The 56115-nt window shown below is 67.1% G+C and carries 56 protein-coding genes and 1 tRNA gene (1 of these 57 only partly in view); 11 read left to right on the forward strand and 46 right to left on the reverse strand.

All coding sequences use genetic code 11. From position 1 onward, the window contains the following. Window positions 1-312: 312 nt before the first annotated feature. From G315_RS0110415 to rnr, 15 genes are all read right to left on the reverse strand, one after another. The gene (locus tag G315_RS0110415) at window positions 313-1149 is read right to left on the reverse strand and encodes a ferritin-like domain-containing protein (protein ID WP_019612485.1); all 837 of its coding nucleotides are present in this window, start codon (window positions 1147-1149) and stop codon (window positions 313-315) included. A gap of 25 nt (window positions 1150-1174) precedes the next feature. Beyond that, complete coding sequence (locus tag G315_RS0110420; RefSeq protein WP_019612486.1) at window positions 1175-2746, reverse strand: multicopper oxidase family protein; 1572 nt, start codon at window positions 2744-2746, stop codon at window positions 1175-1177. Continuing rightward, window positions 2743-5262 (reverse strand): heavy metal translocating P-type ATPase, encoded by a 2520-nt coding sequence (locus tag G315_RS0110425; protein WP_019612487.1) that lies wholly within the window; start codon window positions 5260-5262, stop codon window positions 2743-2745. Before G315_RS0110425 ends, G315_RS0110420 begins: the two co-directional genes overlap by 4 nt. Before the next feature lie 11 nt (window positions 5263-5273). Next, the gene (locus tag G315_RS14810; protein WP_017925682.1) at window positions 5274-5405 is read right to left on the reverse strand and encodes a hypothetical protein; all 132 of its coding nucleotides are present in this window, start codon (window positions 5403-5405) and stop codon (window positions 5274-5276) included. A 108-nt stretch (window positions 5406-5513) separates the two neighbouring features. Continuing rightward, entirely contained in the window at window positions 5514-5870 is a 357-nt protein-coding gene (locus tag G315_RS14755; RefSeq protein ID WP_196793817.1) for a hypothetical protein, read from the reverse strand. Window positions 5871-5961: 91 nt separating this feature from the next. Further along, window positions 5962-7434, reverse strand: a complete 1473-nt coding sequence (gene cls, locus G315_RS0110440; protein ID WP_018144043.1) for a cardiolipin synthase — start codon at window positions 7432-7434, stop codon at window positions 5962-5964. Between the two features lie 7 nt (window positions 7435-7441). After that, on the reverse strand, window positions 7442-8635 hold the full coding sequence (locus tag G315_RS0110445; RefSeq protein WP_019612488.1) for an O-succinylhomoserine sulfhydrylase: 1194 nt from the start codon (window positions 8633-8635) through the stop codon (window positions 7442-7444). Between the two features lie 53 nt (window positions 8636-8688). Continuing rightward, window positions 8689-9798, reverse strand: a complete 1110-nt coding sequence (gene alr / locus G315_RS0110450; RefSeq protein WP_026182002.1) for an alanine racemase — start codon at window positions 9796-9798, stop codon at window positions 8689-8691. Between the two features lie 7 nt (window positions 9799-9805). Continuing rightward, the gene (gene dnaB, locus G315_RS0110455) at window positions 9806-11164 is read right to left on the reverse strand and encodes a replicative DNA helicase (RefSeq protein WP_018144046.1); all 1359 of its coding nucleotides are present in this window, start codon (window positions 11162-11164) and stop codon (window positions 9806-9808) included. Between the two features lie 79 nt (window positions 11165-11243). Next, entirely contained in the window at window positions 11244-11693 is a 450-nt protein-coding gene (gene rplI / locus G315_RS0110460) for a 50S ribosomal protein L9 (protein ID WP_018144047.1), read from the reverse strand. Between the two features lie 68 nt (window positions 11694-11761). Next, window positions 11762-12697: a hypothetical protein gene (locus G315_RS0110465; RefSeq protein ID WP_018144048.1), complete on the reverse strand. Its 936-nt coding sequence runs from the start codon at window positions 12695-12697 to the stop codon at window positions 11762-11764. Window positions 12698-12727: 30 nt separating this feature from the next. Continuing rightward, window positions 12728-12952 carry a 30S ribosomal protein S18 gene (gene rpsR / locus G315_RS0110470; protein ID WP_018144049.1) on the reverse strand — a complete coding sequence of 75 codons (225 nt, stop codon included), beginning with the start codon at window positions 12950-12952 and terminating at the stop codon, window positions 12728-12730. 42 nt (window positions 12953-12994) lie between these two features. Further along, window positions 12995-13399, reverse strand: coding sequence for a 30S ribosomal protein S6 (gene rpsF / locus G315_RS0110475; protein ID WP_018144050.1), 405 nt, complete (start codon window positions 13397-13399; stop codon window positions 12995-12997). Window positions 13400-13571: 172 nt separating this feature from the next. Beyond that, a complete protein-coding gene (gene rlmB / locus G315_RS0110480; protein ID WP_018144051.1) occupies window positions 13572-14348 on the reverse strand; it encodes a 23S rRNA (guanosine(2251)-2'-O)-methyltransferase RlmB in 777 nt (258 codons plus the stop codon). A 106-nt stretch (window positions 14349-14454) separates the two neighbouring features. Next, entirely contained in the window at window positions 14455-17265 is a 2811-nt protein-coding gene (gene rnr / locus G315_RS0110485; protein WP_019612489.1) for a ribonuclease R, read from the reverse strand. 245 nt (window positions 17266-17510) lie between these two features. On the opposite strand from rnr, the gene G315_RS0110490 reads away from it, so the two are divergent. After that, window positions 17511-17597, forward strand: a tRNA-Leu gene (locus G315_RS0110490). A 152-nt stretch (window positions 17598-17749) separates the two neighbouring features. Here the strand turns inward: G315_RS0110490 and G315_RS0110495 are convergent. The 18 genes from G315_RS0110495 to rpoE all read right to left on the reverse strand — a co-directional run bounded on the left by G315_RS0110495 (window position 17750) and on the right by rpoE (window position 33695). Beyond that, entirely contained in the window at window positions 17750-19051 is a 1302-nt protein-coding gene (locus G315_RS0110495; RefSeq protein ID WP_018144053.1) for an adenylosuccinate synthase, read from the reverse strand. Then, window positions 19051-20235 (reverse strand): ATP phosphoribosyltransferase regulatory subunit, encoded by a 1185-nt coding sequence (locus G315_RS0110500; protein ID WP_018144054.1) that lies wholly within the window; start codon window positions 20233-20235, stop codon window positions 19051-19053. Before G315_RS0110500 ends, G315_RS0110495 begins: the two co-directional genes overlap by 1 nt. A gap of 133 nt (window positions 20236-20368) precedes the next feature. Continuing rightward, complete coding sequence (gene hflC, locus G315_RS0110505; RefSeq protein ID WP_018144055.1) at window positions 20369-21253, reverse strand: protease modulator HflC; 885 nt, start codon at window positions 21251-21253, stop codon at window positions 20369-20371. Beyond that, window positions 21253-22467, reverse strand: a complete 1215-nt coding sequence (hflK, locus tag G315_RS0110510; protein WP_018144056.1) for an FtsH protease activity modulator HflK — start codon at window positions 22465-22467, stop codon at window positions 21253-21255. The genes hflC and hflK overlap by 1 nt, the downstream gene beginning before the upstream one ends. A gap of 127 nt (window positions 22468-22594) precedes the next feature. Then, window positions 22595-22993, reverse strand: a complete 399-nt coding sequence (gene acpS / locus G315_RS0110515) for a holo-ACP synthase (RefSeq protein ID WP_018144057.1) — start codon at window positions 22991-22993, stop codon at window positions 22595-22597. Window positions 22994-23000: 7 nt separating this feature from the next. Continuing rightward, complete coding sequence (locus G315_RS0110520) at window positions 23001-23768, reverse strand: pyridoxine 5'-phosphate synthase (RefSeq protein ID WP_019612490.1); 768 nt, start codon at window positions 23766-23768, stop codon at window positions 23001-23003. A 35-nt stretch (window positions 23769-23803) separates the two neighbouring features. Beyond that, the gene (locus G315_RS0110525) at window positions 23804-24460 is read right to left on the reverse strand and encodes a recombination protein O N-terminal domain-containing protein (protein WP_018168144.1); all 657 of its coding nucleotides are present in this window, start codon (window positions 24458-24460) and stop codon (window positions 23804-23806) included. Next, a complete protein-coding gene (gene era, locus G315_RS0110530) occupies window positions 24457-25377 on the reverse strand; it encodes a GTPase Era (protein WP_018144060.1) in 921 nt (306 codons plus the stop codon). The genes G315_RS0110525 and era overlap by 4 nt, the downstream gene beginning before the upstream one ends. Next, window positions 25374-26051 (reverse strand): ribonuclease III, encoded by a 678-nt coding sequence (rnc, locus tag G315_RS0110535; RefSeq protein ID WP_026289529.1) that lies wholly within the window; start codon window positions 26049-26051, stop codon window positions 25374-25376. The genes era and rnc overlap by 4 nt, the downstream gene beginning before the upstream one ends. A gap of 43 nt (window positions 26052-26094) precedes the next feature. Continuing rightward, complete coding sequence (locus tag G315_RS0110540; protein WP_018144062.1) at window positions 26095-26451, reverse strand: DUF4845 domain-containing protein; 357 nt, start codon at window positions 26449-26451, stop codon at window positions 26095-26097. 59 nt (window positions 26452-26510) lie between these two features. After that, on the reverse strand, window positions 26511-27302 hold the full coding sequence (gene lepB, locus G315_RS0110545) for a signal peptidase I (RefSeq protein ID WP_019612491.1): 792 nt from the start codon (window positions 27300-27302) through the stop codon (window positions 26511-26513). 67 nt (window positions 27303-27369) lie between these two features. Next, the gene (gene lepA, locus G315_RS0110550) at window positions 27370-29178 is read right to left on the reverse strand and encodes a translation elongation factor 4 (RefSeq protein WP_018144064.1); all 1809 of its coding nucleotides are present in this window, start codon (window positions 29176-29178) and stop codon (window positions 27370-27372) included. After that, window positions 29175-29414 carry a glutaredoxin family protein gene (locus G315_RS0110555; RefSeq protein ID WP_018144065.1) on the reverse strand — a complete coding sequence of 80 codons (240 nt, stop codon included), beginning with the start codon at window positions 29412-29414 and terminating at the stop codon, window positions 29175-29177. Before G315_RS0110555 ends, lepA begins: the two co-directional genes overlap by 4 nt. Window positions 29415-29524: 110 nt before the next feature. Then, window positions 29525-30949, reverse strand: coding sequence for a DegQ family serine endoprotease (locus G315_RS0110560; protein ID WP_018144066.1), 1425 nt, complete (start codon window positions 30947-30949; stop codon window positions 29525-29527). Window positions 30950-31030: 81 nt separating this feature from the next. Beyond that, the gene (locus tag G315_RS0110565; RefSeq protein WP_018144067.1) at window positions 31031-31519 is read right to left on the reverse strand and encodes a SoxR reducing system RseC family protein; all 489 of its coding nucleotides are present in this window, start codon (window positions 31517-31519) and stop codon (window positions 31031-31033) included. Window positions 31520-31541: 22 nt separating this feature from the next. After that, window positions 31542-32528: a MucB/RseB C-terminal domain-containing protein gene (locus G315_RS0110570; protein ID WP_018144068.1), complete on the reverse strand. Its 987-nt coding sequence runs from the start codon at window positions 32526-32528 to the stop codon at window positions 31542-31544. A 6-nt stretch (window positions 32529-32534) separates the two neighbouring features. Beyond that, window positions 32535-33101, reverse strand: a complete 567-nt coding sequence (locus G315_RS0110575; RefSeq protein ID WP_018144069.1) for a sigma-E factor negative regulatory protein — start codon at window positions 33099-33101, stop codon at window positions 32535-32537. Between the two features lie 12 nt (window positions 33102-33113). Next, window positions 33114-33695 carry an RNA polymerase sigma factor RpoE gene (rpoE, locus tag G315_RS0110580; protein WP_018144070.1) on the reverse strand — a complete coding sequence of 194 codons (582 nt, stop codon included), beginning with the start codon at window positions 33693-33695 and terminating at the stop codon, window positions 33114-33116. 144 nt (window positions 33696-33839) lie between these two features. On the opposite strand from rpoE, the gene nadB reads away from it, so the two are divergent. After that, window positions 33840-35480 (forward strand): L-aspartate oxidase, encoded by a 1641-nt coding sequence (gene nadB, locus G315_RS0110585; RefSeq protein ID WP_018144071.1) that lies wholly within the window; start codon window positions 33840-33842, stop codon window positions 35478-35480. A 192-nt stretch (window positions 35481-35672) separates the two neighbouring features. On the opposite strand, the gene G315_RS0110590 is transcribed toward nadB, so the two are convergent. The 3 genes from G315_RS0110590 to G315_RS0110600 are packed head-to-tail and all read right to left on the reverse strand — an operon-like array spanning window position 35673 to window position 38108. Beyond that, window positions 35673-36401, reverse strand: coding sequence for a ferredoxin--NADP reductase (locus G315_RS0110590; RefSeq protein ID WP_018144072.1), 729 nt, complete (start codon window positions 36399-36401; stop codon window positions 35673-35675). Further along, entirely contained in the window at window positions 36398-37312 is a 915-nt protein-coding gene (mazG, locus tag G315_RS0110595) for a nucleoside triphosphate pyrophosphohydrolase (RefSeq protein WP_018144073.1), read from the reverse strand. Before mazG ends, G315_RS0110590 begins: the two co-directional genes overlap by 4 nt. 43 nt (window positions 37313-37355) lie before the next feature. Beyond that, window positions 37356-38108, reverse strand: a complete 753-nt coding sequence (locus tag G315_RS0110600; protein ID WP_018144074.1) for an MBL fold metallo-hydrolase — start codon at window positions 38106-38108, stop codon at window positions 37356-37358. 216 nt (window positions 38109-38324) lie between these two features. Between G315_RS0110600 and G315_RS0110605 the strand changes: the two genes are divergently transcribed. From G315_RS0110605 to lipA, 6 genes are all read left to right on the forward strand, one after another. Next, on the forward strand, window positions 38325-38564 hold the full coding sequence (locus tag G315_RS0110605) for a BolA family protein (protein ID WP_018144075.1): 240 nt from the start codon (window positions 38325-38327) through the stop codon (window positions 38562-38564). 20 nt (window positions 38565-38584) lie between these two features. Beyond that, on the forward strand, window positions 38585-38989 hold the full coding sequence (locus tag G315_RS0110610; protein WP_018144076.1) for a hypothetical protein: 405 nt from the start codon (window positions 38585-38587) through the stop codon (window positions 38987-38989). Continuing rightward, the gene (locus G315_RS0110615) at window positions 38986-39540 is read left to right on the forward strand and encodes a hypothetical protein (protein WP_018144077.1); all 555 of its coding nucleotides are present in this window, start codon (window positions 38986-38988) and stop codon (window positions 39538-39540) included. The genes G315_RS0110610 and G315_RS0110615 overlap by 4 nt, the downstream gene beginning before the upstream one ends. A gap of 86 nt (window positions 39541-39626) precedes the next feature. Further along, window positions 39627-40838: an HDOD domain-containing protein gene (locus tag G315_RS0110620; RefSeq protein WP_018144078.1), complete on the forward strand. Its 1212-nt coding sequence runs from the start codon at window positions 39627-39629 to the stop codon at window positions 40836-40838. A gap of 6 nt (window positions 40839-40844) precedes the next feature. Beyond that, a complete protein-coding gene (locus tag G315_RS0110625; RefSeq protein WP_018144079.1) occupies window positions 40845-42050 on the forward strand; it encodes an HDOD domain-containing protein in 1206 nt (401 codons plus the stop codon). 62 nt (window positions 42051-42112) lie between these two features. Then, complete coding sequence (gene lipA, locus G315_RS0110630; protein ID WP_018144080.1) at window positions 42113-43069, forward strand: lipoyl synthase; 957 nt, start codon at window positions 42113-42115, stop codon at window positions 43067-43069. 313 nt (window positions 43070-43382) lie between these two features. Here lipA and G315_RS14760 read toward each other — a convergent pair whose 3' ends face one another. The 10 genes from G315_RS14760 to ppa form a co-directional block, all read right to left on the reverse strand. Further along, window positions 43383-43628 (reverse strand): hypothetical protein, encoded by a 246-nt coding sequence (locus G315_RS14760; protein ID WP_369699428.1) that lies wholly within the window; start codon window positions 43626-43628, stop codon window positions 43383-43385. A 422-nt stretch (window positions 43629-44050) separates the two neighbouring features. Beyond that, the gene (gene lipB, locus G315_RS0110635) at window positions 44051-44755 is read right to left on the reverse strand and encodes a lipoyl(octanoyl) transferase LipB (protein WP_018144081.1); all 705 of its coding nucleotides are present in this window, start codon (window positions 44753-44755) and stop codon (window positions 44051-44053) included. Continuing rightward, window positions 44752-45015: a YbeD family protein gene (locus G315_RS0110640; RefSeq protein WP_018144082.1), complete on the reverse strand. Its 264-nt coding sequence runs from the start codon at window positions 45013-45015 to the stop codon at window positions 44752-44754. Before G315_RS0110640 ends, lipB begins: the two co-directional genes overlap by 4 nt. Continuing rightward, window positions 45012-45899 carry a D-amino acid aminotransferase gene (locus tag G315_RS0110645; protein ID WP_019612493.1) on the reverse strand — a complete coding sequence of 296 codons (888 nt, stop codon included), beginning with the start codon at window positions 45897-45899 and terminating at the stop codon, window positions 45012-45014. Before G315_RS0110645 ends, G315_RS0110640 begins: the two co-directional genes overlap by 4 nt. Before the next feature lie 14 nt (window positions 45900-45913). Then, window positions 45914-47161 (reverse strand): D-alanyl-D-alanine carboxypeptidase family protein, encoded by a 1248-nt coding sequence (locus tag G315_RS0110650; RefSeq protein ID WP_018144084.1) that lies wholly within the window; start codon window positions 47159-47161, stop codon window positions 45914-45916. A gap of 85 nt (window positions 47162-47246) precedes the next feature. Beyond that, window positions 47247-48260: a septal ring lytic transglycosylase RlpA family protein gene (locus tag G315_RS0110655; protein ID WP_081624472.1), complete on the reverse strand. Its 1014-nt coding sequence runs from the start codon at window positions 48258-48260 to the stop codon at window positions 47247-47249. Next, on the reverse strand, window positions 48217-49248 hold the full coding sequence (mltB, locus tag G315_RS0110660) for a lytic murein transglycosylase B (RefSeq protein ID WP_018144086.1): 1032 nt from the start codon (window positions 49246-49248) through the stop codon (window positions 48217-48219). Before mltB ends, G315_RS0110655 begins: the two co-directional genes overlap by 44 nt. After that, window positions 49245-50363: a rod shape-determining protein RodA gene (rodA, locus tag G315_RS0110665; RefSeq protein WP_019612495.1), complete on the reverse strand. Its 1119-nt coding sequence runs from the start codon at window positions 50361-50363 to the stop codon at window positions 49245-49247. The genes mltB and rodA overlap by 4 nt, the downstream gene beginning before the upstream one ends. Then, window positions 50360-52237: a penicillin-binding protein 2 gene (gene mrdA / locus G315_RS0110670; RefSeq protein ID WP_019612496.1), complete on the reverse strand. Its 1878-nt coding sequence runs from the start codon at window positions 52235-52237 to the stop codon at window positions 50360-50362. Before mrdA ends, rodA begins: the two co-directional genes overlap by 4 nt. A gap of 113 nt (window positions 52238-52350) precedes the next feature. Next, window positions 52351-52887: an inorganic diphosphatase gene (gene ppa, locus G315_RS0110675; protein WP_018144089.1), complete on the reverse strand. Its 537-nt coding sequence runs from the start codon at window positions 52885-52887 to the stop codon at window positions 52351-52353. Between the two features lie 239 nt (window positions 52888-53126). Between ppa and G315_RS0110680 the strand changes: the two genes are divergently transcribed. The 3 genes in view from G315_RS0110680 to G315_RS0110690 are tightly spaced (at most 7 nt apart) and all read left to right on the forward strand, a layout consistent with a single transcriptional unit that may run on beyond the window. Next, the gene (locus G315_RS0110680; protein ID WP_018144090.1) at window positions 53127-53768 is read left to right on the forward strand and encodes an adenylate kinase; all 642 of its coding nucleotides are present in this window, start codon (window positions 53127-53129) and stop codon (window positions 53766-53768) included. Between the two features lie 7 nt (window positions 53769-53775). Continuing rightward, window positions 53776-56028, forward strand: a complete 2253-nt coding sequence (locus tag G315_RS0110685; protein WP_018144091.1) for an LPS-assembly protein LptD — start codon at window positions 53776-53778, stop codon at window positions 56026-56028. Then, a protein-coding gene (locus G315_RS0110690; RefSeq protein WP_019612497.1) for a peptidylprolyl isomerase crosses the window boundary here: on the forward strand, window positions 56012-56115 show its beginning. The gene runs 1339 nt beyond the window's last position; 104 of the gene's 1443 nt are visible here — the first part of the coding sequence; its start codon is at window positions 56012-56014; its stop codon lies off the right edge, out of view. The genes G315_RS0110685 and G315_RS0110690 overlap by 17 nt, the downstream gene beginning before the upstream one ends.

The following is a 56115-nucleotide window of genomic DNA, read 5'->3' on the forward strand; positions in this document are numbered from 1 at the left end:
CCGTATGGAGCCCCTTGCGGAAGGGTGCTCGGGCCGGGAGAAGGCGCTGGATGTCTGAGCGAAGCCGAAGGCGCAGCGAGTTCAGCGCCGCCGGCTCGAGGGCCCTGGAGCAAGGTTCCCGGGCGAAATCCGGGGGCCCTTCTTTGGGTACTTTCTTGGGCAAGCAAGAAAGTACCTCGCGGCGCGCTCGCGAGTGAGCGCGTGGCAGGCGGTCAGACGAAGGCACGTAAACACCGGAGGATGAACCAAGACCAGCCTCGGATCGCGAAGACAAACACCATGTTGATGCGTTTCGCTGCGCTCAACGGCACCCTAGGAGGAGGTCGGGGCGGCGGCCTGAGTCTCCAGCTGGGCCATCTCGGATTCGGTGAAGCCGGCGGCGCGGCGTGCCGCGTGCGCGAATGGTGGACGCACGCGGCCGGGCATGTATTCGGCCAGCAGGTCGAGGAACAGCGGTTCGGGATCGAGACCCCGTGCCCGGGCCAGTTCGCGGAACCAGTGCGTACCAATCGCCACGTGCGCGACCTCCTCGCGCTGGATGATCTCCAAAAGGGCCACGGTGTCGGTATCGCCCGCCGCTTCCAGCCGCTGGATCATGCCCGGAGTCACGTCCAAGCCGCGTGCCTCCAGCACCCGCGGCACCAGCGCCATGCGCACCATCACGTCGTGGCCGGTCGCCAGCGCCGCCTCCCACAAGCCGTTGTGGGCGGGCAGATCGCCGTAGTCCGCACCCAGCTCGAGGAGGCGCGCCCGCAGCAGCCGGAAGTGCCGCGCCTCCTCCGCCGCGACCTGCAGCCAGTCGCTGACGAACGGCGCCGGCATGTCGCGGAAGCGGTACACGGCATCCAGCGCCAGGTTGATCGCGTTGAACTCGATATGCGCCACCGCATGCACCAGTGCGACCCGACCGGCAGTGGTATTCAGCCCACGCCGCGGCAGCTCCTTCGGGTGCACCAGCACCGGCCGCTCCGGCCGTCCCGGCACCTCCATGCGTTGCGGCGCGGGGGCATTCGCACCCTCCAGTTCATCCGCCCACCAGGCGCGCGCCAGCTCCAGCACACGCTCGCACTTGGCCTCCGGGTCGCGCTCGCGCAGCGCGGCCTCGGCCGCGCGGTAGACGGCCGGGTGCGGCCGCGGTCTTTCGCTCATGGCATCCCTCTGTCGCTACGCACGGTCAGGCCCGGACGCGCACATTCACCATCATGTCGTTGTCCTCGTGCTCCAGATTATGACAGTGGAACACGTAGAGCTGATCGCCAGCGTAGTGATGGGTGAAGTCGAGCGCGATGCGCACCGTCTCGCCCGGCCACAGCAGGACCGTGTCCTTCCAGCCCAGGTCCGTGACCGTCAGCCCTTCATCGTTCACGGCCTGCTGGCGCACGAAGTCCGGACCGCCCGAGCGCGACAGCACCTGGAACGAGAAGCCATGGATATGCATCGGATGCGGCATGCTGCGGCCCGCATTGCGGATGGTCCACACCTCCCGCGTGTTGGCATCCACCTCGATCGGCACCCGGTCAGGATCGTACGTCTCTCCGTTGATGCGCCACTGCATCGGTGCCATGTCCAAACGGATATCCCGCTGGCCGGCATCCGTCACGTCGATGGGCTCGATCCGTGACAAGCGCTCGGGCACCTCGGCGATGACCGCCTCGCCCTCCTGGACCACGAACTCGAGCAATGCGAGCGGATCGCCGTCGTGCATGCCGCCACCCATCATGCGACCCATGCCACGCCCCATCATACCGCCGCCCATGCCGCCACCGGCCATTGGGTCGAATTCCAGGCTGTGCAGCTCGAGCCGGTCGCCTCCGGCAAAGGCGGCGAAGTCGACCAGGACCTCCAGTCGTTCGCCCGGCGACAGGAAGGCCTCCCGGGCCTCCCGAGGCGACTCCAGCAGGCCCGCGTCCGTACCAATCACCTGAAACGGGACCGCCTCACCATCCGCCCGCAGGGCCAGGCGATAGATCCGGGCGGTGGAGCCGTTCAGCAGGCGCAGGCGATGGATGCGCCGCTCAACCTCGTGCGTCGCGGCCGGCGTCATATTCACCAGGACCTCGTCGCCGAGATAGCCCATCATCCGATGCATCGGGTTCGGCCGGTACACCAGATGGCCAAGCCGGTCGAAGCGCTTGTCCTGCAGTACCAGCGGCAGGTCGGTCTTGCCGAGTTCCAGCCCCAGCGCCTCGTTCAGCGCCTCGTTGTCGTCGTCGCTCACCAGCAGGAAGCTCGCCAGCCCCTGGTGGGCCTGGCGCGCCGTCCGGTGATGGGCATGGGTGTGATACCAGTAAGTACCGCCTCGGTTGGTCACTTTAAAGCGGTATTCGTACTGCTCACCGGGGTCGACCGTATGCATCGGATGCCCGTCCACCCGGCCCGGCACGTGCAGGCCATGCCAGTGGATGATCGTGCCCTCGTCGAGCTGATTGTCCAGGGTCACGTCCAGTTCATCGCCGGTACGCAACAAGAGGATCGGATTCTGGTATTCATCGCCGTTCATCTGCGTCCGGTACCAGAGGAACGGAGTCGCCTCGCGCCCCGGCACCGGCAGCCACCCCTGCTCCGCGACCAGGGTGAACGGCTCGTTGGGTGCGAGCACCGCAAACGGGCCGTCGGCGCCGGGCAGAAACAGGGCATTGTCGAACCGGGGGGCGGACACCGCGTGGTTGAACAGGCTCCAGCCGCCGAATGTGGTGATCACGGGCAGCGCCGCGGCCAGCCCCAGAAACTGACGTCGTCTCATCATTGCTTTTCTCCAGTACGGGATGCCGGCATGCTCCGGCGCAGCAGAATGGAATTGCCGATCACCGAGAGCGAGCTGGCGGTCATCGCGACCACACCGATCATCGGGTGCAGCAGGCCGGCCGCGGCGATCGGGATCGCGGCGCTGTTGTAGGCCCAGGCCCAGAACAGGTTCTGCACGATTTTGCGGAAGGTCAGCCGCGACAGCTGGACGGCCTCGACGACCTTGGTCAGCTCCCCGCGCACCAGGGTCACATCCGCGGCCTCGATCGCGACGTCGGCGCCGGCCCCGATCGCGATCCCGACATTCGCCTGCTGCAGGGCCGGGGCGTCGTTGATGCCGTCGCCGACCATCGCCACGTGCTCGCCGTACTCCTTCTGCAACTCGCGGATGGCCTCGACCTTGCCCTCCGGCAGCACCCCGGCGCGCACCTCGTCGATCCCCACCTGGGCAGCCACGGCCTTCGCGGTGCGCTCGTTGTCGCCGGTGACCATCACGCAGCGGATACCGAGGTCATGCAGTTGTTCGATCGCGGCCTGCGACTCTTCCTTGAGCGTGTCGGCGACCGCGACAATGCCGGCCGGCTGGTCGCCAATGGCCACCAGCATCGCGGTCTTGCCGGCATCCTCCAGTTCCCGCAACGACCCAAGCAGGGCCGACGGATCCAGGCCCTGCTCCTCCAGCAGCCGCTGGCTGCCCACCAGCACTCGTTCGCCGTCCAGGCGGGCCTCCACACCGCGCGCGGTGTGCGACTGGAACTGCTCGACCTCGGCGACCTCCAGCGCCCGGTCCCGCGCACCCTGCACGATGGCGTCGGCCAGCGGGTGCGCGGAACCGGCCTCCACGGCCGCCGCCGCCCGCAGCACGCGGGACTCGTCGAAACCCTCAGTCGGGATGACGTCGGTCAGCGCGGGCTTCCCCCGCGTGATGGTGCCGGTCTTGTCGAGCACGATCACCGCAATGTCCTTCAGAGTCTGGATCGCGGAGCCCGAGCGGATCAGCACGCCGCGCTCGGCCCCCATGCCGGACCCAACCATCAGCGCGGTGGGCGTGGCTAGCCCCAGCGCACAGGGGCAGGCAATGACCAGCACGGCGATCGCCGCCAGGATCGCCAGCACCAGCGGCGGGCGTTCGGAGTCGACCCAGGGCAGGAAGCCCTCGCCCCAGACCAGGATCGGCTGCAACGTCCCGGAGAACGCCAGCCAGGCCGCGAACGCGGCCAGCGCGATCACCAGCACCGCCGGCACGAAGCGCGCGGTGATGCGGTCCGCCAGCTCCTGCACCGGCACGCGCGAGCCCTGCGCCTCGTTGACCAGGCGGATTACCTGCGACAGGAAGGTATCGGCCCCGACGCGGGTCGCGCGCACCTTCAGCCGCCCCTGCTGATTCAGGGTGGCGCCGAGCACGGTGTCGCCCTCGCCCTTGTCCACCGGGACCGACTCGCCGGTGGCAATGGACTCGTCCACGGTGCTCTCGCCCACCACCACCTCGCCATCGGTCGGGACCTTCTCGCCCGGGCGCACGATCATCACGTCGCCCACCTGGAGCGACTTGACCGACACCTCGACCTCCTCGCCATCACGCTCGACCCGGGCGGTCTTCGCACCCAGGTCGAGCAGCTTGCGAATCGCGGACGAAGCCTCGCCCTTGGCGCGGTACTCCAGATAGCGCCCGAGCATGTGGAAGGCCATGATGGTCGCGGCCATCTCGATGAACGAGGTCATCGGATAGACGAAGCCGATCAGCCCCAGCAGATAGGGCGGCAGCGAGCCCATGGAGATCAGCACGTCCATGTTCAGGTTGCCGCTTTTCAGCGAACGCCAGGCGGACCGATGCGTGGCCGCGCCCCCCGCCAGGAACACCACCGGGAAGGCCAGCAACGCGATGATCAACAGATAGCCGGGGATCGGCTGCCAGAACATGTGCGGCATCATCAGGACCATGATCGCGATGGTCGGCGCCATCGCGAACCACAGACGGTTCCAGGCCTGCTTCACGTAGGCGGCGTCGATCGCCGCGTCGTCCGCCTCGCTGGCGGCGTCGTCGGTCTCCACCGCCGCCACGTCGTAGCCGGCCCCCTCCACAGCCGCGCGCAGGGCCTCGCCATCGGGCCCGTCCGGCGTCACCTCCACCGTCACGCGGTGGTCGGAGATGTTGGTGCGCACCGTCTCGATCCCGGCGAGCTTCTCGATCGCCGCGCGCACGATGCCGGCGCAGTGATCCGAACCCATGCCCGGCACCACCAGCCGCACCGAACCGGAGCTCCCGGCCTCGCTCTCGACCTGTGCGACGTCGTAGCCGGCGCCCTCCACCGCGGCGCGCAGCCCCTGCGGGTCGACCTGGTCGGGGTCATACCCCACCGTCACCCGGTGCCGGGCGATATTGGTCCCCACCGAGGTCACCCCCGGGGTCTTTTCCAGCGCCGAGCGCACGATGCCCCCGCAGTGGTCCGACCCCATGCCGGGGACGATGACCACCGCCTCGCGGGCGGTCGCCGGCTTCGTTTCTGACGTCGTCATCGCGTGACTCCTTACCGGCCACCGAACAAATACTTGATCAACGCGGCGATCGCGAGGATCAGCAGTACCAGGACCAGAAGCCCGATCAGGCCTCCGCCCAGACCCATACCGCCCAGCCAGCCAAAACCTTGTTCATTCATCATGATGGAGTCCTCCCAAGGACTTAAATTCAACGGCGATACGCGGTTTCGCGTATCGAGGGGGCGATCCGCAATCGCCCGGGGCCGGGCGGACGCCCGGCCAGGGAGGACTCAGAGAGGGGGACGCAGATCCGGGCCCGAACGGGCGCCGGGACCCATGGCCACGGCCCCCGGAACGGGGCGGGACAGCGATGCAGTGACCGGCTTGGTCACGGAGGAAGGCAAGGCGGAGGCCCCGCAGATACCGCAAACCGCGCACGGCATCTCGCAGCCCGAGAAGTCCGCCTGAACCGCGGGGTCCAAAGGCAGGGGTTCCGAGGGCGAGGTGGCGCCTTGATCCGGACAGTGGCCCGGCGTGGCGATTGCCGCCCCGTGATCCCCATGCATCATGCCCGCACCGGCGATCGGCGCCAGCAACAGCGCGGCGGCAATCAGCAGAGTCAGCAGATGGGACAGGGCTCGCGACACGGGCAGGCCTCGAAAGAGCATTCTTTTTACAAGTCTAGCAGCGTCGCGGACCGGTCACATGAGATAGATCAAGCAGGGAAGCACAACAACATTACAGCACCGGCGCCAGCAGGTAGGCGGCACGCGCGGCCACGCGGCGCCAGAGCGGGAGATCGTTCACGTCCTGCGGAGTCATCTCGCGGGAACGGGCGAAGTCGGCCTCGAACATGCGCGCCGTCTCGCGCGCGAAGGCCGGGTCCAGCACCAGTGCCGTGACCTCGAAGTTCAGCCGGAAGGAACGGTTGTCCAGGTTCACCGTACCCACGGCCGCGCCCATGTCGTCCACCACGAACGCCTTGCCGTGCAGGAAGCCTTCCTCGTAACGATAGATGCGCACGCCGGCGTCCAGCAGCGGCCCCAGGAAGGCGTAGGCCGCATGCGTGGTCAGCGGGTTGTCGGTGACCTCGGGAATCAGCACGCGCACGTCGACGCCGCTCAAGGCGGCCAGCTTGAGCATGCCCTGCACGCCCTCGTCGGGCACGAAGTACGGGCTGGCGATCCAGATGCGCCGGTCCGCCGCGTGGATCGCCTGCTGCATCATCAGGCTGGCGGTCTCGAATTCATCGGCCGGACCGGAGGGCAGGATCAGTACCGGGACCCCGTCCTCCGCCATGGTCGCCGGCTTCCATTCCAGCTCCGGGACCGCCTCGGTGGCCCAGTGCCAGTCCTCCAGGAACACCGACTGCAACGCGAGGGCGGACGGCCCCGCAATACGCAGGTGGGTGTCGCGCCAGGCACCGATTGCCGGATCGCGGCCCAGGTACTCGTCGCCCACGTTCAGCCCGCCGACCCACGCCTGTTCGCCATCGGCGACCACGATCTTGCGATGATTGCGGAAGTTCAGCTGGAAGCGATTGCCGCGTCCGCGGGTGGAGTGAAAGTGCTGCACGTGCACACCGGCCTCGCGCAGGGTATCCAGATAGGATCCGGGCAGGCGGTAGCTCCCGATCTCGTCATACAGGAAATAGACCTCGACACCGGCCTCGGCACGCTCCACCAGCCGGCGCTGGAGTTCGCGCCCGATCGCGTCGTCACGCACGATATAGAACTGCACCAGCAGGTAGCGCTCGGCCTGCTCGATGCCGCGAAAGAGGCTGTCGAAGGTCGCCTCGCCGTCCACCAGGAGCTCGACCTCGTTGCCGTGGAGAAACGGCCAGCGGGCGAGCTGCTGTACGCCATCCAGATGCTTGCTCGGTTCCTGCGCGACGTACTGGTGCGACCACAGCTCCTCGGTCTTCGGCTGCAGCGCGCGGGCCAGGCTGGAGTCCTCGTCGCGGCGCGCCACGACATAGCCGCGAAACTCGCTGGCGCCGAACACCCAATAGGCCGGGACAGCCACATACGGCACGGTGTTGAGTGAAACGATCCAGGCCACCGCGCCCTGCGATGTGCGGGTGGACATCAGCGCATCCAGCGAGGACAGGAAGCCCAGCAGGTGGAACGCAATGACCACAGTCAGCAGGACGCGCCAGCGCGGGCGCCGCCGGCGCGGCTGCGAACGGGCCTCCCCGCTGGAAGCCGACATACCCGTCTCAGCCCAGGGCGTCGAGGCCGCGCGCCAGATCGCGCTGGATGTCGGCGACCGCCTCGAGCCCGACCGCGACCCGCACCAGGGCCTCGGTAATACCTTGGGCCTCGCGCTTCTCCGGGTCCACGCGACCGTGGGTAGTGGTGGCCGGATGGGTAATGGTGGTCTTGGCATCCCCCAGGTTCGCGGTGATCGACAGGAACTGCGTGGCGTCGATCACCGACCAGGCGGCGTCGCGCCCGCCGGCGACCTCGAAGCTGAGCACCCCGCCGAAGCCGCTTTGCTGCTGCTTGGCGATCGCGTGCTGCGGGTGATCTTCGAGGCCGGGGTAATGCACGGCGGTGACCGCGGGGTGGGATTGGAGCCACTGCGCCAGATTGAGCGCGTTATCGCTGTGCGCACGCATGCGCAGGGGCAGCGTCTCCAACCCCTTCAGGAACACCCAGGCGTTGAACGGCGACAACGTCGGACCCGCGGTGCGCAGGAAGCCGTAGACCTCCTTGCCCACCCGCTCGGCGTCGCCCACCACGGCACCGCCGAGGCAGCGGCCCTGGCCATCAAGGAACTTGGTCGCCGAGTGGATAATGATATCAGCGCCCAGATCCAGCGGGCGCTGCAGGATCGGCGTGCAGAAGCAGTTGTCCACCGCGAGCAGCACGTCGTGGCGATGGGCGATGTCGGCCAGCGCACGGATATCCACCACCTCGCCCAGCGGGTTGGATGGCGTCTCGCAGAAGTACAGCCGCGTGTTCGACTGCGTCGCCTGTTCCCAGGCCTCGAGGTTCGACAGCTCGACGTAGGTCACCTCGACGCCGAAACGCGCCAGGTAGTTGTTGAACAGCACGGTGGTGGTCCCGAACACCGAGCGCGAGCAGACCACGTGATCACCCGCCTTCAGCAGGCCCATCATGGTCGCGAGGATTGCGGACATCCCGGAGGCGGTCGCCACGCAGGCCTCGCCCCCTTCCAGCGCGGCCAGGCGGTCCTGGAAGGTGCGCACGGTGGGGTTGGTGAAGCGCGAATAGATATTGCCCGGGACCTCACCTCCGAAGCGCGCGGCGGCCTCCGCGGCATTGCCGAACACGAAGCTCGAGGTCGGGAAGATCGCCTCGGAGTGCTCGCCCTCGGGCGTGCGCTGGTAGCCATAGCGGATGGCGACGGTCTGTGGGTCGTATTCGCTGGGATCGAAATCGGTCATTGGGGTCTCTCGGGCCACGGATTGCTGACCGGACAGTGTACCCGGCGTTTCCGTCAGTTTCCGGGCTGCAGCCGGTCCGCCACGCGCGTGAGCACGTCGTAGCTGATGGTGCCCGCCGCGCGGGCGACCCGCTCCACCGGCAGGCCCTCGCCCCACAACGTCGCCATGGCTCCGACCTGCACCTCCGGCAACCCGGACAGGTCCACCGCCAGCATGTCCATGGAGACACGTCCGATCAGGGGGCAGAGCCGGTCCTGCACAAGGATCGGCGTGCCCGACGGGGCATGCCGCGGGTAGCCATCGGCATATCCCATTGCCACGATCCCGGCACGGCCCGGAGCGGCGGCGGTCCAGGTCGCGCCATAGCCCACCGTACTGCCAGGCTCGAGAGGCTGGGTGGCGATGATCGGGGCGCGCACGGTCATCGCCGGGCGCAGATCACCGTCCGGGCCCTCCGGGAGGTGCTCGACGGGGACCGAGGCCGGATGCGCGCCGTAGAGCATGATGCCGGGCCGGGCCCAGTAGTCACCCGGCGCCGCCGACCCCGCACCGCGGCCCCAGCCGGCGAACAGGGCCGCCGAATTGGCCACGCTACGGAGCCCCGGGAAAGCGGAAACCGACGCGCCGAATTGTTCCAGCTGGCGGGCATTCTGCGGATGTCCGGGCTCGTCGGCGCACGCCAGGTGCGTCATCCAGTGCAGGCCACCGCACCCGTGCCCGGCGGCCTGCAAACGCGTGGCGACGCGCTTTGCCACCTGCGGCGCGAAACCCAGGCGATTCATGCCGGTGTTGAGTTTGACCCAGACCACGGGAAGCACCACGCCAGCGGCGTCGAGATGGTCAAGCTGCGTCGCGTCGTGCAGCACGGGCTGCAGGTCGAATTCGGTACAGGCATGCGCCTCGGAGACGTCGCGGGGGCCCTGCAACACGAGCAGCGGGCCGCGGAAGCCGGCAGCGCGCAGGGCGCGGGCCTCGCCAATCTGGGAAACGGCCAGCCCGTCGCTCGCCTCGGCCAGGGCCTCGGCCGCCCACAACAGACCATGGCCGTAGCCCTCGGCCTTGATGACCGACCACATCGGAACGCCCGGCGCCAAGCGGCGCGCCACACCCAGGTTGTGCCGGAGTGCCTCGGGATGGAGCTGCATACTGGCCGCGCGTCTCACGTCGTGCCTAGTGGCCGATCTCGCCGTAAACGTCGGGGGCGTAGTTCTCGAAGCGGGTGAACTGCCCGTGGAAGGTCAGGCGCACGGTCCCGATGGGGCCATTACGCTGCTTGGCAATAATGATCTCCGCCGTGCCCTTGTCGGGCGACTCGTCGTTGTAGACCTCGTCGCGATAAACGAAGGCGATGATATCCGCATCCTGCTCAATGGCCCCGGACTCGCGCAGGTCGGACATCACCGGGCGCTTGTTCGGACGCTGTTCCAGCGAACGGTTGAGCTGCGACAACGCGATCATCGGCACACTCAGCTCCTTCGCCAGGGCCTTCAAGCCACGCGAGATATCCGAGATCTCGTTGGCGCGATTCTCGCTGCTGCCGGGGGATTGCATCAGCTGCAGGTAGTCGACCACGATGAGCCCCAGGCCCTTGTGTTCACGCATCAACCGCCGGGTCCGAGCTCGCAGCTCGGTGGGCGAGAGCGCCGGGGTATCGTCGATGTACAGCGGGGCCTCGGACAGCATCTGCACCGCGCTGGTCAGGCGCGGCCAGTCGCCATCCTCCAAGCGTCCGGAGCGCAGCTTCTGCTGGTTGATCCGCCCCATCGAGGACAGCAGGCGAATGGCCAGCTGCTCACCCGGCATCTCCATGGAGAAAATCGCGACCGGCTCGGAGTTTTTCATCGCCACATACTCGGCAATGTTCATCGCGAACGAGGTCTTCCCCATCGAAGGCCGCCCGGCCACGATCACCAGATCGCCCGGATTCAGCCCCGAGGTGAGGGCATCCAGATCCTGATAACCGGTGGCAATCCCGGTGATTGGATTCTGGCTTTCGTAGAGATACTCGATCTGGTCCACCGCCGCCGTCAGCAGTGGCTTCATCCCGCGAAAGCCCTGGGCCCCGCGCGCACCCTGCTCGGCGATACGGAAGACCTTCTGCTCCGCCACGTCCAGCAGTTCCTTGGAACCGCGGCCGTCCGGGGTATAGGCGGAATCGGCGATCTCGGTACCTACCGAGATCAGCGAACGCAGGATAGAGCGCTCGCGGACGATATCCGCATAGGCCACGATGTTGGCCGCACTCGGCGTCTCGGCGGCCAGCCGTCCGAGATAGGCCATGCCCCCGGCCGATTCCAGCTCGGTCGTGCGATCCAGCTGCTCCGACACGGTGACCATGTCGAACGGGGCATTACGATCCGCCAACGCGGACACTGCCCGGAAGATCAGGCGGTGATCATGGCGGTAGAAGTCGTCTGCAGTGATGCGGTCCGCCACCCGGTCCCAGGCAGCGTTATCCAGCATCAACCCTCCGAGGACCGCCTGCTCGGCCTCCTCGGAATGCGGGGGGACCCGCGGGTTCGGGATCATGGGCGAGTTCATGCGACGAACCCGCCCATGTGCCGGGTATCAGCGACCCGGTGGGGCCACCCTCCCGACATCCGGCGGATCACTCTTCGCCGATCACGACGACGCGGATGTCGACGTCCACGTCCGAGTGCAGGTGCAGGCCGATCTCGAATTCACCGGTGGTGCGCAGCGGACCTTCCGGCATGCGCACTTCGCGCTTTTCGACTTCGGTACCCTTGGCGGTCAGCGCGTCGGCGATGTCCGCCGGGCCGATGGAGCCGAACAGCTTGCCTTCGCCACCGGACTTCGCGGTGATCTCGAGCACGGTTGCGTCCAGCTTTTCCTTGCGGGCCTCGGCCGCAGCCAGGGCCTCGGCCGCCGCCTTTTCCAGTTCGGCGCGACGCGCCTCGAATTCGGCGATGTTCTCGGCGGTGGCAAACTTGGCCTTGCCCTGCGGCAGCAGGAAGTTGCGCGCAAATCCCGGACGCACGTTGACGCGGTCGCCCAGGGTGCCCAGGTTATCGATCTTTTCCAGCAGAATGACTTCCATCTTTGGTATTCCTGTAACGTTTGATCAGCCCCCGAAGGGGCGCATTCTACACCGGTCTCGGACCGGTCTCACGGATTGTTGTCACTGTCCTGCCCGCCCTGCGCGGAACCGGGGCCCAATCGCGAGCGGATATCCGCCCAGGCGTCGATCACCCCGATGGTGGCCAGCAGCAGAAACATCTGCGGCATGGCCAGGGCCAGGAGCACGTACATCCCCACCAGCCAGAAGCTGCTCATCCCCTGCCGGAAGGTCAGCGCGTGCATCAGCGCGATCCCCTGCAGGAAGAACAGCACCGCCAGGATGAACGCCAACTCCGTGGCCACCGGGACCGGACCCAGATGCCCGATACCGGCCAGCAACAGCGTGACGGCACTCAGCATCCGCCCGAACTGCAGGCCCCGGAACTCCTCGCCGAACGCCCCCGGGTTGTACAGCAGTGCCTGCCAGTAGCGACCCAGCAGCACGGCCAGCGTCAGGCTCAGCAGCAGGATCCCGGCCAAGAGCCCGGTCAGGTACGGCGCCGCGCGGCGCAGCCCCGCCTCCAACTCCTGTGGCCCGGTCTCGCTGCCCTCGACCAGAGGCCCCAGCAGGACCATGCCCGCCTCGGCCCAGGTGGACTCCAGATCCGGCACCAGCAGGTGCACGGCCAGCACGCCGATCCCGGCGACCGCGGCGGCGACCTGCAGCGTCATGCGCCACGAGATCGTGCGCCGCAGCAGCTCGGCGAGCAGCGCCACTGGCGCCCACTGCACAACCCCGGCGACCACCCCCGCGAACAGCGGGGCCTCCGGGATCAGGACAAACATCGCCACCCCGAGGACCACTGCGGACAGCACCATCACCAGGAGTGCTTGGCGCAGGCCGATGCGCAGCCCTACGAGGGCGATCAGCGCACTGCTGAGCAGTGCCACCGGAGGCAGGAACAGGCCCGCCACACCAAAGCCGGAAACCGCGCCTACGGCGCGGCTCCGGCTTTTCATCGCAAATTCGGCCAGTACGCGCATGGCGACGGCCCCGGCGAACCGGTGCGGGACTTAGTGGTTATCGCTGTACGGCAGCAGGGCCAGGAAGCGCGCACGCTTCACCGCCGTGGCCAGCTGGCGCTGATATTTCGCGCTGGTGCCGGTGACACGGCTGGGCACGATCTTGCCGGTCTCGGTCACAAAACCCTTCAACAGATTCAGGTCCTTGTAGTCGATGTACTCGATGCCTTCAGCGGTGAACTTGCAATACTTGCGGCGACGCGGAAAACGGGCCATGTCAGATCTCCTTCAATCAATCGGTCAGCGAACGGGCGGGATTTACTCGGCGGAAGCCGAGTCGTCGGAGGCGCCTTCGCCACCCTCGTCGTCGCGCTCGCGGCGACGGCCCTTGCCACTCTCCTCTTCCTGGCCCTTGGCCAGCGGGGAGGTCTCGGTCACGGCCTCTTCCATGCGCATCGCCAGGTGGCGCAGCACGGCATCGTTGAACCGGAAGGCACTGGCGAGCTCTTCCATCGCCTCTTCCGAGGCCTCGATGTTCATGAGCACGTAGTGGGCCTTCACCAGCTTCTGGATCGGGTAGGCCAGCTGACGGCGGCCCCAGTCTTCGAGGCGGTGGATCTTGCCTTCATGACCTTCGACCAGGCCCTTGTAGCGCTCGATCATCGCCGGGACCTGCTCGCTCTGGTCCGGGTGGACCAGGAATACAACTTCGTAATGACGCATCGGGAACTCCTTGCGGGTATCAGCCTCCCGTCAAATGCGGTGAGGCAAGGGTTCGACCCAGCGGACGCAGCCGCAGGGCAGAAAGGCGCGACACGATAACCGAAGCGGGCGCCAACAACAAGCAGGGAGCCGGCGAAACAGGGGTTTGCACCGCCCCTCGGAAGGCTAGCGGCTACGCAGAACCAGCCGGCGGACCTTCGCGACGCTGGCGAACCGCCTCGAACAGGGTGACGCCGGTGGCAACGGAGACGTTGAGGCTCTCCACCGCGCCCTGCATCGGCAGGGCCGCGAGGTGGTCACAGGCCTCCCGGGTCAGACGCCGCAGGCCCTCGCCCTCGGCCCCCATGACGATCGCCGTCGGCGGGCGCAGGTCCAGATCATAGAGGCTCTCTCCCCCTTCCCCGGCCAGGCCTACGGTCCACATCCCGGCATCCTTCAGGGCTGCCAGCGTCCGCGCGAGATTGCTGACCGTCACCACCGGCACGGTCTCGGCGGCCCCGGACGCCACCTTGATGGCGGCGGGGGTCAATGCGGCGCTGTGATGGCGCGGCATGACCACCGCCCCGGCCCCGGCCGCATCCGCGGTCCGCAGGCAGGCCCCGAGATTATGCGGGTCGGTCACCCCGTCGAGCACCAGCAGCAGATCCAGGCCATCGCGCACCCGGGTAATCAGGGCCTTTTCGTCCAGCAGCGGACGCGGCGTGCAGTGCACGACCACACCCTGGTTCTGGAACCCCGGAAGCTGTTGATCGAGCCGCTCGCGGCCTACCCGCTCGATCGAGATGCCGCGCGACTGCGCCAGTTCTCGCAGGCGTTCCAAGGCGGGTTCGATAGGGTCGGTCGCCAGCTGCAGCCGCTTGACCCGCTCCGGGGCCCGCTGCAACACGGCGGCCACTGCGTGGATGCCACCAAAGGTCTCGGCGCGGCTACCCTTGCTCCCCTTGCTCATCGCGGACCTCCGCCACGGCGATCCCGCCACGGGTCAACGCCCCGGCGGACACCGCCTGAGCGGCCCCCGAGCAAGCGGGGGAACAGACGCGGGTTCACCCTGCGCCTCAGGACGAGGGCGGACGCCGACGACGGCTGCGGCCACGTCCGGACCCAGAGGATTCCTTGGCCTTGGCCGGGCGATCCGCACTCGGCTCGACAATGGTATTTCCGTCCTTGTCGGCCTCGGGTCGCGGCGGCGGAACCGCCTCGTTGCCCGGTTCCGGGGCATCGCTGTTGCCTTCATCCGGCGCGTTCCGCGGGCGGCGTGCGTTGCCGCGGCCACGTCTGCTGCCCCGGGTCCGTTCATTCCCCGGGCTCGCTTCATTCCCTGGGCTCGCCTCATTCCCTGGGCTCGCCTCATTCCCCGGGCTCGCCTCATTCCCTGGGCTTGCTTCATTCCCCGGGCTCGGCTCTTTCCCCGAGCTCGGTTCTTTCGCCGGGCTCGGCTCGGCAGCAGGGCTCGTCTCGCCACCGGCGGCCCCACGGCGGCGGCCACCACGACGGCGGCGCTTCTTCTTCGGCGCCGGGGCATCATCGTCGGCCGCGGGGGCTTCCGGCCCGGCTGCTGTGGGTTTTGCCTCAGGCTCGGGCGCTGCTGCGGTTGGTGCGGCGGCGGCCGGAGCCGCATCGGCATCCTTGCGGCGCTTGCTACGACGGCTGCGCTTTTTCGGCGGCGGAGCGGCGGGACTCGGCTGACCCGCTTCCTGGGCCAGGGCCAGATCGATCTTGCGATCATCCAGGCTCACCCGGGCCACCTGCACTTGAAGCTCGTCGCCGATACGGAACACCCGGCCACCGCGTTCGCCGGTCAGGCTGTGGCGCGCCGGGTCAAAGTGGTAGAAGTCGTTGTCGAGGCTGGTCACGTGCACCAGGCCCTCGATGTAGACGTCCTTGATCTCCACGAACAGACCGAACCCGGTGACTCCGGAGACCACGCCGGGGAAGGTCTCGCCGACCTTGTCCTGCATGTACTCGGCCTTCAGCCAGGCCACCGCGTCGCGGGTCGCGTCGTCGGCGCGTCGCTCGGCCATCGAGCAATGCTCACCCAACTGCTCCATGTCGCCATGCGAGTACGGGAAGGCCTTGGCGCTGCCCTTGCGCAGCACATGGCGAATGCCGCGATGCACCAGCAGGTCCGGATAGCGGCGGATCGGCGAGGTGAAATGCGCGTAGTCGTCCAGCGCCAGGCCAAAGTGGCCGTCGAGTTCCGGGGCATACACCGCCTGGCTCAGCGAGCGCAGCAGCACGGTCTGGATCAGCTGCTGGTCGGTGCGCTGGCGCGCCGCCTTCAGGACTTCGGTGTAGTCGGCGGGGCTCGGCTCGTCACCACCACCCAGGCTCAGGCCCGCGCCATTGAGGAAGTCGCGCAGGTCGTCGATCTTGTCCGACGGCGGCTGATCATGGATGCGGTACAGCGCCGGCACCTTGTGCTTCTTGAGGAAGCGAGCGGCGGCCACGTTGGCCATGATCATGCATTCCTCGACCAGGCGATGCGCATCGTTGCGCACCGTCGGCACGATCTTCTCGATCTTGCGGTCCTCGCCAAAGACGATCTTGGTCTCGGTGGTGTCGAAGTCGATCGCGCCCCGGCGATTGCGCGCCGCGTGCAGGGCCTTGAAGGCCTGGTGCAAGGTCTCCAGGTTCGGCATCACATGCGCGTTCTGCTCGCGCTGCGCCGCGTCGCCGCCGAGCATCGCGGCCACGTCCTCGTAGATCAGACGGGCGTGCGAACGGATCAGTCCCTCGTGGAAGCGATAGCTCTTCAGCGCCCCGCGCGCACCGATCTCCATCTCGCAGATCATGCTCAACCGGTCCACGTTCGGATTCAGCGAGCACAGACCGTTGGAGAGGGCCTCCGGCAACATCGGGATCACGTTGTTCGGGAAGTACACCGAGGTGCCGCGTGTGCGTCCCTCGCGATCCAGCGCGGCGTCGCGCTGGACGTAGTGCGACACGTCGGCGATCGCAACCCACAGCCGCCAGCCCTTGCCTTCCGGCTCGCAGTACAGGGCGTCGTCGAAGTCGCGGGCGTCGTCGCCATCGATCGTGACGAACGGCTTCTCGCGCAGGTCCAGGCGATCCTTCTTGTCTGCCTCGGCCACCTCGGCGCCCAGCTCGTCGGCCGCCGCTATGACCTCGTCCGGCCACTCGTGCGGCAGGGCGTGGGCACGGATCGCGATGTCGATCTCCATACCCGGCGCCATGTGCTCGCCCAGGACTTCCTGCACGTCCCCACGCAGGCGCGCCGTGCGTGAAGCGGATTCACGGATGCGCACGACCACGATCTGGTCGTCCTCAGCCTCGCCCAGGCCGTCCGGCGGCACCAGGATGTCGTGGGTGATGCGCTTATTGTCCGGGGTCAGGATACCGACACCGTCCTCGATCTTCAGGCGCCCGACCACCTGGGTGGTGTTGTGCTCCAGGACCTCGACAATCCCGCCCTCGCGGCGGCCGCGACGATCCACGCCCATGACCCGGGCCAGAACCCGGTCGCCATGAAATACCCCGCGCATCTGCTTCGGCGACAGGAACAGGTCGTCATCCTGCTCGTCCGGCACCAGGAAACCAAAACCATCCGGGTGACCGATCACGCGCCCGCGGATCAGGTCTTCCTGGTTGACCGGCAGATAGGCACCGCGACGGTTGCAAAGGGCCTGCCCATCGCGCTCCATCGCCTTCAGGCGGCGGCGCAGGGCCTCGAGGCGATCGTCGTCGTCGATCTTCAGACGTTCCGCGATCTCGTCGTAGGACAACGGATTGTCGGCTTCCTGCAGAAGCCCGAGGATGAACTCGCGACTGGGGATGGGGTTGTCGTATTTCTGCGCCTCGCGCTCGAAATTGGGATCGGCGGGGGTCTTGCGACGTTGTCTTGGCATTCAGTGAACTCTGTGGATGTTGCAATGGGCAGCCCCTCGCCGGGAATCCGGCTGGGCGCGCAAAGCGCCCATTATGAGGCATGCGGAATTTTGTTGCGCAGGGGACGCGTTTGCGCGCCCCCTGCCGACCACACCGGAGGGAAACATTCCCGCTCCGGGGCGTTGACAGCCCCCCGGCCGCGCACTATATTGCGCGCTCCTGAAGCGCAGGACACACGGTTTCCTCATTGTGTGTCGTCCCTCGTGCCGAGGTGGCGGAATTGGTAGACGCGCTAGCTTCAGGTGCTAGTGGGGGTAACCCCGTGGAGGTTCAAGTCCTCTCCTCGGCACCATTTTTCAGCTGTATTCGAATCCCTGTTATACGCGAAGCGACACCCGTGAGGGTGGCGTATTTTTTGCGTGGCGAATCCCACCTGCTCCGCCACTCGGCTCGCCGGAGCCCGCACGGTGGTGCGCGCCCCGACGTGCCCAGGGAGACACTCAATCAGCTGTCGAACGGGTCGCGCAACACCAGGGTCTCGTCACGATCGGGCCCCGTGGAGACCATGTCGACCGGCACCCCGACCACCTCGCTCAGACGCTCCAGATAGGCGCGGGCATTCGCCGGCAACTGGTCATACTCGCGGATCCCGACCGTGGATTCCGTCCACCCCGGCATCTCCTCGTAGATCGGCGTGCAGGCCGCATAGGCCTCGGCGCCGGACGGCGGCGCCTCGCGGGTCTCGCCATCGCAGTTGTAGCCCACGCAGATCTGCACGTTCTCCAGGCCATCCAGCACATCCAGCTTGGTCATGCACAATCCGCTGATGCTGTTCACCTTGACTGCCCGCTTCAGCGCGACGGCATCGAACCAGCCGCAGCGCCGTGCGCGCCCCGTGGTGGAACCGAACTCATTGCCCTGCCGCGCCAGGTGTTCACCCATGTTGTCGAACAGCTCGGTCGGGAACGGTCCGGCGCCCACCCGGGTCGTGTAGGCCTTGGTGATCCCCAGCACGTAGTCGAGGTCGCGCGGCCCCACACCCGACCCGGTGGACGCACCACCGGCGGTGGTATTCGACGAGGTCACGAACGGATAGGTGCCGTGGTCGATGTCCAGCAGCGTGCCCTGGGCCCCCTCGAACATGACGTCCTTGCCCTGCTCGCGCAGCTTGTGCAGGCGGCCCGCCACGTCGGTGACCATCGGCTGCAGGCGCTCGGCGTGCGCCAGGCACTGCTCCAAGACCTCTTGCTGGTCGATGGTCGGGGCCTTGAAGTAATGCTTCAGCGCGAAGTTGTGATAGTCCATCACCTCGCCCAGCTTGGCCGCCAGGCGTTCGCGGTGGAACAGGTCGTCCAGGCGCAGGCCCCGGCGCGCAACCTTGTCCTCGTAGGCGGGACCAATGCCGCGCCCGGTGGTCCCGATCGCGGCCTTGCCACGGGCCTTTTCGCGCGCCAGGTCGAGGGCTACATGGTAGGGCAGGATCAGCTGGCAGGCATCCGACAGGCGCAGACGGTCCGCCACCGGCACACCCTTGGCCTCCAGCTCTTCCATCTCGGTGATCAGAGCCTCGGGCGAGAGCACCACGCCATTGCCGATCATGCATTCCACGCCCTCCCGCAGGATGCCCGACGGGATCAGGTGGAGCACGGTCTTCTCGCCATCGATCACCAGGGTATGCCCGGCATTGTGCCCGCCCTGGAAGCGCACGACGGCTGCGGCATCCTCGGTCAGACGATCGACGATCTTGCCCTTGCCCTCGTCACCCCACTGGCTGCCCAGTACGACTACAAAACGTCCCATCGCCATCAATGCTCCACTACGGTCCATTCCCCGGCGCGCTGCTCGAGCCGCGCGCCCCCGGGTACTTCGTTGTCCTGGCCTTCCAGCTCGCGCACTACGCGCACGCCGCGGGCACGGAGATCCGCAATGGCCGCCTCCAGCGCCACATCGCCGGTGGCCGGTGCCAGCACCGTCTGACGAGGCGCCATCGGCGCCCCGGCCTCGCGGCGCACGAAGGCGCGCAAATCGGTACTGAAACCGGTGGCCGCCCGTGCGCGGCCGAAGACGCGACCGATCTCGTTATAACGGCCACCGCGCGCGATCGCCTGGCCGGACCCGGGCACGAAGGCCGCGAACACCAGACCGGTGTGATAGGCATAGCCGCGCAGCTCGGCCAGGTCCAGGTGCAGGTCCAGGCCCGGCTCGCTCGCCTCAAGCCGTGCGACCACAGCCTGCAGGTGATCCAGCGCCACAGCCACCTCGGCTGGTGCACCGGCCAGGGCGCGACGGGCAGCGTCGAGTACCGTGGCATCGCCATTCAGATCCACCAGGGAGCGCAGCCGCGCACAGGCCGCCGGATCCATGCCGCCGGCCTGCCAGGCCGCGAGGGTCTGTTCGATCTCGGGCACGCTCTTGCGCTGGAGTTGATCGAAAAATTCCTCCTCCTGGCTCGCATCCAGACCCGCATCCTGCGCCAGGGCACGATAGATCCCGACGTGGCCGAGATCCATGCTAGGACGCTCCACTCCGCAGGCGGCCAGGGTCGCCAGCATCAGGCGAATAATCTCGAGATCACTATCGATCCCGTCATGGCCAAACAGCTCGGCCCCGGCCTGGAGCGGACTGCGTGAACCCGACCATTCATCTGCACGGGTACGCAGCGCACTGCCCACGTAACAAAGCCGATTCGGGCCCTGGACACGCAGACGGTGCGCATCGATCCGCGCCACTTGCGGGGTCAGGTCTGCGCGCACGCCCATCATGCGGCCCGTGAGCTGATCCGTCAGCTTGAAGGTCTGCAAATCCAGTGCGTGCCCGGCACCCGTCAACAGGGACTCCAGATACTCCGCCAGCGGCGGCATCACCAGGTCATAGCCCCAGGTGTCGAACTGGTCCAACACGCGCCGGCGGAGGTCCTCCAGACGGCGCGCAGCATCCGGAAGGGCCTCCTCCAGCCCGTCCGGCAGCAACCAGCGGTTGATATCGGTCATCTCGTCCCTGCTCTTGTGCTGTGATCCGCCACGCCCGAGTGGCGGCCCGGCAAAAATCGGGCCCGGAATCTTCCGGGCCCGTTGCAAACGGCCACCTTCGAGGCGGCCACGGCGGACCGCCTCCGCCCCTCCTTTACCGGGTCGGCAACGGCGCCGGGCGTTCGCCACCGGGGGCGTTGAAGAACTGGAAGAACTCGGAGTTCGGTTCCAGGATGAAGGTGCTGTTCTCGCCGCTCATGCTATTGCGGTAGGCGATCAGGCTTCGATAGAAGCGGAAGAACTCCTGATCCTCGCCAAACGACCGCCCGAGGGTCTCGGTGGCGATCGCATCACCGGCACCGCGGATCTCTTCCGAGTCCCGATAGGCGTTCGCCAGGATGACCGTGCGTTCACGGTCGGCGCGCGAGCGGATGCGCTCGGCCTCTTCCTGACCGCGGGCGCGGAAGTCCTGGGCGACCCGCTGACGCTCGGCGCGCATGCGCTCGTACACCGACTCGGACACCTCTTCCGGCAGGTCCATGCGGCGGATGCGGACATCAACCAGGTCGATCCCCAGCTCCTGCGCGGTCTCCAACGCAGTCTGGCGCACCGCACCCATGATCGTCAGGCGTTCGCCAGCGACCACGTCCTGCAACTCGAAGCGCGCAAACTCGTTACGCATCCCGTCGCGCAGGATCTGGGCCAGGCGCTCTTCGGCCAGACGCTCGTCACCACGGGTGGCACGGTAGAACTGGCCGACATCGTCGATCCGCCACTTGGCGTAGAAGTCGACAATGATGTTCTTCGCCTCGGAGGTCAGGAACCGGTCCGGCGGGATATTCAGCGTCATGATCCGGGCGTCGAACTTCTCGACGTTCTGGATCAGCGGGAACTTGAAGTGCAGCCCAGGGGCCGGGTCGACCTCCCGGATCTCCCCGAGGGCGAACTTGATCACGCGGTCACGCTCGTCGACGGTGTAGGTCGACAGCGCGACCACGATCCCGAGCACGACTACGGCAATACCGACGATGCGAAACATTAGCGAACCTCCCGCGAACGCTGGGCGGCCGGGCTGCGATCGCCCAGTCGGTTCGTGCCCGTGCCACTGTTGCCGAACGTGCTGCGGCTGGTATCCAGCGGCCGCGGTGTTGGCGTGTCACCGGAATTAGTGGTGGAGCGCTGCCCCTGGAACAGCTGATCCAGCGGCAGCATCATCAGGTTGTTACTGCTGCCAACATCCAGCATTACCTTACGGGAATCCTGCAGCACGGCCTCGACGGCCTCGAGGTACAGGCGGTCGCGGGTCACGTCCGGCGCCTGCTGGTATTCGGCCAGCAACTGATCGAAGCGCGAGGCGTCACCCTCGGCGCGCGCGATCACCTGGTCCCGGTAACCCTCGGCTTCCTCGATGATACGGGCGGCCTGACCGCGTGCCCGCGGAATCACACCGTTGGCGTAGGCCTCGGCCTCGTTGCGGAAACGCACCTCGTCCTCGCGGGCACGAATCGCGTCGGCAAAGGCCTCCTGCACCGGCTCCGGCGGCTGCGCCTGCTGCATGGACACGGCCGTCACGATAATGCCCGCGCCATAGGAATCGAGGTTTTCCTGCATCACCACTCGCGAGGAGGATGCGATCTCGCCACGTCCCTCGCCGAGAATGAAGTCCAGATTGTTCTTGCCGATACGCTCGCGGATCGCCGACTCCATCACCTGGTTCACGGTGGTGTCGGGATCGCGCACGTTGAACAGATAATCGACCAGATCGAGGACGCGGTACTGCACCGCGATGTCGACATCAATGATGTTCTCGTCACCGGTCACGATCAGCGCACGGTGGGACAGGGTGCGCACGTTGTCGACATTCTCGATCTCGACGCGCTCGATCGGGTATGGCAGGTGCCAGCCCGGCCCCGGGTTTTTCACTTGCTGGAATTCGCCGAAACGCAGCACGACGCCGCGCTCGCCTTCCGAGATGATATGGAATCCGGAGGCCAGCCAGACAACCACGGCAATGATCAGACCGAGGCTGACCAGGGCCTGCGTGCCGCGCCCCATGCCGCCGCTTCCGGAACCGCCGGAGCCACCACTGCCGCCCCCGCCGAAGATGCCGTTCAGCTGACGCGACAGCTTGCGCATCATTTCTTCGAGATCGGGCGGCTGGTTACCGCCTCCGCCGCCACCGCTACCGCGCTGGCCGCCACCACCCCCACTCCAGGGGTCGCGGTTGTTGTTTCCCGGTTCGTTCCAGGGCATGGAGTGGACTCCGTCGCTCGCTCAGGGCTGCGCCCGACGCGGAATCCATGGAGACCGGCGGGCATAAGGGGTCACATTCTAGGGAGGCGCCTCCGGGCGGGCAACCACGTCCGGAGGGAAATGGGGGTTACTCGGGGCCCAGACCTGCCGGCTCGGCCTCAATCACGACAAATGCCTGGGCGTAATCGCGCTCGTCGCTGATGCTGAGATGGATGGTCCCGGCGCCCATACGCTCGGCCGTGGCGCGGGCACGCCCCTCCAGCACGAACTCCGGCCGACCACGGGCATCATGGGTCACGCCGGCCTCGGCCAGTGCCATATCTGCCCCGATGCCGCAGCCGAGCGCCTTGGACAGGGCCTCCTTGGCGGCGAAGCGCCGGGCGAGAAAACCGGCCGGGTGTTCGGGCGGCAGGTCCGCGCGCTCCAGCGGGTGCAGGATACGTTCCGCCAGGCGCGCACCGTGGCGCTCCCACATGCCCTGCATGCGCGCGACCTGCACCAGATCGGTTCCGATGCCCAGGATCATCCGGCGCTCAAACCGGGTACTGACCGGGCGGCAGACCCTGGCGCGCGGCATCCATCAGGCCGCGCATATGGCTGACCGCCTCGGGCAGGCCGGTGAACAGGGCCCGGGCCACGATCGAATGCCCAATGTTCAGCTCGTGAAACACCGGGTTGGCGGCAATCGGCCGCACGTTGTCATAGTCCAGCCCGTGCCCCGCGTTGATGACCAGCCCCATGGCCCGGCCGGCCGCAGCGGCCTCGTTGATGCCGCCCAGGAGCCGCTCACGCTCGGCGACATCGCGGGCATTCGCATAGGCGCCGGTGTGCAGCTCTACCACCGGGGCGCCGATGGCCACGGCGGCCTCCAGCTGGCGCACATCCGGCTCCACGAACAGCGAGACCTCGATCCCGGCGGCGGTCAGCGGCGCAACAAACTCGCGCAAACGCTCCAGCTGGCCCACGGCATCCAGGCCGCCCTCGGTGGTCAGCTCCTCGCGCTTCTCCGGCACGATACAGCAGGCCTCCGGGCGCAGCTTCAGGGCGATCGCTTGCATCCCCTCGGTGGCTGCCATCTCCAGATTCATCGGGACCCTCAGCCGCGGCTTGATCCCGAACACGTCGTCATCCTGAATGTGGCGCCGGTCCTCGCGCAGATGCAGGGTGATCGAATCCGCCCCGCTGGCCTCGGCCAGGCGCACGGCCTGCATCAGGTCCGGATACGGCGTATGCCGCGCCTGGCGGATGGTGGCGATATGGTCGAGATTGACCCCGAGCTTCAACGGAGCAGGATGCGACATGATGCGGTGCCCTTGTATGGCTGCGGTCCGGGCCACTACAGCAGACCCCGGGTCCGCAGCGGCCGCCCGGCCAGATGGGTGTCGATCAGCCGACGCATGAAGTCGCGGCTGACGCGGGCCTGATTATCCGGCACGTCGCAGGCGCTGGCCAGCGCCTGCAGCGCGACACCGGGGATCGCCTCGCTGCGACCGGCGGCCACACGTTCCACCCCCGCCTCCGGGTCGTAGCGATACCAGGCATCGGGGTCCAGCTCGGCCGGGTCCACGTGTTCGAGCCCGGAATCGAGTGGTGCGAGCAGGGCCCATTCCGCGCGGCGCAGGACCGTATCGGCGCGCTCGCGGGCGGCCAGCCGGGCATAAGCGGATAACAGCGCCGGGAGCGCCTCCGGGATCGGTGCGTCGCGTGGGTACAGGCGCAGGATCAGCTCGTTCAGGTACAGCCCGCAGACCAGGGCCCGCCCGGTCAGCGGGAAGACCCGCTGCTGCTCGGCCACATTCAGCGTCGGCAGCTCGCCGCGCCCCCGCCAGGCGAGATCCAGCAGCACGAAGGGCTGCACCGATCCGGCCTTGCCGCGCACCACTGCCGACAGGCGCCCGGCCTCGGCGGTGAGCAGGTCGAGCACCCGGCTGTTCTCGCGTAGCGGGCGGGCGTGCAGGACCACCCCCTGGGTGAGCCCGGCGGTCGCGCTCACCGCGATTCTTCGATCCCGAGGTCACGCAGGGCGCGCGGGTTGCGGGTCCAGTCGGCCTCGACACGCACGGTCAGGCGCAGCATCACCTTGCGCTCCAGCAGCGCCTCCAACTGGACGCGCGCGGCCTGGCCGATACGCTTGAGTCGCTGCCCGCCCTTGCCGATCACGATGCCCTTCTGGCTGTCGCGCTCGACCAGGATCACGGCATCGATGTGAGTGGTGCGCGGCTCGTCCGACCACTCCTCCACGCGCACCGCCACCGAGTACGGGACTTCCTGCCCCAGATGCTCCAGCATGGACTCGCGGATCATCTCTTCGGCACGGAAGCGCTGCGGGCGATCCGAGAGCTGATCCGGGTCGTACAGGAACGGCCCCTCCGGGATATGCGCCCGAATCTCCGCAATCAGACCGTCCAGGTTGGATCCGGTCTTTGCCGAAAGCGGTACCACGCCGACATAGCCGAAGGCCGCGGCGCGGGCCTCGATGAACGGCAGCAGCTCTTCCTTCTCCCGACACTGGTCCACCTTGTTGATCACCAGGAGTGCCGGACGCCCGGAATGACGGATGGTCTCCTCGATGCGCTCGTCGCCGGGGCCGAACTCTCCAGCCTCGACGATGAAGCAGACCAGATCGGCATCCGCCAGCGCCTGGCTGGCCGTGCGATTGAGGACCCGGTTCACCAGCTGGGTACGCTCGGTATCGATCCCCGGGGTATCCATCAGTACGACCTGGTCCTGCCCCTCGGTCACGATGCCGAGGATGCGATTGCGCGTGGTATGCGGCCGGCGGGTCGTCGCCGCCAGCTTCTCCCCAACCAGGCGGTTCATCAGCGTGGTCTTGCCCACGTTGGGCCGGCCAATCAGTGCGACCAGCCCACAGTGCGTGGTGGCGGGTTCGGGGACTACGGTTTCACTCATTGTTCCTGTACCTGTTGCAGGCGTTTCAGGGCCGCCTCGGCCGCGGCCTGTTCGGCGCGACGGCGCGAGGAGCCCTGGCCACGTTGGCCCCAGCCCTGGGTGGGCAGGTGGACCGCCACGGTGAACTGGCGCTTGTGATCGGGGCCGACCACCTCCAGCACCTCGTAGACCGGCAGATCCGCATTGCGGCCCTGCAGTTGTTCCTGCAGCCGGGTCTTGGGGTCCTTCAGCGATTCGGCCGACGGGAGATCGTTCAGGCGCTCGACATACAGCGCCAGGGTAAAGTCGCGCGCGGCCTCCATCCCGGCCTCGCGGTAGGTCACCCCGATCAGGGCCTCCACCGCATCGGCCAGGATGGAGTCGCGGCGTTGGCCGCCACTCTTGCGCTCGCCCTGCCCCAGGTTCAGCGTGCCCTCGAGGCCGGTCTCCCGAGCCAGATCCGCCAGCGACTCGCGATTGACCAGCGCCGCACGCAGGCGGGTGAGATCCCCTTCAGGGGCATCCGGGAGCTTCTCGTACAGGGCGTCGGCGATCACCAGCCCAAGGACGGCGTCACCCAGGAACTCCAGGCGCTCATTATTGCGCCCGCCGGCGCTGCGGTGGGTCAACGCCTGGTCAATCCCGTCGCCGTCGCGCACGGCCGCGGGCAGCAGACTGCGAAAATCCCGGCTCACGAACCCACCCGACAAAGCATGCAAGGAACCGACGCCGACCCCATCAGGGGGCCAGCGTCTCGCTGTTCGAGAAGCGCGCCACCACGTCCACATTGCCGAGGAATTCGCGGCGCACCTCGTACTGCAGGTGCAGCTGGCGGCTGGCGCCATTCTCGGTCACGCTGAAGTCCTCCTCGCCAATCCCGTCGTATACGGAATTGATCTGGAAGCGGCGGTTGATCTCGCGCCACAGTTCGCGTTCGCTCTTCTCTGCCGCGCCGGCCTGGGTGGCGACGTCCTGCATGATCGAGCGCACGGTGAGGAACTGGGTGTACTGCGTGCCCATCTTGATCACGAAGGTACCGACCAGCAGCGCCAGGAAGATCAGCGCGAGAATGGTGATCGCGCCCGCGCCCTGCATCGAGTGTCTGGAATGTTGCATGAATACCCCGTCCCTGTTTGCCCGCCCCCGCGGGGCTACTAGCGAATCGCCTGGCCGATCCGGGAAAAGTCCCGATGGCCTTCATTGTAATCCCAATGCAGCCAGATGAAGAGGGCACGCCCAACCAGATGCTCCTCGGCGACAAAACCCCAGGATCGGCTGTCGTTGGAATTATCGCGGTTGTCACCGACCATGAAGTAGTGCCCGTCGGGCACGGTGACCGATCCATCCAGGCTGGCCTGCTGCTCGCGCATCAGGGTGTTGTACGTGCGCCCGTCCAGGGTCTCCTCGAAGATCGAGGCGCCCGACATCACCTGCCCCGAGCCCTCGCCCTCGAAGGTACCGACGCGCTCGGCCGACTGCGGCTCCCCATTCACGTACAGGACGCGGTCGCGGAACGCGATGGTGTCGCCCGGCAGGCCGATCACACGCTTGATGTAGTCCTCGGCCGGGTTGCGCGGATACTTGAACACCACCACCTCGCCCCGCTCCGGTTCCCCGGTGTCGAGAATCTTGGTGCGCGTCACCGGCAGACGAATGCCGTAGGAAAACTTGCTGACCATGATGAAGTCGCCCACCAGCAGGGTGGGCATCATCGAACCCGAGGGAATGCGAAAGGGCTCGGCCACGAACGAGCGCAGGATCAGCACGATCAGCAGGACCGGGAAGAACGAGCGCGAGTAGTCGACGAACCAGGGCATTTCGCGCTGGCGCTCGGGGCTCCGGCGCTGGCGCTCGGGGCTCCGGCGCCGCCGCAGGACCACCCAGCCCAGCCAGATCAGGCCGGTCACGGCGGTTGCCAGCACCAGGATCAGTTCGAGATTTGCCATGCCGTGTCCTCTGTTCCCGGCCCGCCGGGGATCGCCCTGCGACCCGTCCGGGCCGCAGGCCTGGTTGTTACTTCTTGTCGTCGTCTACCGACAGCACCGCGAGGAAGGCTTCCTGCGGGACATCCACCCGGCCGATCGACTTCATGCGTTTCTTGCCGGCCTTCTGCTTTTCCAGCAGCTTGCGCTTGCGCGAGACATCCCCGCCGTAGCACTTGGCCAGCACGTTCTTGCGCATCGCCTTGACCGTGGAGCGCGCGATGATCTTCGACCCGATCGCCGCCTGGATCGCCACCTCGTACATCTGACGCGGGATGATCTTCGCCATGCGCTCAATGATCTGGCGCCCGCGCGACTCGGCGTGGTCGCGATGCACGATTGCCGACAGCGCATCCACCCGGTCGCCGTTGATCAGGATATCCACACGTACCAGCGGCGCCGCCTCGAACCGCAGCGGCTGATAGTCGAACGACGCATAGCCACGGGTCGCGGACTTCAACCGATCGAAGAAGTCCAGCATCACCTCGGACATCGGCAACTCGTAGGCCAGCTGCACCTGGCGCCCCAGGTACTGCATCTTGGTCTGCGACCCGCGCTTTTCCACGCACAGCGTGATCACCGCGCCGACATACTCCTGCGGGACCAGGATATTGGCCTCGATGATCGGCTCGCGGATCTCGCCGATCTCGTTGTTCGGGGGCAGCTCCGAGGGGTTGTGCACCATGACCACCTCGCCGTCGCTTCTTTCCACCTCGTAGACCACGGTGGGCGCGGTGGTGATCAGGTCGAGGTCGTATTCACGCTCCAGGCGCTCCTGCACGATCTCCATGTGCAGCATGCCGAGGAAGCCGCAGCGAAAGCCGAAGCCCAGCGCCTGCGAGGTCTCCGGCTCGAAGGACAGCGCGGCGTCGTTCAGCCGGAGCTTGTCCAGGGCATCGCGCAGGTCATTGAAGTCCTCCGCGCTGACCGGGAACAGCCCGGCAAACACCCGTGGCTGAACCTCCTGGAAGCCCGGCACGGGTTCGGAGGCCGGGTTGTTGAAGTCCGTAAAGGTATCCCCGACCTTGGCCCCGGAGATGTCCTTGATGGTCGCGATCAGATAGCCGACATCGCCAACCTCCAGGGTCGCGCGATCCACCGGCTTGGGCGTGAACACCCCCACCCGGCTGACCTCGTGGGCACGCCCGACCGACATCGCCTTGATCTTCTGCCCGGCGCGGAAGCGTCCGGCCTTCACCCGCACCAGCGCGACCACGCCCAGGTAGTTGTCGTACCAGGAGTCGATCACCAGCGCCTTGGGTGCAGCCTCGGAATCGCCCTCCGGCGGCGGGATACGACGCACGATCTCTTCCAGCAGTTCGGCCATCCCCTCGCCGGTCTTCGCGGAGACTCGCAGGGCGTCGGTGGCCTCGATACCGATCACATCCTCGATCTCGGCCGCCACCCGATCCGGCTCGGCGGCCGGCAAGTCGATCTTGTTCAGGACCGGAACGACCTCCAGGCCCTGGTCGAGCGCGGTGTAGCAGTTCGCGACGCTTTGCGCCTCCACCCCCTGCGACGCATCGACCACCAGCAGGGCGCCTTCGCAGGCGAACAGCGAGCGCGACACCTCGTAGGAGAAATCCACGTGCCCCGGGGTGTCGATGAGGTTCAGCTGGTAGCGCTGACCATCCTGGGCGTCATAGAACAGCGAAACGCTCTGCGCCTTGATGGTGATTCCGCGCTCGCGCTCCAGATCCATCGAGTCCAGCACCTGCTCCGACATCTCGCGCTCGGTCAGGCCGTTGCAACCCTGGATCAGGCGGTCCGCCAGCGTGGACTTGCCATGGTCGATGTGCGCGATGATGGAGAAATTGCGGGTAAGGCGGGTTTCGGTCATGCAGGGGCCAGTAGGTCCAGCAGTGCCTTTCGGTCGAGGAAATGGCAGCAGAGAATGTCGTCGTCGACCGCGAGCACCGGGACCTTGACGTTGAAACGCGCCTGCAGGTCCGGGTCCTCGTCGATGTCGACGACCGTAAGCGCGAAAGTATAACGGCTTTTGAGGGCCATGATCTCGGCCAGCATGTCATGGCAGAGACCGCAGCTCTCGCGATGATAAAGGGTCAGTTCGGTCATCCAGAAACGATTGGGAGGGCTGCCGAACCCGCCGGCAGCCCTCCCGTTCTCCATTGCGGCCCCGCAGCACCCGCGCCGTGGGACCCGCGCGAGCGCAGCACGAGGCGGTTTCAGTCCCGCGGAACGCGCAGGGCGATATAGGTCGGATTGCCACCACGGTACACCAGTACCGGCACCGTGCGCCGCTCACCCACCTCTTCGATCCGCTTCTCCAGGGTCTCCACCGAGTCGACCGCATGGCCGCCAAACTGGACGATCACGTCGCCGGAGCGCACCCCGGCCGAGCGCGCCGGATTGTCGGTGACGTCCCGGACCACCAGGCCGCCATCGACGTCCAGCTCTGCGGCACGCTCGGCATCCAGCGGCTCCAGGACCATCCCCAACAGGCTTTGCGGCTCGGTCCGCTCCGGGGCCTCACGCTGCGGCCCCCCGCGCTGGGCGGAGATATCCTCCGGCAGACGCTCGATCTCGACGATGATGGTGCGAGTCTCGTCACCACGGCGCACCTCGACCTCGGCCTCGGCGCCCACCGGCGTGCGCCCGACAATCGGCGGCAGCGCGGACGAGTTCGGCACCTCGATGCCGTTGAACGACAGGATTACGTCCCCGGTTTCAAAGCCGGCCTTCTGCGCCGGACTGTCCGGCTGCACGCGCGAGACCAGCGCCCCGGCCGGCTTGTCCATGCCGAAGGAGTCGGCCAGCTCGCGGGTCACTTCCTGGATCAGCACACCCAGCCAGCCACGCGTCACCTCGCCGTGCTCGCGCAACTGCTGTACCACGTCGCCCACCATCTCGATCGGTACGGCAAAGGACAGCCCCATGAAACCGCCGGTCCGGCTGTAGATCTGCGCGTTGACGCCAATCACCTCGCCATCCAGGTTCAGCAGCGGCCCCCCGGAATTGCCCGGGTTGATGGCCACATCGGTCTGAATGAACGGCACGTAATTCTCGCTCGGGAGGCTGCGCCCCTTGGCACTGACGATGCCGGCGGTCACCGAATGGTCGAAGCCGAACGGCGATCCGATCGCCAGCACCCATTCGCCAACCTTCAGATCGGACGAGGAGCCGAGTTTCAGAGTGGGCAGGTTCTCGGCGTCAATCTTGAGCAGGGCCACATCACTCTGCGGGTCCTTGCCAACGATCTCGGCGTCGAACACGCGCCGGTCGGACAGGTGCACGACAACCTCCGAGGCGCCCTCCACCACATGGTTGGCGGTGATGATGTAGCCATCTTCGGTATAGATGAACCCGGAACCCAGCGAGTTGCGCTCGAAGCGCTCCGGCCCGCGCGGGCCTTCGCCCCCGGGGCCCCCAAAGAAACGTTCGAACAGATCCTCGAAGGGCGAGCCCTCGAAGTCCGGCATCTGACTGCGATGCGGGTTCTCGCGCTCGCGGGTGGTCGCGATATTCACCACCGCCGGGCTGTGCTCCTCCGCCAGCGGCACGAAGTCCGGCAGCATGCGCGCCGAGGCCGGCAGCGACAGGGCGAGAAAGGTCAGGGCCACCAGTGCCCATTGCATCGGTTTCATCATCATCCAGCCCGCATTGGGAAGTCGTAGGTTCATGGCTCTAGAAAGCCGGCCCGGCCACAAGTTCCCGGCGACCGGCGCGAAGATTCAGGGCCGGGGCGCAGCCATGGGTGCCGCAGCGCGGTGGGTTCCCGTGGCCGGATGGCGCTCCAGCAGCACCGGCGCCAGATCCGGGGCGCGCCGGCGCAGCCAGGCGCGCACGCCGAGCAGCCCGCCCGCGAACCCCAGGGCCCCGGCCAGCAAATGAAAGCCCTCCCCGAGTCCGGGGACGACCAGCATCAGCAGTGCCGGCGCCGCCACCAGGCCGGCGAGCGGCAACAGGTACATCGCCAGGGCCCCCGAAACCAGCGCCTGATCGCGAATACCCAGGGTCACGGTATCTCCCGGCTGCAGCGAGCCGGGATGGCCGATGGACACCTCCACTGCCTTGCGGCCCAGCACCTCGGACAGGACGCCGCTGCCGCAGCCCGTCCGGGCCGAACAACTGCCGCAGGTCGAACGGCGTTCGATACGCACACGCGCCGCGTAGCCCTCCACCGAGAGCACGGTTCCCTGTTCGCGGATCCATTCACTCATGCTTGCGGGCCCATGTGGCGATTCAATTGCCGGGGTGATGCACCACGGCGTCCAGCACGCCCCGCACCGTCGCCTGCGGGACATCGCCCACCGCAGTGACCTGGTGCCCCGCGATCGAACGCGCGGCCCCGTGCGTGGCCCCGGCACGTGTCGTGCCCTCGAACATCTGCTCGCCGCTGGCCTTCTCGATATAGACCGAGACCGAGGCCAGGCCGTCGCTCAACACAAAATGACGCAGGCTGGCCTGGTCGTCTCCGACACGGCGTTCGGACGCGGCAATCGCGGAAAAGCCATCCGGCAGGTTGGCAAAGCTCCAGCCGTCCATGCCGGTCTGCTCGTCCCAGTCGGGCTTCTTGTGCCCATGGTCGGCTCGCACCTCGACATGCTCGGCGTCCTCGCGGGTCGCCTCGAGGGCGGTTTCCGCGACCTCGTCAAGATGCTCAAGATCGGTAAAGGCCAGGCGCTCGAGCAGCGCCCCGTGACCGTCGTACAGTTCGCTGAGCAAGGGGAGCGCGGTCGCGGTGTGCAGGCAGTAGCGATGGCTGTAACGCAGCATATCGCGGGCACGCGCAAGGATCATGCGGCACTCGAGACCGGCGACACGATCGACACCCATGTCTTCCAGGGCGTAGTGATCGTGGTGTTCGAGCAGGAAGACCGGCGCGCCGGCCGGCCAGTGCGGGGCCCCTCCACCACCCTCGCCGGCCGCCGCCCGGGCCCCCTTCAACGCGCTCAGACGGTCGACCGACCGCAGGATCTCGCGGTGGCTTCCGGTCAGGGTTTCCAGGCGCTCGCGGTAGCCACCGTTCTCGGCGGCGTGCACCACACGAATGGCGTCCAGTCGGTCATCCCGCTGGAGCACGAAAGTTCCCTGGTAACTCTCCGAATGCAGGCTGCTGGTCATCCGCTGCAGCCAGTCTGCCGGGGATTGATCCCCGGCCAGCACCGGCAACGGAACGCAGCAAAGTGCAGTGGCGGCAACCAGGACGAACGGCAGGCCGCGGCGCATCACGCGTTACTCGTCACTCACCGAGTAACGAACCCGGCCCAGGGCGGTAGAACCCGGCCCGGTCAGTTCCGCGTGATTTTCGAGATAGCGGGCAAAGCGTGGGTCCAGCGACTCACGTCCGGCGGCCGGGGCCTCGACGTCGGAGGTACTGGCCCGCTGCACGCCATCGGCGACCTGTGCCGGGGTACGGGTCTCGCTGGCGACCGGAGCGGCCTCCTGCGTGCCCGTGTCGGGCCCCAGCATCTGCATCCCGACGAGGGTCACCATCGCGACCGCGGCGGCCACGCCAGTGCCCGCAACCGGCTTCAGCCAGCGCGGCTGCGCCGGCTTGTGGGCAGCCGACAGCGGCGCCTCGTCGGCCAGGGCCGCATGGACACCGTCCATGAAGTTCGCGGGGGCCGTGCGGCGCATCCCGCCGCGCAGACTATCGCCGATCAGGTGATAGCGTTCCCACTGGCCGCGGTCCTCTTCGGACTTGACCAGTTCATCCATCAAGCGACGCGTCTCGAAGTCATCCGTTTCTCCGTCCACCAGGGCCGAAAGACGTTCATTCTTTGAGACTTGCTCTGTCATGGCGCTACTCGTTCAGTTGTTGTCTAACAAAGGACGCAAGGTCCGGTCGATGGCCTCGCGGGCCCGGAAGATACGTGACCGGACCGTGCCGATCGGGCATCCCATCGTCTGCGCGATTTCCTCGTAACTCAGTCCTTCGATCTCGCGCAGTGTGATGGCCATCCGAAGGTCGTCGGGCAATTCCTCGATGGTGCGACGCACCGCCCCTTCAATCTCTTCGGACAACAGCTCCCCCTCCGGGGTTGCACTGTCCTTCAGGGCGGAGTCACCGCCCATCTGTTCCGCGTCCTGCGCATCGATTTCGGCCTCGGGCCGCCGCCGTCCCTGGGAGACAAGGTGATTCTTGGCCGTGTTGATGGCGATGCGGTAGAGCCACGTATAGAACGCGCTTTCGCCACGAAAGTTCGCCAGTCCCCTGTAGGCCTTGATGAAGGCCTCCTGGGACACGTCCAGGGCCGCTGCATGGTCATGGACATAACGCCCAACCAGGTTGACGATCTTGTGCTGGTACTTCAGCACCAGGACGTCGAAGGCCGCCTTGTCGCCCTTCTGAACTCGCTTGACCAGGGCCTCGTCGGAAGCCTTCTCGCTCATGCGGGGACTCCCGCCAACACGCCAGTCTCCGGTATTCTATGTTGCATGGACCGCCTGACTCGCATTAAGTTCGCTTTGCGCACAACACTGTTGCGCAAGGGCCACAATTCGCTCTGGCAACAAGCGCAGCACGTTACCTGACCCATGGGGACAGTACAACAACCGCGCCTGGCGGACGTCCTCGTGATTGGAAGCGGCGCGGCGGGGCTCTCCGCAGCCCTGCATCTGGCCCCGCACCGTCGCGTCACCGTGATCAGCAAGGGTCCGGTGGACGAGGGTTCTACCCGCTATGCCCAGGGCGGGATCTCGGCAGTCCTCGACCGCACCGACTCCTTCGATGCCCACATTCAGGACACCCTGGACGCAGGCGCGGGCCTGTGTGACCCGGACGCCGTGCGCCGCACCGTGGCGGCGGGCCCCGAGGCGATCCACTGGCTACTCAACCTCGGCGTGCCGTTCACCCGCGAGCCGCTCGAGGGCCGCAGCCGGCTGCACCTGACCCGCGAGGGCGGGCACAGCGCCCGGCGCGTCGCGCACGCCGCCGATGCCACGGGCCGCGCGATCGAGGAGGCCCTGGTACGCAGCGCCTCGGGCCAGGGCAGCATCGAGGTGTTCGAACGCCACGTCGCCGTGGACCTGATCACTCACCCGGTGGATGGCAGCCGGCGCGTAATCGGCGCCTACGTGCAGGACGCCAAGACCCGTGAGGTGGAGACCATCCTCGCCCCGACCGTGATCCTCGCCACCGGCGGCGCCAGCAAGGTCTACCTCTATAGCTCCAATCCGGACGGCTCCACCGGCGACGGCATCGCGATGGCCTGGCGCGCCGGCTGCCGCATCGCCAACATGGAATTCATGCAATTCCACCCGACCTGCCTGTTCCATCCGCGGGCCAAGTCGTTCCTGATCTCCGAGGCGGTCCGCGGCGAGGGTGGTGTCCTGCTCCTGCCGAACGGCGAACGCTTCATGCCGCGCTTCGACGAGCGCGCCGAACTGGCCCCGCGCGACATCGTCGCCCGCGCCGTCGACCACGAGATGAAGCGCCTCGGCATCGACCACGTGAACCTCGACATCAGCCACAAGCCGGCCGAGTTCATCCGCGAACACTTCCCCACCATTCACGAGCGCTGCCTGGAATTCGGCTTCGACATGACCCGCGAGCCGCTGCCGGTGGTGCCGGCCGCGCACTACACCTGCGGCGGCGTCATGGTGAACCACTTCGGCCAGACCGACCTGCCGGGGCTGTACGCCGCCGGCGAGGCCTCCTACACAGGTCTTCACGGCGCGAACCGTATGGCCAGCAACTCGCTCCTGGAGTGCCTGGTGTATGCCCGTGCCGCGGCCGACCACATCCTGTCGCAGACCGATTTGCCCGCCCCCGAGAATCTCCCCGTGCCGCCGGCCTGGGACGAGTCCCGAGTGACCGAGTCACAGGAGGAGGTGGTGGTCGCCCACGACTGGGACGAGCTGCGCCGGCTGATGTGGGACTACGTCGGGATCGTGCGCGCACGCGAACGCCTGCACCGCGCCGAGCGGCGCATCCGCATCCTGCAGGAAGAGATTCACGAGTATTACAGCCACTTCCGCATCTCCCCGGACCTGCTGGAACTGCGCAACCTGGCCATGGTCGCCGAGATCATCGTGAAGAGTGCCCTGTCGCGCAAGGAAAGCCGCGGGCTGCACTTCATCCGCGACTACCCGGACACCGACCCGGCCCTGGACGGCCAGCCGACCATCCTCGCCCCCGAAAACGCCCTGCGCCCGGGCGACACCCGCCGGCCGTAATCCTTCTGGGTTCGAGCACCGCGCCTGCCTTTCCCCCGTCATTGCGAGGAGCTGCAGGCGACGAAGCAACCTCCGTGCGGAACCACTGGATCGCGACAGGCTGACCACCACTCTGCAAGCTTCAGGAGGTTGCTTCGTCGCCTGCGGCTCCTCGCAATGACGCGGGCTGCGAAAAGCACCGAGCGACCGCCATTACCACCACTTCTCGTATTTCAGCTGCGCCTCGGGGATGCCCCATTCCGCCAGCAGGGTGGCCATGTCCTCGATGAACTCGCGCGAGCCACAGAAGTAAAACAGCGCATCGCGCGGCAGATCGAGCGACTCCAGCAGCCGATGGCTGATACGTCCGGTGTGGCCCAGCCAGTCCTCGGCCTCGCGGGTCACGGTCAGGCTGACGTCGATATTCGGCGCCTTGGCCATCGCCTCCAGCTCCTGCGGGAACAGCACCTCGTCCTGGTGCGCCACGCTGTACACCAGATGCGCATAGACCTCGGGCATGTCGGCATGAATCGCGCGCAGGATGCCGAACAGCGGCGTCACGCCGATGCCGGCCCCCAGCAGCACGACATTCCTTGCCATGCCGGGCTCGAAGAAGAAACTGCCCTGTCCCGGCGTGATGTACACGGTGTCGCCTTCCTGCGCGACCGCGTGCAGGTGATGCGTCGCGTGGTGGTGGTCGGCGTACTTGATGGCCAGTTGCAAACGGCCATCCGCGCGCGGCGCGGACACGACCGAATAACCACCGACGAAGGGCTTGCCCTCGGGTTGCGGGATCACCAGATCCAGCCACTGGCCGGCCTTGCTGGTAAAGCGCTGCGGGTCCGCGGCCAGGGTGAACACCTTGATCAACGGGGTAACCTGCTCGATCGACTCGATCCGGGCCGGCAGGAAATGGTCGGGCAGTTCGACGGCGTCGCTCATCTCGGGTCCTTGGTCTCGGATTCGTCGTAAGGCTGGCGCTCGCGGCGCCGCGCCTCCTGATAAAGGGTCTCCTGGGCCGCGAAGTCCAGCGCCCCCAGGGTCTCACCGCGCGCGGCGGCCAGGGCCTCCATATGCCGGAAGCGGGCCTCGAACTTGCGCGTACTTCCGCGCAGCGCCCCCTCCGGATCCACACCCAGGTGGCGCGCCCAATTACTGACGGCAAACAGCACGTCGCCGACCTCCTCGGCGATGCGCGCCTCGGCCTCGCCCTGCTCCACGGCCTCCTTCACCTCGGCCAGCTCCTCGTGGATCTTGGCGACCACCGGCGCCGGATCGTCCCAGTCAAAGCCGAGCCGGGCGGCGCGGCGCTGGCTCTTTACCGCCCGCGACAGTGCCGGCAGGGCCAGCGGGATGTCGTCCATGGCGCTGGTCTGGGCGCGATCCGCGCGTTCCTTCGCCTTTTCTGCCTCCCAGGCCGCCTCGCGCTCCGCATCCGAGGCATGCTCGACATCGGCAAACACGTGCGGATGCCGGCGCACCAGCTTGTCGCCGATCGCGCGCGCTACATCATCCAGATCGAAACGCCCGGCCTCCTCGGCGATGCGCGCCTGGAATACCACCTGGAACAGCAGGTCCCCCAGCTCGTCGCGCAGCTCGCGGGCATCCGCCGCCTCGCCCTGGTCACGCGCGATCACGTCGGCCAGCTCATAGGCCTCTTCCAGGGTGAACGGCACAATGGTGCCGGCGGTCTGCGCCCGGTCCCAGGCACAGCCGGATTCGGGATCGCGCAGCCGCGCCATGATCGCCCGCAGGCGGTCCAGCGGACCCGGCACGTCAACGGGTGTGTGTTCGTTCATCGCGGGAGTGTACGGGGTCCGGCAGGCGGTAAAAACCGCCCACCGGATGAACATTCGGAACCGGTGGCTCCTGGCGGGGCCACCGGAAGGGATCGGACTAACCCTGCTGATCGGTCTCGCAGAGGCGCTTCTTCTCGTCCGGCAGGTTGTCGGGGCAGATCCCGCAACCCTCGTTGCCCGGCAGGGCCCAGTCGATCTTCTTCGGGTACGGCAGGTCCATCTCGTCCATGATCTTCACGAACTCCGCCTCTGGCTTGCCCTTGCCCAGGCGCGGGTTGCGCATCTTCTCCTGGCCGATGGTGGTGATCTGGCGCTCTTCGTAATCGTGCGCGGGATACACCAGGGTCTCGTCCGGCAGGGTGAAGAACTTGTCCTGAATCGAGTGATAGAGCGTCTTGGCATCCCCCGACTGGAAGTCGGTGCGGCCACAGGCCTCGATCAGCAGGGCGTCGCCGGAGAACAGCATTTTCAGGCCCACGTGATCCATCAGGTAGGCGTGGTGCGCATCCGTGTGTCCCGGGGTATAGAGCGGGTTGACCACCAGGTTGCCCACCTGGAAGGGCTCGCCCTCGCGCAGGCCGAAATCGCGACACGGCAGTTCGTCCATCGCCGGCCCGCCCAGCTTGCAGCCGGTCTTTTCGCGCAGCATCCGGGCGCCGGTGATGTGGTCGGCGTGGATATGGGTCTCGATGACGTAATCGAGGCTCAGGCCCATCTCCTGCAACACGCGCATGTCGCGGTCGACGGTTTCGATGACCGGGTCGATCAATGCGGTCTTACCGGTATCCGGGCAGCTCAGAAGATAGGTATAGGTGGACGACTCGTCCTCGAACAGTTGCTTGAAGATCATTGCGATTGCCTCCATGGCCCGGCGGGCCGAACGTTATTGACCTGATGCTAGCGCAGCCAACCCGGAACAACCCAAACCAGCCCGACAATCCATGCAGGTGTTTTCCTACGAACCCGTGCCGCGGGAACGAGTTCCCCGCGTGGGGGAACTTCTGTCGGGCCCATCGCCCGGCTATCATCCGCGGCTGACCAATACGCACCAATCAAGGGACTCATCATGGATGCCAATCAAGTGGCCGAACTCATTCGCGCCGGCCTGCCGTCGGCCGAGAAGGTCGAGGTTACCGGAGGCGAGGGCAAGTTCGAGGCCCTGGTCGTCAGCCCACAGTTTGCTGGCATGAACGCGGTCAAGAAACATCAGACCGTCTACGCCACCGTACGCGAGCAGATCGACTCCGGCGAACTCCACGCCCTGTCCATCCGCGCCTTCACCCCCGAGGATGCCCCGAACGCCTGAGGCGTTCAGCGCGCGTGCCGATGCTGTCGCCCAAGGGTCGCGAGGAGATCGAACGCCTGCTGGAGGGTGGCCTGGTACACGACTGGGGCGAGGCCGAGACCACCCTGCGCAACGTCACGCGCATGCTGCTGACCACCCGCCCCGACCTCCTGCGCCTGTATTTCACGCCCGAGGCCTGGGAGCAGATTACCGCCTGGCCGCAGAAGAAGGCCGCCAACGCGATCATCGCGGCGCTGCGCACCGGCGTGGTGGACACCCTGGGGCGGCCCGCCATCGCCAACCGCGAGCAGGCGCGGTTCTATTTGCTGTGCTTTCAGGACGACCTCACCGAGCGGGTCGACACCTGGTGCCGCGAGCACCCCGAGGAATGCCCGCGGCGCAGCCGCAAGCGCACCTCGGCCCTGCCTGACGACTCCGACACATGAACAACCCCGCGATCCAGACCTGTGGCGACCCGGCCCTGCAGGTCGCGCTCGTGTCCCTGTTCGCCCGCTACGGCCTGCGCCTGGTCGCGCACCCGGCCCAGGCGCCGCTGCCCGGCAGCTGGTGGGGCGAACCCGAGGCCGGGATCGTCGGCCATGACGTGCATGTGCGCCCCGACACCCCCATCCACTCGGCCCTGCATGAGGCCGGACACGTCATCTGCATGGACGCAGGACGGCGCGCCGCCCTGCATACCAATGCGGGCGGCGATGACCTGGAGGAGTGCGGCGTATGTTATCTGCAGATCCTGCTGGCCGACGAGATCCCCGGCGTCGGCCGCGAGCGGCTGATGCGGGACATGGACGCCTGGGGCTACAGCTTCCGTCTGGGAAATACCGCCGCCTGGTTCCGCGAGGACGCCGCCGACGCGCGGGGCTTTCTGCAAGCCCATGACCTGATCGACGCCGCCGACCGACCGCGCTTCGCCTGCCGTGGGGCGGCGTCAGCGCTTCCCGCCACCGGATCGGATGCTACACTGACGCCAGTCGAGTAACCCGCGTGGCGGGTACGCCCCGCGGCCCGCCACGCGGCGCTGCAGCGCGGGAACGGATTGGCACAGCACGGATCGGGAACCGCCCCATGGATAGCACCAGCATTGATGCCCTGCTTCAGGACCTGGACCTGACCTCCAGCCTGTCGGAGCAAGCCCGCAGCGAACTGGCCGCGGCCTGCCTGGCCCGGGAGCTGGACGCCGGGCGGCGCCTGCGCCCGCAGGAGGTCGAGGATCGCTACCTGTTCCTGGTACGCGGCCAGCTGGTCCGCGTCAGCGGCGGCAGTCCGGCCCGCATCACCCTGGATTCGACCGATCCGGACAGCCCCCTGCAGATGTTCGACCAGAACATCGGGCAGCAGGACTTCCTCATTACCGAGAAGACCTGCCAGTTGCTGGAGATCCCCACAGCGGCGCTGAAGAAGGCCCACAGTGCCTCGCTCGTAGTGCACGACACCGACCTGGACGACACCGAGGGCGCCTTCTTCGGCGAGCTCTACGACCTGATCACCAGCAATCGGCTGGAATTGCCGACCATGCCGGAGATCGCGCTGCGCATTCAGGAACTGACCAACGATCCTGATGCCGACCTGGACAAGCTCACCGAGGTCATCCAGCGCGACGGGACGATCGCCGGTGCGCTGCTGCACGCCACCAACAGCCCGCTGTTTCGCGCCGCCAAGCAGATCCAGTCCGTACGCGACGCGGTCAACCGCCTGGGCTTTCGCAACACCCGCATGCTGGCGATGAACATGGCCCTGCGTCAGGCCTTCAAGGCCAAGCACGCCTCGACCCGCGACGCGATGGAGTCCAGCTGGAAACACGGCGCCCTGCAATCGGCCTACAGCTACCTGATCGCGGACTCGCTGAAGCAGCTGGACCGCGAGCGGGCACTGCTGGCCGGGCTGGTCGCCGGGATCGGCGCGGTCCCGATCATCCAGTTCGTGGAACTGCGCGAGGACCACCCCGACCGCGACCGCGTGCAATCGCTGGTGCGGCGCCTGAGCAATCTCGCCGGCGTCCTGGTAATCAACTACTGGGATCTGGGCGGCGACCTGGTAACGGTCGCTGAACACGCCGGAGACTGGGGCTATCGCGCCAACGAACCGGACTACGCCAGCATCGCCCTGGTCGCGGAATGGGCCACCCGCCGCGCCGAAGGCGAGGCCGTCCCCGATGCCACCGATGTCGCGGCCTTCGAGGTCCTCGGGATCACCCCGCCCCCACCCGGCGAGCCGATCGCGTTCCTGGAAGAGCGCGCCGAGGATCTGGCAGAACTCCGCGCCATGTTCAACGTCTGAACCGCGGTGATCGAGCAACGCCTCCCCCAGCTGCACCCGTTTGCCGAGCTGAGCGACCGGGCCCGCGACAAGCTACTGCAGCACGCCCGGACCATGACGGTGGATCCGGGCTTCAAGCTGCATGCACGCGACGAATTCCGCAGCATGATCTTCCTGCTGGAAGGCCGCATGATCCTGGCCAGCGGGCGCAATTCGGTCATGTTGAAAGGCGACAGCAGCGAAGCGCTGAACCCCCTGTTCGATGCGCACGACTACCACAGCCATGCCATCGCCGCGACTCGCTCGACCCTCGCCATGCTTGATCGCAAGGTCTATGAAACCCTGATCGACGGCGGCGGCCAGGACAGCGTCGAGGTCAGCGAGATCGAGCTATCCGATCTCGAGGGCGAACTGTTCAGCAGCATCTACACCCATGCCTACTCCGGGGAACTGGCCCTGCCCCAGCTCCCCGAGGTTGCCCTGCACCTGCAGCGGGCCCTGAAGGATCCGGATGTCTCCATCGCCGAGGCCACCCGCATCATCGAGGAAGATCCGAGCGTGGCCGGCCGCCTGCTGAGTGTGGCCAACAGCCCGGCCATGGGCAGCCGCCGTGTCGTCTCGCGCCTTCAGGATGCCGTCGCCCGGCTTGGACTGGAACGCACCCGCCAGTTGGTGATGGCCCTGGCGATGCACCAGGTCTTCATCCATCGCGACAACCCCTACCATGAACTGCTGGAACGCCTGTGGCGGCGCTCCGCACGCATTGCCGCGGTCAGTTGCGTGCTGGCCGACCAGTGCGAGGCCGCCGATCCGCAGAGTGCGTTGCTCGCCGGCCTCCTGCACCGAGTCGGGGCCTTGCCGGTCATCGCCGAGGTCGCCCGCACCCATCCGGACCGAACACCCGGGGAAGTGGAACGCGTACTGTTCCGACTGGAAGGCCTGATCGGCGAACTGGTTGCCCAGCAATGGGACCTGGCATCCGATATCATAGAGGCCATTCGCGATTCCGGCGGCCCGGAGAATCCGGAGGCTCACGCCCTGACCGACATCGTGCGAATCGCCCGCGCCGCGTGCCCGCGGGATGCCGAAGACGACCTGCTCGCCGACCGCATCCCGCTCACCGACCTGCGGGCAGTGGAACGCCTCGGCTTTATCCTGGACGAGGACGGCAACCTGCCAGCCATCGAGACGGCTAGGCAGGAAGTCGAGGCGCTGATCCGCGAGGTTGCCTGAGCACGCCCGATCGCCCCACGCCGGCCGCACAACCCGGCCGCCACGAAATTCAGGGAAGGTCCATGGACACTCGAATCCGCCCCCAGCCCGGTGAAAAACAGCGCGCCGCCGACAAGGTCGCGCGCATCCCGGTCAAGATCCATCCCACCGAGAAGCCCCAGCGCAAGCCCAAGTGGATCCGCGCGCAAAGCCAGGCACGGCCCGAGGTACAGCGCATCAAGGGCATCCTGCGCGAGCAGAAACTGCACACCGTCTGCGAGGAGGCCAGCTGCCCGAACCTCGGCGAATGCTTCGCCCACGGCACCGCCACCTTCATGATCATGGGCGACATCTGCACCCGCCGCTGCCCGTTCTGTGACGTCGCCCACGGCCGCCCCGAGGCCCTGGACGCGGACGAGCCCCGTCACCTGGCCGAGACCATCCAGGCGCTTGGCCTCAACTATGTCGTGATCACCTCGGTGGACCGCGACGACCTGCGCGACGGGGGCGCCGGGCACTTTGTCGACTGCATCCGCGAGGTGCGCGCCCTGAACCCGGACATGAAGATCGAGATCCTCGTACCCGATTTTCGCGGCCGCATGGATCGCGCGCTCGAAATCATGCACCAGGCCCCGCCGGACGTCTTCAACCACAACCTGGAGACGGTCCCGCGCCTGTACCGCGAGGCCCGCCCGGGCGCCGACTATGCCTGGTCGCTGGAACTGCTCCGGCAGTTCCGGGAACAGCACCCGGGCGTGCCGACAAAGTCGGGCCTGATGCTGGGGCTCGGCGAGACCCGTGAAGAACTGCTGGAGGTCCTGCAGGACCTGCGCGACCACGGCTGCGACATGCTGACCCTGGGCCAGTACCTGCAGCCGTCGCGCCATCACCTGCCGGTGACGCGCTTCCTCTCCCCCGAGGAGTTCGACGAGCTCGGCGACCGCGCCCGCGAGATGGGCTTCAAGCAGGTGGCCAGCGGCCCGATGGTCCGCTCGTCCTACCACGCCGACCTCCAGGCCCAGGGCCTCGAAACCGCCTGACGCGTCACGGGCGGTGGCCCGTGCCACCGCTGCCCGTCCAGCCCAGCATCGCGGGCCTGGCCCGCTCGGCATCCAGTGTCCTACGGTGGCCTCGGTCCGCCGTCTGCCTTGTTGTGGCTAGACCCGGTTCGTCCGCTGTGTTTCCGTGCCTCCGTCCGACCGCCTGCCATGCGCTCTCTCGCGAGCGCACCGCGAGGCACTTTCTTGCTTGCCCAAGAAAGTGCCCAAAGAAAGGCACCCGGATTTCGCCCGGGAACCTTGCTCCAGGGCCCTCGGGCCGGCGGCGCTGAACTCGCAGCGCCTTCGGCCCCGCTCAGACATCCAGCGCCTTCTCCCGGCCCGAGAACCCTTCCGCAAGGGGCTCCATACGGGAGAAGAAGGTCAAAACAGACGGTATCCCGTAGGGTGCCGTTGAGCGCAGCGAAACGCACCGTTCCCCACGCCGTGCGAAACCCTGATGCGATTCGCTGCGCTCATCACATCCTACGCCCCCCGGCGCCCGCTTCGCGGGCGCGGCACGCCATGGCCGCAGACCGAGCGTGCACAGGTGCCGGAACAGCCTGCCTCTATCCAATGGCACAGGCCTTCGGACCGCTGTTGTCTTGACCTGCCTTCCCGTTGTCGTCGCGCCGAGTGGAGAGGCTTTTCGCGGGACGATTCTAAATAGACACGGGGCGCTGGATGTCTGAGCGGAGCGCAGCGTAGCGAGTTCAGCGCCGCCCGCGAAAAGCCTCGGAGCGAGGGAAACCCCGGCCCGCGCAGCGGGCCGGGGTCGCGGCAGTCGGGCGTGTTTCTTGGGCACTTCTTTGCACGAGCAAAGAAGTGCCTCGCGGTGCGCTCGCGAGAGAGCGCGTGGCAGGCGGCCGGACGGAGGCACCGTAAACACCGGACGACGAACCGGGACCAGCCACAACCAGGCAGACGGCACGAAAAGCTCCAAAGGCTAGGGCCTGGCCAGCCTTCGGAAACGCGGGCGACGTGTTACGGCGCCGGGCAACGCCCCAGGGCCTGGACCCGCACCAGCTCAGCTGGCAGCGCCGGCTCATGCAGGAATGGAGAATCCCGGTCCGGGAATAGCTGTGCGGCGAGATTCGCCAGGAGCGCGTCGCGAACACGGTCGATTGTGACCGGACCACCAAGCTGGACCTGCATGGAGGTCGTCGGCAGGCCCGCATAGCCACAGGGGTTGATGCGCGCAAACGGCGCCAGCACCGGCGCCACGTTCAGGGCGAGGCCATGGATGCTGCGGGCGTGGCGCACGCGCAAGCCGAGGGCCGCAATCTTCGCCTGCCCGACATAAACCCCGGGCGCGTTGGCCCGACGTTCGGCCTCGATACCCCATTGGGCAAGCGTATCGATGATGGCCTGTTCCAGGCACGCGACCAGACGGCGCACGCCGATCCCGAGGCGCCTGAGATCCAGCAGGGTGTAAACGACGAGTTGGCCGGGCCCGTGATAGGTGATCTGCCCACCGCGGTCGATCGCCACCACCGGCACGGCCCCAGGATCGAGCAGGTGCTCCGGACGGCCATTGCGTCCCTGGGTGAAGACCGGGGGATGCTGCACGCACCACAGGGCATCGGGGGCTTCGGCCGCGCGTTCGCGCCCATGCAACTGCATCGCCTGCCAGACCGGGACGTAGGGCTGCAGCCCCAGCTCGCGCACCTCGACCGGGGCCGGTGTCACAGGATCATGCGCACCCGGTCGCAACGGCCAAGGGAGCGGTAGAAGGCGTCCAGTTGTGCCTGGCTCGTCGCGGTAAAGGTGATGGTGATGCCGACGTAACGGCCGGCGCGCGAGGCCCGTTGCTCGATCACCGCGTCATCGGCATCCAGGTGTTCGGCCACGCAACCTTCTACGGCCTCCATCAACTCTGGATGGGCATCCCCCATCACCTTCACCGGGAACCGGCAGGGAAATTCGATCAGGGTCTCGCGGTCACTCATGCGGCACCTCCGGACTGCATTGGCTCACTCACGGGCGCACCCGGCTTGGCAGCCTGATAGGCCGCATGGAGGGTCTTCCAGACCGGACCAGGATGCCCCGCGCCCACGACCCGGTCATTAAGGCGCGTGACCGGGAGGATCTCGCGGGTCGAACTGGTCAACCAGATCTCCTCCGCCCGTGCCAGCTCGGACTCGCTTACCGCGCACTCCTCCACCGGGTAGCCCAACTCGCGCGCCAGATCGAGAACCCGTGACCGCGTCACCCCGGGCAGCACCGAAGGCGCGAGTGGCGGCGTCACCAGACGGCCGTCGAGGACCACGAGGACGTTGCTGGCAGCACCCTCAGTTAGCTGTCCATCACGCAGCAGGATCGCCTCGACCGCACCCTGCTCGACCGCGGCCTGGCGGTTCAGGACATTGGCCAGCAGCGTGGTCGCCTTGATGTCGCAGTGGCCCCAGCGGCGATCCTCGGCGGTCACGGCCGCCACACCCTCCGTGCGCACCGTCTCCGGCAGAGGCCGGATCGGGCTCACCATCGCGAGGACCGTCGGCCGGGCATCCGGCGGGAAGGCGTGATCGCGCGGGGCCACACCGCGGGTCACTTGCAGGTACACCCCCAGATCCGGGGTAGCGGGATCGGCATTGCGCGCCAGCAGATCTTCCAGAAGCGCAGTCCACTGCCCGGCATCAAAGGGGCTGAGAATGCGGATGGCCGCGAGAGACCGATCCAGGCGCTCGAGATGCGCGGGGAGCATGAAGAATTCGCCCGCGTAGCTGGGAATCACTTCGTAGACCGAATCCCCGAACAGGAAACCGCGGTCCAGCGGCGAGATCCGCACCTGGTCCAGCGGAAGGTAGTCCCCGTTGAAGTAGGCAATACTCACGCGCAACCTGCGTGTCAGAACGGCCAGGCCGCCTGGATACCCAGCGCCGCCCCATCCCACAGGCGGCGCACGAGGCCACCTTGCTCCACCGTGTGCAACGCAACCAGTGGCTGGGTACGGATCACTTCGCCATCCAGGCGCACGACCACCTCACCGACCGGGTCGCCCGCCGCCAGCGGTGCCTCCAACGGCTGGTGGACCTCCATCGAGGCGTCCAGGTCGTCCTCACGCCCCGGCGGAACCATCACCCAGAAGTCCTCGGCCAGCCCCACGGCGACCTCGGTATCCGCCCCGCGGTAGACCCGTGGCGTTCCCAGTTCGTGCGCCCCTTCGAACAGCTTGCGGGTCGCGGTGAAACGCATACCCCAGTTCACCAGCGCCTGGGATTCGTTCGCACGGCGGGTCCCGCCCTGCTGATGGTCGGGCGCTTCGATGCCCATCACCGCGGCCACCAGGCGACGATCATTGCGCTTGGCCGACGACACCAGGTTGTACCCGGCGCTCGAGGTCCAGCCGGTCTTCAGCCCATCAAAGCCGGAATCGCGCCACAGGAGCATATTGCGGTTGCTCTGGGAGATGTCGTTGTACTCGAAGGACCGCTCGCTGTAGTAGCCATAGAGATCCGGGAAATCGCGAATGAGCGCCCGCGCCAGCAGCACCATGTCCTGCGCAGTGGTGTACTGCGACTCCTCGGAAGGCAGGCCATGCGGGTTGGCAAAATAGGACTGGCGCATCCCCAGTTCACGAGCCTGGGAGTTCATCATGTCGACAAAGGCCCCTTCGGAGCCGGCCACATGCTCGGCCAGAGCGGTAGAGGCATCGTTCCCGGACTGGACGATCATGCCGCGCAACAGGTCCTCGACCGCGACCTCCTCGCCGACCTCGATGAACATCCGCGATGCCCCGGTCATCCCGGTGCGCCAGGCACGCTCGCTCACCGTGACCGTATCGTCCAGCGCCATGCGGCCCTCGGTGATCTCGCCGAACACCACGTAGGCAGTCATCACTTTGGTCAGGCTGGCCGGCTCGCGCTCCACTTGCGGCTCGCGACTGGCCAGCATCAGACCGGAGTCGAAGTCCATCAGCGCATAACTCGCCGCCGTCACATCCGATGGCGGGCGCGGGATCCCGCTGGGGGTGTTCGCCCCATCCCCGGCCACGGGCAGTTGCTGTTCCTGCGCGTGCACCGGAGCAAGCACCAGCATCGCGAGCAGGCAGGCCACCAGAAACGGCAAAAAGGGAATGCGGACGGACAGAGTCATGGCAGGGAAGGACCTCCTTAAGGACCGGTCTACGATAGCAGAGTGGGGCCCGGGACGGGCCGGAAAAACAACAGCGGCAGAGCCTTTACTGGGCGTTCTCGACCACGCGGTAATCAACGTGCGCCGCACCCTGCAGGCGATCCGTGATCGCGCGGACCTCATCGCCATCCGCCAGCGGGCCAATCCGCACGCGATGGAGGTCCGCACCGTCGTCCCGCCCCAGGGTGGAGATACGAACCGGGTCGAAACCCAGGGCGCGCAGATCTTCGCGCACCTGTTCCGCGGACTGGCGCTCGGAAAACGCCCCGACCTGGACAAAACGCCCGCCCCCGGCGCCCTCGCCGTTGGACACGGCGGCGGGCATCCCGGAGTCTGCTGTCTCCGGTAGCGGTTCGGGGGCTCGCTCGGCCACCCGTTCCGGCGAGGTCACGGCGGCCACATCGACGCCGGGCCCCGCGGCCGGCGCGGCCGCAACTCGGTCGTCGGACTCGGTATCACCCGGCCCCACCGAGCGCACCCGCACCCGAGCCACACCGGCATCGGTCATGTCGATGCGATGGGCCGCAGCGTAGGAAAGGTCGATGATGCGCCCATCCACAAATGGCCCGCGATCATTCACCCGCACCACCACCTGCTTGTTGTTCTCCAGGTTGGTGACTTCGACATAGCTTGGCAGCGGCAGAGACTTGTGTGCCGCCGTCATCGCATACATGTCATAGGGCTCGCCGCTGGACGTACGCCGGCCGTGGAATTTCGTGCCGTACCAAGAGGCAATGCCCTCTTCCTCGAAGCCGTCACTGGTCCGCAGGGTGCGATAACGCTGCCCGAACACCTCGTATTCCGACGGGTTGCCATAGCGGCTGGGCGGCTCGTTGCGCGGCTCCGGTTCCGGGATCAAGGCGAGATCCTGCGGCACGTCGGCCGCATCGGGGTAACTGTCGTAGGCGGCGTCCCCCAGCGGGCGCGGGTCACGCTCCGGGGTACCGGAACAGCCAGCCAGCGCCAGCAACACAAACCCCAGCAGGAGCGCCCCGGGCGCAGGCCCGGAGGCCGGACTAGTCGGCCAGTGCCTCGGCAAGTTGGTGCACGGCCATCGCATACAGCGGGCTCCGGTTGTAGCGGGTAATCACGTAGAAGTTCGGGTATCCCAGGTAGTACTCGTAACCGTCATCGCCCTCGAGACGAATGAAGGAATACTCGCCATCCTCGTCCACGGCCTCGTCGGGATAAATGCCGTGCTCGGCCAGTTCGTCGAGACCGAAGCGGGCCTGATAGTTACGGCTGATCAGGGCCTCGTGGGCATCCCCCTCGACCCGCGCCTTCGCCACCACCGGCTCGCCATGGTTCCAGTGGTGCTCGCGGAAATAGTTGGCCACCGAGCCGATCGCGTCCGGCCAGGAGTTCAACAGGTCACGCTGACCGGAGCCGTCGAAGTCCACTGCGTAGTGGCGATAGCTGGACGAGATGAACTGTCCGCGCCCCATGGCCCCGGCGTAGGATCCGCGCGTCTCGCGCGGATCCAGGCCTTCCTCGTCCACCAGGGTCAGGAATTCACCCAGCTCGCGGCGGAAGAAATCCGATCGCGGCGGGTAGTCGAAGCCCAGGGTCACCAGGGCATCGAACACGCGGAAGCCGCCAGTGTTGCGGCCATAGTAGGTCTCGACCCCGATAATGGAGGCGATGATCTTCGGCTCCACACTAAAGCGATCCTCGGCGCGCTTGAGCCAGCGGCCGTGTTCTTCCATGAAGTCGCGACCGCGCTCGATGCGCTGGTCGGTGATGAAGATCGGACGATAGTCCTTCCACGGCCGCGCCTCGGCCGGGCTGGAGATCAGGTCGAGGATGCGCTGCTGGGGGTCGGCGGCGGCAAACATTGCCTCCAGCGCCTCGCGGTCGCGGCCGGCCTCCACCTGTTCGTCGATGAACGCCTGCACCTCGTCGCGCTCGAGATACGGCGGATCGCCGGCACGGAATTCGCTTTCGGCCGCGACCGGGAGGGACACGGCAGCCAGGGACAGGACCAGCCCCGTCCGTAACAGGGTCGGGCGGACAATGCGGGCCCACACGGGGCGCAAGTTCAGGCTCATCGATTCACCAGGCGTTTCTGGGAGGCTATGCTCATGAGAATACCGAAGGCGACCATCAGGGTCACCAGCGAAGTCCCCCCGTAACTGACGAGGGGCAACGGCACGCCGACCACCGGCAACAGGCCGGTCACCATGCCGATATTGACCACCATGTAGACCGCAAAGGTCAGGCTGATACTCCCGCCCAGCAATCGGGCGTAACGCTGCTGTGCCAGCGCGGCAATCCAGAGCCCACGCGCAACAATCGCAAAATACAGCAGCAGCAACAGCGCGACACCGATAAAGCCGAATTCCTCGGCGTAGACCGCAAAAATGAAGTCGGTGGAACGCTCGGGCAGAAACTCCAGTTGCGACTGGGTCCCGTTCAGCCAGCCCTTGCCATACAGCCCGCCGGACCCGATGGCGATCTTCGACTGGATGATGTGATAGCCGGCGCCCAGCGGATCGGACTCCGGGTTGAACAGCGTCAGCACCCGCTGGCGCTGATAATCCAGCATCTGCGACCACAGGATCGGGATGGCGGCGGCCGCCGTGACCCCAAGCCCAACGAACCAGCGCCAGCCCAGCCCCGCAAGGAAGATCACCAGGAACCCGGCGGCCCCGACCAGCATCGAGGTGCCCAGATCCGGTTGCTGCATGATCAGATAGACCGGCGCCAGGATCAGCGCCGCGGTCACCACCAGGTCGCGGAAGCGCGGACGTCCATCCCGCTGGGACAGGTACCAGGCCACCATCATCGGCACCGCGAGCTTCATGATCTCCGAAGGCTGGAAGCGCATGAAGCCGAGATCCAGCCAGCGCTGCGCGCCCTTGCCAACATCCCCGGCCCACATCACCGCCAGCAACAGCAGGACACCGGCTACAAAGAGCCATGGCGAGATCGCTCGCAGGGCATGCATGGACACCTGGGCGACCAGCAGCATGGCGGCCACCCCCAGGCCGATCCGCATGACCTGTCGCTCCAGGGCGACCACGCTCTCGCCGGTGGCGCTGAACAGTATCGCCAGCCCCAGCAGCAGCAGGATGGACAGCAGCACCAGCAGCACGCTGTCCAGACGCAGGCTGCGCAATACCCACTGGCTGGCGGACATCTCGCGGCCGGTCACGCTGATCATTCGTCCTCCGGGACATCGATCGTCATGCCCGCCCCCTCCAGCAGATAGGCATCCATCACCTCGCGGGCCACCGGCGCCGCCACCCGGCCACCGGAACCGCCGTGCTCCACCAGCACCGCCACCGCGATGCGCGGATCCTCGGCCGGGGCATACCCGACGAACAGGGCATGGTCCCACAGGCGCCGCGCCAGTTCCTCCTCGTCGTATTCCTCGTCCTCGCCCAGGCTGAACACCTGCGAGGTACCGGTCTTGCCGGCGATGGTGTACTCCGGCCGGGTACTGCCGACGCTACCCCAGGCGGTGCCATGACGCGCGTTCACGGCCTCCACCAGCGAGCCATGGATGGCGTCCCAGTGTTTCTCGTCGACCGTTACCGGATCCCGCAGCATGGGCAAGCGATATTCGGGTTCACCCACTCCGTTGTCCATGGCGCGCAGCAGGTGCGGCTGATAGCGCTCGCCACGGGCCGCAAGGGCCGCAGTGAAGTCGGCCATCTGCAGGGGGGTCGACAGCATATAGCCCTGACCGATTGCGGTGATCAGGGTCTCGCCGGGAAACCACACCTGGTCATGCGTGGCCCGTTTCCAGTTGCGGCTGGGCAGGATGCCCGGGCGCTCCCCGGTGGAATCGATCCCGGTCCGCTGCCCGATCCCGAAGGCCCCCAGAATCGGGACCATGCGGTCGATCCCCATGGTGTGGGCCAGGTCGTAGAAATAGACGTCCGACGACACCGCGATGGCGCGCGACATGTCCACGCGACCATGCCCCTCGCGACGCCAGTCGCGATAGCGCCGCTCATGCCCCGGGAGCTGGAAATACCCGCGGGCGAACATCTCGCGCTCGGCGGTGGTCACCTCTTCGTCCAGGGCCGCCAGACCCACCAGCGGCTTGATCGTCGAACCCGGCGGGTACTGGCCACTCAGGGCGCGGTTGAACAGGGGCCGGCGATGGTCGTCACGCACCGCGGCAAAGTCGGCCTGCGAGATGCCGTGGACGAACGACTCGGGATCAAAACCGGGGGCGCTGACCAGCGCAAGCACCTCGCCATTATTCGGATCCACGGCCACGATGGCCCCGTCCCGCCCGGCCAACGCCCGATAGGCCGCCTGCTGCAGGTTGACGTCCAGGGTCAGGGTCAGGTCCGTGCCCGGTTGCGGCGGGGTCACTGAGAGTTCGCGGATCACGCGCCCCTGGGCGTTCACCTCCACCTGGCGATAGCCCGGCCGCCCGTGCAGCAGATCCTCGTAGTAGCGCTCGACGCCGCTCTTGCCGATATGCGAAGTGCCGGCATAGGCACGCCCGTCGACCCGCTGCAGGTCCTGCTGGTTGATGCGCCCGACATAGCCGACCGCATGCGAGAACTTGGACCCCAGCGGATAGAACCGCAGCGGCCGCGCCTCGATCTCCACCCCGGGCAGCTCGTGGCGCGAAACCGCAATCCGCGCCACCGTCTCGTCGTCCAGGCCGGCCTTCAGCAACACCGGCTGGAACGGCCGCCGCTGACGCACCCCGCGCTGGAACCGCTCGACGTCCGCCTCGCTTAGCTCCACGTAACCGCGCAGGCGAGCGAGCAGGGAATCGAGATCGCCGGCCTGCTCGACCGTGACCTCCAGCTGATAGGACGCGCGATTGCCCGCCAGAAGCACGCCATTGCGGTCGCGGATTACCCCCCGAGTGGGGGCAATCGGTTCCACCCGCAGGCGGTTGTTCTCCGAGAGCGTGGTGAAGTGCGTATGCGCACCGACCTGCAGGCCCGAAAGCCGCCAGCCCAGTGCCAGCAGGATGACCGCCAGGATCACCAGCGCGAGCAGGATGCGCACGGCAAAGCGTTCGCGGTCCTGCTGTTCCTCGCCGTAGGCGTCGCGTTCGGCCATTTCAGGGGGTCACGGGGCCGTGACCCCCGCTGACCACCGCCCACGCAAACGCCGGACCGCCCCAAGGGGGCGGCCCGGCGCTGGCCTCGCGCTGCATGCAGCGGGTGGCGACGTCAGATCTTGCTCTTCTGGAAACGCTTGTAGCTGGCAACAATCTCCGCCTTGGCCGCCTCGGCGTCCGCCCAGCCCTCGACCTTGACCCACTTGCCCTTCTCCAGCTCCTTGTAGTGCTCGAAGAAATGCTTGATCGAGTCCAGCAGTTCCTGACCCACGTCCTCCGGCCCCTGATACTTTTCGTACTGCGGATGCAGCTTGGTCACCGGCACGGCCAGGATCTTGGCGTCCACACCCGCCTCGTCGGTCATCTGCAACACGCCGATCGGACGCGAACGCACCACCGAACCCGGCATCAGCGGCACCGGGGTGACCACCAGCACATCCACCGGATCGCCGTCTTCCGACAGGGTGTGCGGAACAAACCCATAGTTGCACGGATAGAACATCGCGACCGTCATGAAGCGATCAACCATCAGGGCCCCGCTGTCCTTGTCGATCTCGTATTTGACGGGCTGCCCGTGGGCGGGGATCTCGATCACGACGTTGACGTCATTGGGGAGATCCTTGCCGGCTTCGATCTGGTTCATGTCCATGCTTGCTTCCCAAAAGTTGGTTTGGCTAGCCGGGCATTATACAGGGGACACGCACCTCAAGGGCACCCGGCCAGCGGCCCCAACGGTTGCGGGCAAGCACCTTCAGGCGGTATAAGACCGCGCTCGGGAAACGGTTTGCGTCTTCAGTGACCAGCCCCGTTTCGCCACCGCCATTCACCGTGCCGCCCCCGTTCCCGGCTAGTCCTGCGGTTCGGCGCGGCACCCGGCAGGAGTCAGCTATGCGTATCGTCCTGATGGGCGCCCCCGGTTCCGGCAAGGGCACCCAGGCCAAGAAGATGGTCGCCACCTTCGGCATCCCCCAGATCTCCACCGGCGACCTGCTGCGTGCCGCCGTCGCCGCCGAGACAGAACTCGGCAAGCAGGCCAAGAGCGCGATGGATGCCGGCCAGCTGGTCCCCGACGACCTGGTGCTGGGGCTGATCCGCGATCGCCTGCAGGAACCCGACGCGCAGAAGGGTTTCATCCTCGACGGCTTCCCGCGCAACGTCGCCCAGGCCGAGGCCCTGGATACCATGCTGGCCGACATCGAGTCGCCGCTCGACCGCGCGATCCAGATCGACGTCCCGTTCGAGGAACTCAAGCAGCGCCTGACCGGGCGTGTCTCCTGCGGCGACTGTGGCGCAGTGTTCAACACCCATACCTTCCCGCCACAGAAAGAGGGCGTGTGCGACCTGTGCGGCGGTGACCTGGTCCACCGCGCGGATGACAACGAAGAGACCGTGGTCAACCGCCTCAAGGTCTACGAGGAACAGACCCAGCCGCTGATCGAGTACTACGACGGTCATGGCCTGCTCAAGCACATCAACGGCACCCGCGACATCGAGCTGATCTTCGACGAGATCCGCCAGCTGCTGTCCTGAATTCGGGATGAGCCGCCGGCCCGCCAGCTCCGCGCCTCGCCGTCACCCGATCGCGCGGCAGGTCGCGGTGAGCCTGGGCTTGGCGGCCGCCGGCCTGATCCCCGTAACCGGGCCCGCCGACGAACGCCCGTCGGGATGTGCGTTTGCCCCGGGGGTCGAATGGCCCGAGCTGCGTACCCTCGAGGGCGGCCTGACCGAGATTGACGCCGATCACGTCCGCCGCGACGGCGATCGCATCTCGGCCACAGGCAACGTGCACCTGTTCGAGGCCGGGCGACGCCTGGATACCGACTTCCTCGAATACGACCGCGCCTCCGGCACTGCGCGCACCGAGGGCGACACCCGGCTGTTCGACGGCGACCTGCTGCTGCACACCGAGGGCGGCGAGTACCGCCTGGACGCGGAGACCGGCGAGTTCCGCCGAATCGATTTCCTGGTGCAGTCCATCCCGGCACGCGGTAGCGCCGAACGCGGCGTTCAGCATGCCCCGCACCGCCACGACTTCGAGGACGCCGAATACACCACCTGCCCGGTCGGCAACGACTCCTGGTGGCTGCGCACCGGCGACCTGGAGCTGGACCGCGAAAGCGGCGTCGGCGTGGCCCGCAACGCGACGATCCGTTTCAAGGGCGTGCCCATCGCCTACACCCCGTACATCAACTTCCCGCTGGATGATCGCCGCAAGAGCGGCTTCCTTCTGCCCAGTGTGGGTACCGGCGGGCGCACCGGGTTCGATCTCGCGACCCCCTGGTACTGGAACATCGCGCCCAACTACGACGCGACCTTTACCCCGCGCATCATGGCCGACCGCGGCGTAATGCTGGGCACCGAGTTCCGCTATCTGCAGCCCCGGCACAATGGTGTGCTCGACGTCCGCTACCTGCCGGATGACCGCGAGACCGGCGAAGACCGCCACTTCGCCCAGTGGCGCCATCAGACCCGGATTACTTCCAATCTGAACCTGCGCCTCGACGCCGCGGATGTCTCCGACCGCGAATACTTCTTCGATTTCGGCAACTCCGACCGCTACGCCGGTTCCACCCCTTATCTTCGGCGCTCCGCCGACCTGACCTGGAACCAGCCGGCCTATCGCCTGCGCACGCGTATCGAGGACTACCAGATCGTCGACCCCGATCTGAGCGACGCCGGCGAGCCCTACCAGCGCCTGCCACAGATCACCCTGGAGGCGGGGGAATACCTGGGCCATGGCCTGTCCTGGGACCTCGACACCGAGCTGGTGCGCTTCGCGCGCAGTGAAACACAGTCCGCGCGCCCGCTGGGCACCCGCCTCGACCTGAACCCCGAGGTCCGCTGGCGCCATGACACCGGTGGCTTCTTCTTCGAACCCGCCGTCGGGGTTCGTCACACCCGCTACGAGCTGGACCGCCGCGGCCAGGACGACCGTCCGGAATCCATCAGCCGCACCGTGCCGCGGGCCTCCATCGACACCGGGCTGATCTTCGAGCGCCCCATCGCGGGCGGCCAGCGCCTGCAGACCCTGGAACCGCGCATCTTCTACGGCTATGTGCCCTTTCGCGACCAGAATGACATCCCGATCTTCGATACCGGCGAGGCCGATTTCAGCTTCGACAACCTGTTCAGCCTGGACCGCTTCGTCGGCGCCGACCGGGTGGGCGACACCCATCAGGTCACCACCGCCCTGACCACCCGCATCCTCGACCAGCAGACCGGGCGCGAACGCCTGAGCCTGTCTGCCGGGCAGATCCACTACCTGGAAGACCGCGAAGTCCGGCGCAACCCCAACGCCCCGGTACTGGACGCCTCCACCTCCGACCTGGCCCTGGAAGGCCGGGTCCGCATCGGCGACGCCTGGGACGGTCGCGGGTCCATTCTCTACAACCAGGATGCCGGCGAGACCACCCTGGCGGCGGTCTCGGTCGGCTACAGCCCGCGCGAACGCGCCCGGATCAACGTGGGCTACCGCCAGCGCGAGGCCGGCGTGCGCTCCATCGACCAGACCGATGTCTCCGTGATGTGGCCGGTCACCGAGCGCATCGACGCCATCGGGCGCTGGAACTACAGCCTGCAGGAGGAACGCGATCTCGAACTTCTGGCCGGGCTTCAGTATCGTAGTTGCTGCTATGGTATCCGCGTGGTCGCACGCCGCGCGCTCTCCTTCGACGAGACCTACGACAACTCGATCTACTTCCAACTCACGCTGGACGGCCTGGCACGGTTCGATTCCGGCGTGGATTCGCTATTGCGCGAGGGTATTGCCGGATATGACGCACGTCCCTGAACAACGCCGCCGCGGCAAGGCCCGCGCCCTGCTGCCGCTGCTGGCCGCCCTGGTCTACGGCCTCGGCCTGCCGGCGATGGCCCAGAC

Source organism: Thioalkalivibrio sp. AKL7 (genome assembly GCF_000381705.1).
Taxonomy (GTDB): domain Bacteria; phylum Pseudomonadota; class Gammaproteobacteria; order Ectothiorhodospirales; family Ectothiorhodospiraceae; genus Thioalkalivibrio; species Thioalkalivibrio versutus.

Excerpts from the sequence above, each read along its gene's own strand:
- G315_RS0110415 (WP_019612485.1), bottom strand. The coding sequence starts at position 1,149 with ATGAGCGAAAGACCGCGGCCGCACCCGGCCGTCTACCGCGCGGCCGAG.
- G315_RS0110420 (WP_019612486.1), bottom strand. The coding sequence starts at position 2,746 with ATGATGAGACGACGTCAGTTTCTGGGGCTGGCCGCGGCGCTGCCCGTG.
- G315_RS0110425 (WP_019612487.1), bottom strand. The coding sequence starts at position 5,262 with ATGACGACGTCAGAAACGAAGCCGGCGACCGCCCGCGAGGCGGTGGTC.
- G315_RS14810 (WP_017925682.1), bottom strand. The coding sequence starts at position 5,405 with ATGATGAATGAACAAGGTTTTGGCTGGCTGGGCGGTATGGGTCTGGGC.
- cls (WP_018144043.1), bottom strand. The coding sequence starts at position 7,434 with ATGTCGGCTTCCAGCGGGGAGGCCCGTTCGCAGCCGCGCCGGCGGCGC.
- G315_RS0110445 (WP_019612488.1), bottom strand. The coding sequence starts at position 8,635 with ATGACCGATTTCGATCCCAGCGAATACGACCCACAGACCGTCGCCATC.
- dnaB (WP_018144046.1), bottom strand. The coding sequence starts at position 11,164 with ATGATCCCGAACCCGCGGGTCCCCCCGCATTCCGAGGAGGCCGAGCAG.
- rplI (WP_018144047.1), bottom strand. The coding sequence starts at position 11,693 with ATGGAAGTCATTCTGCTGGAAAAGATCGATAACCTGGGCACCCTGGGC.
- G315_RS0110465 (WP_018144048.1), bottom strand. The coding sequence starts at position 12,697 with ATGCGCGTACTGGCCGAATTTGCGATGAAAAGCCGGAGCCGCGCCGTA.
- rpsR (WP_018144049.1), bottom strand. The coding sequence starts at position 12,952 with ATGGCCCGTTTTCCGCGTCGCCGCAAGTATTGCAAGTTCACCGCTGAA.
- rpsF (WP_018144050.1), bottom strand. The coding sequence starts at position 13,399 with ATGCGTCATTACGAAGTTGTATTCCTGGTCCACCCGGACCAGAGCGAG.
- rlmB (WP_018144051.1), bottom strand. The coding sequence starts at position 14,348 with ATGAGCAAGGGGAGCAAGGGTAGCCGCGCCGAGACCTTTGGTGGCATC.
- rnr (WP_019612489.1), bottom strand. The coding sequence starts at position 17,265 with ATGCCAAGACAACGTCGCAAGACCCCCGCCGATCCCAATTTCGAGCGC.
- G315_RS0110495 (WP_018144053.1), bottom strand. The coding sequence starts at position 19,051 with ATGGCGATGGGACGTTTTGTAGTCGTACTGGGCAGCCAGTGGGGTGAC.
- G315_RS0110500 (WP_018144054.1), bottom strand. The coding sequence starts at position 20,235 with ATGACCGATATCAACCGCTGGTTGCTGCCGGACGGGCTGGAGGAGGCC.
- hflC (WP_018144055.1), bottom strand. The coding sequence starts at position 21,253 with ATGTTTCGCATCGTCGGTATTGCCGTAGTCGTGCTCGGGATCGTGGTC.
- hflK (WP_018144056.1), bottom strand. The coding sequence starts at position 22,467 with ATGCCCTGGAACGAACCGGGAAACAACAACCGCGACCCCTGGAGTGGG.
- acpS (WP_018144057.1), bottom strand. The coding sequence starts at position 22,993 with ATGATCCTGGGCATCGGAACCGATCTGGTGCAGGTCGCGCGCATGCAG.
- G315_RS0110520 (WP_019612490.1), bottom strand. The coding sequence starts at position 23,768 with ATGTCGCATCCTGCTCCGTTGAAGCTCGGGGTCAATCTCGACCATATC.
- era (WP_018144060.1), bottom strand. The coding sequence starts at position 25,377 with ATGAGTGAAACCGTAGTCCCCGAACCCGCCACCACGCACTGTGGGCTG.
- G315_RS0110540 (WP_018144062.1), bottom strand. The coding sequence starts at position 26,451 with ATGCAGGGCGCGGGCGCGATCACCATTCTCGCGCTGATCTTCCTGGCG.
- lepB (WP_019612491.1), bottom strand. The coding sequence starts at position 27,302 with ATGGCAAATCTCGAACTGATCCTGGTGCTGGCAACCGCCGTGACCGGC.
- lepA (WP_018144064.1), bottom strand. The coding sequence starts at position 29,178 with ATGACCGAAACCCGCCTTACCCGCAATTTCTCCATCATCGCGCACATC.
- G315_RS0110555 (WP_018144065.1), bottom strand. The coding sequence starts at position 29,414 with ATGACCGAACTGACCCTTTATCATCGCGAGAGCTGCGGTCTCTGCCAT.
- G315_RS0110560 (WP_018144066.1), bottom strand. The coding sequence starts at position 30,949 with ATGATGATGAAACCGATGCAATGGGCACTGGTGGCCCTGACCTTTCTC.
- G315_RS0110565 (WP_018144067.1), bottom strand. The coding sequence starts at position 31,519 with ATGAGTGAATGGATCCGCGAACAGGGAACCGTGCTCTCGGTGGAGGGC.
- G315_RS0110570 (WP_018144068.1), bottom strand. The coding sequence starts at position 32,528 with ATGCGCCGCGGCCTGCCGTTCGTCCTGGTTGCCGCCACTGCACTTTGC.
- G315_RS0110575 (WP_018144069.1), bottom strand. The coding sequence starts at position 33,101 with ATGACAGAGCAAGTCTCAAAGAATGAACGTCTTTCGGCCCTGGTGGAC.
- rpoE (WP_018144070.1), bottom strand. The coding sequence starts at position 33,695 with ATGAGCGAGAAGGCTTCCGACGAGGCCCTGGTCAAGCGAGTTCAGAAG.
- nadB (WP_018144071.1), top strand. The coding sequence starts at position 33,840 with ATGGGGACAGTACAACAACCGCGCCTGGCGGACGTCCTCGTGATTGGA.
- G315_RS0110590 (WP_018144072.1), bottom strand. The coding sequence starts at position 36,401 with ATGAGCGACGCCGTCGAACTGCCCGACCATTTCCTGCCGGCCCGGATC.
- mazG (WP_018144073.1), bottom strand. The coding sequence starts at position 37,312 with ATGTTCATCCGGTGGGCGGTTTTTACCGCCTGCCGGACCCCGTACACT.
- G315_RS0110600 (WP_018144074.1), bottom strand. The coding sequence starts at position 38,108 with ATGATCTTCAAGCAACTGTTCGAGGACGAGTCGTCCACCTATACCTAT.
- G315_RS0110605 (WP_018144075.1), top strand. The coding sequence starts at position 38,325 with ATGGATGCCAATCAAGTGGCCGAACTCATTCGCGCCGGCCTGCCGTCG.
- G315_RS0110610 (WP_018144076.1), top strand. The coding sequence starts at position 38,585 with ATGCTGTCGCCCAAGGGTCGCGAGGAGATCGAACGCCTGCTGGAGGGT.
- G315_RS0110615 (WP_018144077.1), top strand. The coding sequence starts at position 38,986 with ATGAACAACCCCGCGATCCAGACCTGTGGCGACCCGGCCCTGCAGGTC.
- G315_RS0110620 (WP_018144078.1), top strand. The coding sequence starts at position 39,627 with ATGGATAGCACCAGCATTGATGCCCTGCTTCAGGACCTGGACCTGACC.
- lipA (WP_018144080.1), top strand. The coding sequence starts at position 42,113 with ATGGACACTCGAATCCGCCCCCAGCCCGGTGAAAAACAGCGCGCCGCC.
- G315_RS0110640 (WP_018144082.1), bottom strand. The coding sequence starts at position 45,015 with ATGAGTGACCGCGAGACCCTGATCGAATTTCCCTGCCGGTTCCCGGTG.
- G315_RS0110650 (WP_018144084.1), bottom strand. The coding sequence starts at position 47,161 with ATGACTCTGTCCGTCCGCATTCCCTTTTTGCCGTTTCTGGTGGCCTGC.
- G315_RS0110655 (WP_081624472.1), bottom strand. The coding sequence starts at position 48,260 with ATGCGATGGCCGTGCACCAACTTGCCGAGGCACTGGCCGACTAGTCCG.
- mltB (WP_018144086.1), bottom strand. The coding sequence starts at position 49,248 with ATGAGCCTGAACTTGCGCCCCGTGTGGGCCCGCATTGTCCGCCCGACC.
- rodA (WP_019612495.1), bottom strand. The coding sequence starts at position 50,363 with ATGATCAGCGTGACCGGCCGCGAGATGTCCGCCAGCCAGTGGGTATTG.
- mrdA (WP_019612496.1), bottom strand. The coding sequence starts at position 52,237 with ATGGCCGAACGCGACGCCTACGGCGAGGAACAGCAGGACCGCGAACGC.
- ppa (WP_018144089.1), bottom strand. The coding sequence starts at position 52,887 with ATGGACATGAACCAGATCGAAGCCGGCAAGGATCTCCCCAATGACGTC.
- G315_RS0110680 (WP_018144090.1), top strand. The coding sequence starts at position 53,127 with ATGCGTATCGTCCTGATGGGCGCCCCCGGTTCCGGCAAGGGCACCCAG.
- G315_RS0110685 (WP_018144091.1), top strand. The coding sequence starts at position 53,776 with ATGAGCCGCCGGCCCGCCAGCTCCGCGCCTCGCCGTCACCCGATCGCG.